The sequence below is a fragment of the Bacillus sp. 5w2 genome (assembly GCF_054353775.1).
The window spans coordinates 115,344-173,014 of record NZ_JBTIWT010000005.1; the positions used below are offsets into that span (position 1 = coordinate 115,344).

Below are 57,671 nucleotides of genomic sequence, written 5' to 3' on the forward strand. Positions count from 1 at the left end.
AGTCCTTCATCAAAAGTACCATTTTTCAGCATTTCGATTTCTAATTTATATGGTGGCTTCTTATCTTTTTTATCTTCACCTACATATGGCGTTTCAAGAATTTTTGGTACATGCATTAACTGCGGATGATGCACAATATGATGCAACGCTTTATAACCAATATGACCGAAACCGATGTTTTCATGACGGTCCTTTCCTGCGCCGCGTACATTTTTACTATCATTAATATGAAGTACTTGCAAACGATCAATACCAACAATTTTATCAAATTCGTTTAATACACCGTCAAAGTCATTTACAATATCATATCCGGCATCGTGCGTATGACATGTATCAAAGCATACTGATAGTTTTTCATTATATTTTACACCATCAATAATCTTTGCAATTTCTTCAAAGCTACGACCGCATTCTGTTCCTTTTCCTGCCATCGTTTCTAACGCAATATTAACCGTCTGCTCTGGCGTTAATACTTCATTAAGTCCTTTAATAATTTGTTGAATACCAGCATCCGCCCCTGCACCAACGTGCGCACCTGGGTGAAGAACGATTTGTTTCGCCACACCTAATGCCGATGTTCTTTCAATTTCCATACGAAGGAAATCTACACCTAATTGGAATGTTTCTGGCTTCGTCGTATTCCCGACATTAATAATATACGGCGCATGTACGATAATTTCCTCAATACCGTTTAATTCCATATGTTTTCTTCCTGCTTCTATATTCAATTCTTCAATTGGTTTTCTTCTTGTATTTTGTGGTGCACCTGTATAAATCATAAACGTCGTTGCACCGTATGAAACAGCCTCTTCACTTGCTGCTAATAACATATTCTTACCACTCATGGAAACATGAGATCCAATCTTTAACATACAATCACCTCTTCAATATACAATAGATATAATGATAGCATAATTTGTAGAAATATGTAGTGAATTGTTTGTTCCTAAAACACTACACAAACTTCAACTAGCTACAACGAAACTTCAATCAGAGTTTTTCCATTATCTAGCAAATAGCAGGATAAAAAAAAATAAGGGAAATCCCTTATCTTTTTTTATTGCTATATTTTCTCTTCACTTTGTCACGTTCAGTTGCAAGTTTACGTTTATAGTTTGGTTTTACTTTTTTCGGCTTTTTAATAACTTTTGTTGCCATAACGTCAAGTTCATCATTTGGTTTTTTACGGCTCTTACGACGGCGACGTTCACCTAAATCCGCCCACTCATCTCCGCGTAAATCTACATGCTTGAACTCAATATGACGTTGTTTTTCTAAACTATCTAATGCTTCTTCGTTTGCTGGATCATAAATCGTCACTGCAATACCTGAATGCCCTGCACGTGCTGTTCTTCCAACGCGGTGAACGAAGAAATCTAAATCTGATGGAAGTTCGTAGTTAATAACATGACTAATTCCTTCAATATCAATACCACGAGCTGCTAAATCGGTTGCAACAATATATTGGAATTCAAGGTCACGGATTTGTTTCATCATTTTTTTACGATCACGTGGTGATAAATCTCCGTGAATTCGTCCAACCTTTAAGCCACGTTCCATTAATCCGTCAGCAACCTGATCCGCCATCTTTTTCGTATTCGTGAAAACAACTGCTAAATACGGTTTAAATTGTAGCAACATTTTGTTCACTAAATCGATTTTGTTACGATGTTTAGAAGGTACTAAATAATGCTCAATATTTCCAGCCGCCACTTGTTTTGGATTGATATGAATATGCTCTGGATTTTCCATATATTTCTTCAGAAACGGTTTTAGTTTTTGAGGAATTGTTGCAGAGAAAACTAGCATTTGCAAGTTTTTAGGCATGCGTGCTGCAATTTTGTCTACATCATGAATGAATCCCATATCAAGCATTAAGTCTGCTTCATCGACAATAATAGTATTTGCTTTATGAACAAATAGCGCTTGCTCTTCTACTAAATCTTTAATACGTCCTGGTGTTCCAACTACAATATGAGGTTGTTTTTTCAACTTTTCAATTGAGCGTTGTTTATCAGTTCCACCAATTAAACAGCGTGCTGTAATCATTTGATCTTCCGCACAAAACTTTGTTAATTTCACGATTTCTTCGTAAATTTGTTGTGCTAACTCACGAGTAGGCGCTGTAATAACAAGTTGTACTTCTTCACGACTTGCATTAATTCTGTTCAATGTAGGAAGTAAGTATGCATGTGTTTTCCCAGAACCTGTTTGGGATTGTCCAATTACACTTACACCTTTTTTCACGACTGGGAAAATTTTCTTTTGAATTCCTGTCGGCTCTGTAAAGCGTAGTTCACGAACTGCATCTATTAAAAATGGTTTAAAATCATACTGTGTAAAAGTTTGTTGTGTCATAAGTTACACCTTCTTTCTAAATTTCTACTGCGCGCACAAATCAGTCAAGTCTACATTATATCGAAATCTACAAATAAAAGCCATCTTTAGTTTAGGTTTTTACTTCAAAAACTAACCTTCTTCTCTCTTATTGCATATTGTATGTGTATATACCTAACTGAAGAAAGGAGGATTTCTCACATGTTTCCAAAATCCCCCATGAGGCAGATGTACCCGAATCCAGGCCAGCAGCAACCTTATACACCATATCCAATTCCACAACTACCACCGATGGCACAAAAAAAGAAAGGGTTCCTTGCTAAACTCTTTAAAAAACACGATCCAACCGAACCTTTCATGCAAATGGTTCCGCCTTATCGACAAATGGAAGGGCCACCGCCAATGATGCACCAGCAACCGCCACCCGAATATCGACAACAATATCAACAGCAATATCAACAGCAACCGCAATACCAACAACAATACCCGCAGCAATACTCACAACAATATCAGCCATACATGCAGCAGCATCCGGAGCAAATGATCCCCCCTCAAATGTATGAATCAAATGAAAGTCGCGGCGGTTCATCAACTACAGCAGCATCAAGCAGCGGCATCGGCAGTTTTTTTGCGAATTTAATTTCAAATCCAACTAATATGATAAACAATATCGAAAAAGTATCCCAAGTCGTTCAATCTGTAAGCCCTGTCGTCGAACAGTATGGTCCCATTATGCGTAACCTACCAAGCATTGTTAAAATCCTCACCTCTGGAAAAAGTACGGAAGAAGATCAAACTGAAGATCAAGCTGAAGACATAACAGAAAAGGTTAAGGTAGCAACTCCGCCTCCTCCACAAAAAAAAAGAAAAAGAAAAAAAATAGTGATTGAGCCAGTCATAGAAAAAGAAATACGAGAGGAGCCTGTTCAAAAAATAGCAACAAAACCAAAACTATATGTGTAACAATCCTTTGTTTTCTATCCACTCCTCCTTTATAATGTAAAAGACTATGCACAAAAGTATCCCTTGTTTAGAAGGAGAGGATTACTCATATGAAAATTGTTAAAATTTCCCCTCGTGGTTATTGCTACGGTGTTGTGGACGCGATGGTTATTGCACGTAACGCCGCATTAGATACATCATTACCAAGACCTATTTATATTTTAGGTATGATTGTTCACAACAAACATGTAACAGATGCATTCGAAGAAGATGGCATCATTACATTAGACGGTCCAAGTCGATTAGAAATTTTGGATAAAATTGATTCTGGTACTGTTATTTTCACTGCACACGGTGTTTCTCCAGAAGTTAAACAACGCGCAAAAGAAAAAGGTTTAACAACAATCGATGCCACTTGCCCAGATGTTACAAAAACACATGACCTTATTGAAGCAAAGAAAGCTGAAGGTTACCATGTCATTTATATCGGCAAAAAAAATCATCCAGAACCAGAAGGCGCAGTTGGTATTGCACCTGATATCGTTCATCTTATTGAAAGAGCTGATGATTTAAAAACATTAGAAATTCCAACGGATAAAATTTTAGTTACAAATCAAACAACAATGAGCCAATGGGATGTTCAACATTTAATGGAGGACATTCAGAAGAAATTCCCAACAGCAGAATTCCATAAAGAAATCTGTTTAGCAACTCAAGTTCGCCAAGAAGCTGTCGCTAAACAAGCTGATGTTGCAGACTTAACAATTGTTGTTGGCGATCCGAAAAGTAACAATTCAAACCGTTTAGCACAAGTATCACAAGAAATCGCTGGCACGAAAGCATTCCGCGTTGCAGACGTAAGCGAAATCAAATTAGAATGGCTCCAAGGTGTAGAAAACGTAGCTGTTACAGCAGGTGCTTCTACTCCAACTCCAATTACAAAAGAGGTTATCGCTTTCTTAGAGCAATATGACCCAATGAATCCCGCTACATGGGAGAGAGTTCGAAAAGTACCGTTACAAAAAATATTACCTCGCGTAAAAGTGAAAAAAGAACAATAATAAAAACCGTTGCCTATACGTGCAACGGTTTTTATTTCTTATACAAATGTAAATGGATCTGTATGTAACTGCGAAGCATGAATGTGTACATTGAGTTTCTTAGCATCCACTTTTTCTTGTAATTGCTTTTGCACACCTTGCTTCATTACTTTTTCAACGTTATGTCCTGGGTCAACTATATTTAAACCGAGCATCATCGCATCATGAGCAACATGATAATACATATCACCTGTTACATATACATCCGCTCCTTTAAATTTAGCTTGATTGATGTATTTGTTACCATCGCCACCAAGTACAGCTACTTTACGCACTTTATCATCTAATTTCCCAACAACTCGTGCACCCTTTACATCTAATGATTGCTTTACATGTTCCGCAAACTGTCCAAGTGTCATTTCTTCTTGTAAATAGCCTATTTTTCCAAGCCCTAATGTTTCGCCTTTGTTATCAAGTGGGTACACATCATATGCTACTTCTTCATATGGATGCGCCGTTACTATTGCTTTAATCACTTTTCGCTGTAGTGAAGCTGGAATAATCGTTTCGATTCGCACTTCTTCTACGCGTTCTAACTGCCCAGTTTCCCCGATATAAGGATTTGTTCCCTCTTGAGGTACAAACGTACCTGTACCCTCGCTACTAAACGTACAGTGGCTATAATTGCCGATATGACCAGCACCTGCGTCTCCTAATGCTTTTCTTACTTCTTCTGCATGAGTTACTGGCACAAACACAACAATTTTTTTCATTTCTTCTGCGTATGTCGGTGCCAAAACTTCTGTATTTTGCAATCCTAACGCCTCAGCAAGTAAATCATTTACCCCGCCCTTAGCAACATCCACATTTGTATGCGCTGCATAGATTGCAATATCATTTTTCATACACTTTTCAATAATTTTCCCATACGCCTTATCTGTATGAATCGCTTTTAACGGGCTAAAAATTAAAGGGTGATGAGCAATAATAACATTCGCTCCTAGTTGAATTGCTTCATCCACAACTTCTTCCGTTACATCTAACGCAATTAATACGTGCTGCACGGGTTTATTAAGCGCTCCAATCTGCAGGCCAATCTTATCTCCTTCCATCGCCAAATGCTTCGGATACATACTTTCAAATAACGAAATAATTTCATGGCCATTTGGAATTTTACTCATGATAAAACCTCCTCTATCATTTTCATTTTCACTTCTACTTCCGCACGCTTCGCTTTTGTTTCTTCAGAATCAACCGCACGTTCTAACTGCTTTAAAATATTTTGGAAGTTTTTTAATTCCCCTTCCCATTTTTCAACGAAAGCTTCACTTTTTTCTTTTATTAAAAATGGTCCCATAAACAATTCAGCTTGTTTATTTTCAGAATAAGGCAACGTGATGTTTCCTCGCTCCCCTACTAAAATCTCGTAAATTTTCCCATCTTCTTTTACGATTTTTTCATGGATAAGCTCCCATCCATTCTCAATAAACCATTCACGAATGTGATGTGCTGCAATATTCGGCTGTAAAATTAAACGTGTTACACCTTCTAATTTTTCTTTACCACTTTCTAAAATGTCACGAATTAACGCTCCGCCCATTCCAGCAACCGTAATTACATCTACTTCTCCTGGCGCGATAACAGCTAATCCGTTCCCTTTACGCACATCTATTTTATCTTGTAAGCCACTTTCAGCTACAGTTGCTTGCGCAGAGCGAAATGGTCCATCTACAACCTCTCCTGCAACTGCTTTTGTAGCAATATTATTTATAATTGTATAACACGGTAAATACGCATGATCCGACCCAATATCAGCAACTGTAGATCCTACTGGTATTTCACGTACAACTTCTTCTAATCGTTTTGAAAGCTTTACTTCATTCATGTATTTCCATTACTCCTTCTCTTGTCAGTCTGTCTCCATGATAATGAATTTATAGTAGTTGTTGCAAGCCCATAACAACAATTCACTTCTCTATCATTCATCGTATTTTAGAAAATATAGAAAAACAAGCCCTTTGCATAAGCAAAAGGCTTGTCATACGGAACTTTATTTTTTCTTAGACAACCAATCAGCTACTTTAGCGGCTTGATCAGCTGGAACTATATTGGCAGGCATATTGCCTTTTCCTTTCGAAAGAATTTCTTTAATTTCATCTTTCGAAAGTTTCCCACCAATTTTTTGTAAATTAGGTCCTACTGCCCCTTGTAACTGATCGCCGTGGCAGCTCGTACAGCTTTGCTTTACAATATCCTCTGGCTTTGATGCTGTTTGTGCTGGCTTCCCGCCATTTTTTGCATCAGCTAACTCTTTAGATTTATTTAGCCCCTGAAATGAAAATACAAACATAACGATAATACCTAATGCTGCAATAAGAGCGAACGGAATCAGCGGATTACGTTTCATATCTCTTCTCCCCCCTCTATACCGCTAAATAGTTAGATGATTCAGTCATTTCCATTGTACTTGAAAACGCTCTATCAGAAAAGAGTAAACTACTAATCGTTAAAAATATTCCATAAATTCAGTTTATTGTTTTTTATTTTTATATCGCTTATTATTTCGATAATTATTAACGTTTTTCATCATATTTTTCACTTTTCTACATATATTTTTGTATAGAATAAACAAAATTAATCGAAAAATCGAAAAATGAGCATTTGCAAATCAAAAGACAATTCTGTAAAATAAATTACAAGAAATTGTAATCGTTGCCGATAGATAAAGTTTAACAAAAATTAACAAAACAAAAAAGTTTACTTCACAAAGGTGAAGTAAACTTAAAGGTAGCCTATTCTAAGAAATCCTTAAGACGCTTACTACGGCTTGGATGTCTTAATTTACGAAGTGCTTTTGCTTCAATTTGACGGATACGTTCTCTCGTTACGCCGAATACTTTCCCAACTTCTTCAAGCGTACGAGTTCGTCCATCATCTAAACCAAAACGAAGACGTAGAACATTTTCTTCACGATCTGTTAGTGTATCTAACACATCTTCTAATTGTTCTTTTAGCAATTCATACGCTGCATGGTCCGCAGGCGATGTTGCTTCTTGGTCTTCAATAAAATCACCTAAATGGGAGTCATCTTCTTCACCAATCGGTGTTTCAAGAGAAACTGGCTCCTGTGCAATTTTTAAGATTTCGCGTACTTTTTCCGGAGCAAGATCCATTTCCTCACCAATCTCTTCTGGAGATGGTTCACGTCCTAAATCTTGTAGTAATTGACGTTGTACACGAATTAACTTATTAATCGTTTCAACCATATGAACTGGGATACGAATTGTTCTTGCTTGGTCTGCAATCGCACGTGTAATTGCTTGGCGAATCCACCAAGTTGCATACGTACTAAATTTGAAACCTTTACGATAATCGAACTTTTCAACCGCTTTAATTAGACCCATATTCCCTTCTTGGATTAAGTCTAAGAAAAGCATACCGCGGCCCACGTAGCGCTTTGCAATACTTACTACAAGACGTAAGTTTGCTTCTGCAAGACGACGTTTCGCTTCTTCATCGCCTTCTTCAATACGCGTTGCAAGTCGAATTTCTTCTTCTGCGGATAATAAATCTACACGACCAATTTCTTTTAAATACATACGAACAGGATCGTTGATTTTAACCCCAGGTGGTACACTTAAATCATTGAGGTCGAATTCTTCTTCCGATTTTGCTATTTGGCGATTATTAGGACCTTCGTCGTTGTCATTGTCGCCAACTAAGTCAATCCCTTGTTCACCTAAATATTCATAGTATTCATCCATTTGATCGGATTCAATTTCAAATCCATTCATGCGTTCTGCAATCTCTTCATATGTAAGAACGCCACGTTTTTTTCCGAGCTCAGTGAGTTGTTCTTTCACTTGCTCAAGGGTCATTTCAGTTTCAATTTGTTTAGAACGAGCTGGTTTGTCAGCCATCTGTTCCCCTCCTTACGCGAGATACAAACATTCATTATACTAAAAATTTATCAAAAAAGCTATTTTCTCGCTTTTTGATTTTGTAAATACGCTACATAATATTTAGCAGCCTCTACAGGATCCGTTTTTTCCATCTGTTTTACCTTAAAGATGATTTCCATCTTTTCAAGTTTTTCTTGATGACGTCTAAGCGTCTCCAAATGGCCTTGTAACACTTCTTCTGTGTATTCTGGATTAATAAATTCATCCGTCGAAATATCAGTGATAATATTTTTCAACTTTTCATCAGAGAGCCAACTTAAAAATGTTCCGACTGAAGGTTCATTTCCCTTTTCATAATATGCGTATAGTTCATATAAAATCCCTTTATGTTCTTCTGTATGAAAATCTTCTATGTGGGATTCCATACGAACAGCCACTTCTGGACTTTGCAACATATGGTAAATAATTTCTCTTTCTGCCCTTTCAAAACCTGTTAACTTCGGCTTTGTTTGAACAATTTGAGACGGCTTAGAAACCTGCTTTACTTGTTTTTGCTGTACCTTTTGTTCTTTGCGATATTGGTGCAATTGATTCAAAAGTGTTTCCATTGAATACGAAAATTCTTGCGATAATGACTTCAAATATGATTCTGCCTGCATCGCATCCTGTAACAACGATAACTCTTTTAAAACACTTTTCACATATTCTTCTTTGCCAGACTCATCTTGCAAATTTTTCCCTAAACGCAAATAATTTATTTTAAAACCAACAAAACTTATACTTGATTTTACAAGATTTTCAAAAGCAGTTGTCCCATATTGTTGCACATATTCATCAGGATCAAGCTTATCTGGCAAGGATGTAACTTTCACTTGGCAACCAACTTGCAACAATAATCGTCCGGCTTTCATCGTCGCTTCTCGTCCTGCTTTATCACCATCATAGCAAAGAACAACAGTTTCAACGTTACGTCGCAGAAGTTTTGCTTGTTCTTCAGTTAAAGCTGTTCCCATTGTCGCAACAGCCTCTTCCACACCACTTTTTACCGCAGCTAGTACGTCGGCATACCCTTCAAAAAGGACCACTTGCCCACGTTTTCTAATAAACGGCCTCGCTTGGTGGAAGTTATACAACAATTTACTTTTGTGAAAAATTGGTGTTTCAGGGCTATTTAAATATTTCGGAGTGTCATCTCCTAACGCCCTTCCACTAAACGCTATCACTTTACCTTGTAACGTATAGATTGGAAACATGACCCTTCCACGGAAGCGATCATAATGACTACCATCCTTCTCGCTTCTTATGAGAAGACCAGCTTGTTCCATACTAGACAGCGATAAACCTCTTTTTTGTAAAATTTTCGTTGCTGCATCCCAAGCAGGTGACGCATAACCAATTTCAAACTTCTCAATCATCTCTTTCGTAATACCACGTTTTAACAAATACGAAAGTGCTTCATTTCCTTCTTCTGTATTTACTAATAAATGATGATAATACTTTTTCAACAGTTCATGAGCTTGTTGCATGATGACAGTGTCATCAGATATGTCTTCTTGTTGTCCTTGCCCTGATGTATACTCTGCAACCGCAATTCCATTTCTTTCACCTAGCTTTTGAACAGCCTCGGTAAAAGCCAATCCTTCCATTTTCATTAGAAAGGAAAATACATTTCCACCTTCTCCACATCCGAAGCAATGAAAAATTTGCTTATCAGATGAAACAGAGAATGAAGGAGAATTCTCACCATGAAATGGACAAAGGCCGAAATAGTTACGCCCCTGTTTTCTAAGTTGAACGTATTCACCAATCACTTCTACAATATCCGATGACGTCCGAATCTGTTCAACAACTTCTTCGGGAATTCTGTTCCCCATAAATCCATCTCCGTGTCGTATTTTGTATTCGATATAAATTAAAAAATTCCTTTATAATTCGACAATATTTTTTCTAAACTTATTAGAAAGTGTTGTCGATCACGTTATCAAACGATTTTGCAGGCCCTTTTCTGCGTAATTTCGCAGATATGTACCTACTATATAAAATTGTATCCATTTGCTCATCTGTTACAAATGTACCTCCTGGAGACAATACATATACACTTTTTCATAAGAAGACTAGCAAGCACTATATCCTATATGATCACGAGATCTGTTTCTTTTGCATGTTGATAAATCAACTTTAGCTTATCCAGCATCTACATAGATCCAATTTCCCTTGCTACTTCCTTAAACGATGAGCATACGATGTGACAAACAAAATTTCGACATGAACTTTCGTTCCAACTTGCACAATTTTCAGCCTTCACAGGATATGCCTCTGCATCAACTAATACGATATTGATGTTTTGCATATTTCTGTATTCTACATCCCTTCTGCGAATCCTTCCATAATGTGCGTTTTCTTGTATAGATTTTGTCGATTTAACGTAATTACATGTCTTTTCGTAAATCCTATCCCTAGTTTATTCTGAAAAATTAAAGTCTAAACGTAAAATATAGGTTTTTATCACAATTTTTTATTATAATATATTTTCTTCAACTACGCTACATATCCCTTTATTTTTTCATCTTCTATTTCAGGATAACGAAACCCTACCTTTAACATAATAAAAAGACAGAAGAATATAAGTATAACCACTCCGCCATAATCTATTACGAAATCAACAGGCATTGTGTTTCTCACGAGCGAAAAAAGCACATTCACCTTTGGTAAATGTGCTAAAACATTTTTTGGTTTTGCACTGCATTCACAATAATGTTGGCTGTTTCTTCAATTGCTTTATTCGATACATCAATTACTTGACAATGTATTTTACCAACTACATTCTCAAAGTGATCAATTTCTTCTTTAATACGATTAATATTGGCATATGTTGCACCGTCACTTAGTCCCAGTGATTTCAATCGCTCTTTTCGAATATGATTCAACTTATCTGGCGTAATTTTCAAACCGAAGCATTTTTCTTTAGCCACTTGATATAATTCTTCAGGCGGATCTACTTCTGGTACGAGTGGTACATTGGCAACTTTTAAACGTTTGTTATGAGCTAAATATTGAGAAAGTGGCGTTTTTGATGTGCGCGAAATCCCAATCAACACGATATCTGCTTTTAAAATACCACGTGCGTCTCTACCATCATCATACTTTACAGCAAACTCAATCGCTTCAATCTTTTTAAAGTATTCTTCATCTAATCTACGAACAACACCCGGCTCATATCTCGGCACTTGCCCTGTAATTTCTTCAATTTGATCAATTAGAGGCCCGATAATATCATATGCCTCTACGCCTTCTTTCGCAGCCTCTGTCACTAAATACTGGCGCATGTCAGGCTTTACTAACGTAAAACAGATAAGCGCTTGATTGCTCTTAGCAATCGAAATCACTTCTTTTAATGTCCCTGTATCTTCTACATACGGTACACGTCTAATATCAGGAGCAAATGGGAATTGCCCCATTGCCGCTCGAACAACCAAATCAGCCGTTTCTCCAACAGAGTCAGATACGACATATACGATTTTATTATCCATTTCATTACCTCACTTTAAACAAATTACACTTATTCGTTATTTACTAAGTTTACAAACGCACGTGTAATATTTGTTTTTGTAATTCGTCCAATCACTTCTAAACCTTGTTTCGTATCTTTTACAACTGGCATCGCATCAATCTGTCTTTCTATTAATTCCATCGCAATATCATATAAAGAATCTTCTCTACGACACATCGTAATGTTTGGCATCCTTGTCATGATAATATTAACCGGAAGAGAGGTTAAATCCTGCTTTCCTAAGCTAGCTCGTAATAAATCTTTACGAGATACAACGCCAACTAATAGAATCGCTTGATCTACAACAAATAATGTACCTACGTCCTCTAAAAACATCGTACAAATTGCATCGTATACTGAGACATTTTTATCAATTACAACTGGTCTAGATTGATAATCTTGTACTTTAATTTTCTTAACAGCTTCAGATAATAGCTGCCCCCCAGTTTTACCCGTATAAAAATAACCTACGCGTGGACGCGCTTCTAAATAACCAGCCATCGTTAAAATTGCTAAGTCTGGTCTTAGCGTTGCACGTGTTAATCCCAATTGCGCAGCAATTGACTCCCCTGTAATAGGACCGTGATCTTTTACAATCTGAATGATATGTTCTTGCCGTTTATTCAGCTCTATGATAATCACCACCTTTAATGCACAACGAAAAAAGTTATACTATCTCTTAAATATTATATACTAAATATGCTATTCGAAAAAGATAGGATGTAAAAAGGACCGTATACGGCCCAAAATTAAATTTGAAACTTATCAAGTTGTTCTAAGAAACGTCTTGATTTCAAATAAATCCCGCAATATTCATCATAATATGTATTCAATACTAAACGCATTTGTTTTTTTGTGCTATCCTTCACTGATACATTGCCAAGTCTATGTAAATCGAAGTGGTAGAAAAGACGTAATAATTTATGAACCGCTTCCCCCACTGGTATACGATACTGGTCCTGCTCAGCATGACGCGAGCACAGAAAACCGCCTTCCCGAACAGAGAAGGCGACAAAATCTGTTTCTTGATGACAAATCGCACATGTATCAAAGTACGGGCGCATCCCTAATACCGGAAGCATTTTCGTTTGATAAATTAATGACAATACTTCTGGATCAACACCCTCACACATATAATGCAACGTTTGATATAACATTTCAAATAAATATGGATTATGTTTTTTATCTTCTGTTGCTTTATCAGTTAACTCGACAATAAATGATGCATAAGCAGTTAAAAATATATCCTCGCGAATTTCTTTCATAGTTGAAATAATCTCGCCTTGTTGCAAAGTTCCAAGTCCAGATCCCATTTGAATAAGAAAATTACCATGGGTCATAAGTTGCGAAACAGATGCTAACCGACTTTTCGGTTTTTTCGCGCCTCTTGCCATTGCACTTACCTTACCCAATTCTCTTGAGAATATTGTAACAATCTTGTTCGTTTCTCCGTAATCTGTCGTACGGATAACGATGCCCTCAACTTTTTGAAACATGTTCGTCACCATCCAAGGTTTGAACAAAACGGGTCAAGAAATTGGAGAGTCTAGATGCGCTAGCTCCTCTTCATGTTGATCCATCTCATCGTTTACGTCTTTTTCCATTTCTTTCAAAAGCAAGTACGTTTCAATGCTTCCTGTTTTGGAGAAAAACTTCCAGGTAAAATCTAGCATAAGAATCCACCTTTCTCAATAAGCGTAGCCTATAAACCAATTTCCTTTGTTGTTATTAAATTGACCCATTTTGTCCATTTTCATGTGAGAAAAATTTTTCCTAATTTATCAAAACTCATAAAAACCAATAATCAGCGGATGAACAAAACATCCACTGATTACAACTTTGCTCTATTTTAGTACTCGTCTTCGCGGAAACCAAGGTCACGAAGCTGAGACATTTTATTACGCCAATCTTTTTGCACTTTTACCCATACTTCTAAAAATACTTTAGAACCAAGTAATGCTTCAATATCAAAACGAGCTCGCTTACCAACTTCTTTTAACATCTTCCCTTGTTTTCCGATAATAATTCCTTTTTGCGATGGACGTTCAACAACAATCGTTGCATTAATATAAACTGCCCCGCCTTCGCGTTTTTGAATTGCATCGATAACAACAGCCACAGAATGCGGCACTTCTTCACGTGTTAAATGTAGTACTTTCTCACGAATAAGCTCTGCAATAATAAATCTCTCTGGATGATCCGTTACTTGATTATCTGGGTAGTATTGTGGTCCTTCTGGTAAATACTTTTTAATTGTTCCAATTAAAGCGTCCACATTATTACCGTCTAATGCAGAAATCGGCACAATCTCTGCGAACTCATGTAGTTTGCGATATTGATCAATTAACTCTAATAATTGCTCCGGATGAAGTTGGTCAATTTTATTAATTACTAAAAATACTGGTTGTTTCGTTTCTTTTAATTTCTCAATAATAAATTCCTCACCACGACCAAATCCTTCAACTGCATTGACCATAAACAGAACAATATCAACTTCTTTTAATGTCGTTTGAGCCATCTTCACCATGAAGTCGCCTAGTTTATGTTTAGGTTTATGTATTCCTGGTGTATCAATGAAAATTACTTGTGAATCATTTTCTGTATATACGCCTTGAATTTTATTACGAGTTGTTTGTGGCTTGTCACTCATAATGGCAATTTTTTGCCCGATAATACGATTTAAAAATGTAGATTTTCCAACATTCGGTCTGCCAATAATAGAGACAAAACCTGATTTATAACCTTTATTATTCATGTAAATCCTCCGCTAAAAATGCTCCTGGCAACAATTCTCCGACTGTCGTCTCTTGAACGTCACCATGTAAATTTGACAGGTATACTTTCGTATCCTGTTTACATAATTCTACCATAACTTGTCGACATGCTCCACAAGGAGGTACTGGACGCTTTGTATCCGCCACAATCGCGATAGCTACAAACTCTTTATCTCCTTCAGAAACCGCCTTAAATATAGCTGTTCTTTCTGCACAGTTACATAAGCCATATGATGCATTCTCAACATTACATCCACGATATACTTTTCCATCCTGTGTTAATAATGCTGCACCGACTTGAAATTTAGAATATGGTACGTACGCTTGTTTACGCGCTTCGATTGCTTCTTGAATTAATTGTTTACTATTCATATTCCCGCATCCTTCCTGTTCACAGCTGTGAATAGATACACTCTCTTATTAAAGGCCTTTACAGCACTTCCAAAGCTTAATAAAAACTTTGGAATGCAACTATACCACATACGGTAAAAAGATAATAGCACCAATTATAACAGCTATTATAGCAAACAATAAAACCGCTCCCGCTGCGACATCCTTTGCAATTTTCGCAAACGGATGTATATCGGTAGTCGCTAAATCTACTGTTTTTTCCACAGCTGTATTTACCATCTCTAAACTCATTACCATTCCTATTACAATAAGTAATACCATCCACTCTACTTTCGTAATACGGAAATAAAAGCCGCAGCATATAACAATGACTGCGGCTAAATAATGAATTTTCATATTTCGTTCATGACGAAGGCAAAAGAATACACCTGCTATAGCATACCCAAAACTATCTATAAGTTTTCCTTTTTTCATCGTCCTAATCCAAATGCTTCTAAAATTTCTTTTTGTCTTCCAAACATTTCTTTTTCATCTTCTTCTGTCATGTGGTCATAACCAAGTAAATGTAAAAATCCATGTAACGCTAAAAAGCCAAGTTCACGATCAAAAGAATGCCCATACTCTTCAGCTTGTTCTTTCGCTCTCGGAATAGAAATAATAAGGTCACCTAACATACGCGGCATCTCTACACCTACAATTTCCATTTCCCCTTCTCCCATTTCTTCCATAGCAAAGGAAATGACATCAGTAGGCTGATCCTTATCTCGGTAATCACGATTAATCTCGCGAATGCGTTCGTTATCTACAAATGTCACTGATAACTCAGCACCATCCTCTATTTTTTCCATTTGAGCCGCTTTTCCTAATATCTCACGAATTAAATTTACATATTCTTCTTTCACTTCTTCTGTTTCATCAATGAAATCAATTAATAAACTCATTCTTTCTCCTTCTCTTCCGGTGGCTCCGGATATGTAATACGCGAATGGAAAATACCATTTAACGTTTCACATAACGTTTTTCCAACGATTTGTAGTTCCTTAAATGTCAAATCACATTCACTAAATTGCCCATCTTGCAAGCGATCTTTAATAATACTTTGTACTAAATTATTAATTTGCTCTGGCGTTGGGTGATTCATAGAACGTACCGCCGCCTCAACACTATCAGCAATACCAACGATCGCCGATTCTTTAGAAGTTGCTTTTGATCCCGGGTAACGGAACATCTCTTCTGTATATTTTTCTTTATCTTCTTTAATCGCCTTATAATAAAAATATTTAAGTAGTGTTGTACCATGGTGTTGTCCAGCAATATCGATAATTTCTTGCGGAATATGGTATTCTTCGAGCATTTTTACTCCATCTGTTACATGAGCAATGATAATGTCTTTACTAGTCACAGGATCTAATTTATCATGTGGATTTTCAATTCCCATCTGGTTTTCAATAAAGAATTGTGGTTGTACTGTTTTTCCTACATCATGATAATACGCCCCTACACGTGCTAATACTCCATTTGCTCCAACCGCTTCACAAGCTGCCTCAGAAAGATTCGCTACCATTACACTGTGGTGATATGTTCCTGGCGCTTCTAACAAAATTCTACGCAAAAGCGGATGATTTGGACTTGATAGTTCCATAAGCTTCATGCTTGATACAATTCCAAGTCCACTCTCTAAATATGGTAATATCCCCATAGCTAAAACGGATGAGATAATTCCTGAAACGGAAGCCATTAATAATTGCGTACCAATTTCAAGAGGTGAAAAATTCCCATTACGTAATAATAATAACGCTGCCAAGACGACTACATTTAAGGTAGAAACAAGTATACCGGCTTGCAAAATCATCGTACGACGATTTTTTTCTCTTAAGAAAATACTCACTGATAATGAACTTAATAACACATAAATACCTACACTATAATTCAGTGTACTTGTTACCCCTTCATTAAACATAATACTTCCGCACACAGAAAAAATCATACTTGTTAAAAATACAAACCGATCGCCAATCATTAGTTTTACAAGTATTGTTCCCATCGCAACTGGGACAACATACGCAATTCCTGCATACTCAAGCTTTTGAAACAAACTAATAATTTTCATTAAAACAATCGTGATAGACAAGATTGTAATATACGCTAAAATATATGGTCTATCTTCTCTTTTCCGCTGTAAAAATACTTCAAACTGCTTATGCATAAAGTATAGCAACACACCAATGAGCACCGCTAATCCAACATAAGGTTGGAAACTATTTCCTTTTTCTAATAAACCGACTAATTTCAACTGATTATACATATCACTTGAAATTGTTTCGCCTTCTCTAACAATAACTTGTCCTTGAAGAATATAAACAGGCGGAACTAAATCTTCTTCCGCTTTCTTCCTCTCTTTCGTTACAACAGGATCATAAAAATAATTTGCTGTAATCGCATATGATCCTAGCGCATTAACAGCTTCCTTCAATCCGCTATTCACATTAAGGCTTTTCATTTCATTAACAAAACGCTCTTTTGCTGCTATTTCTTCGGACATTTTAATATTTCCACCCATAATAACACTAACAGACGTTAAAGCCGCGTTCTTTGCTAATTCTAATTGATCCGGTTCTGAATTAATAAAGTATAATAAATTCTCATCAGATAATTCCTTTATTAAATTAGATGGTAACTTCTTCTTCAACTTTTCTAATTTATTGGCATCAGTCATCTTTTTTTGCTCTTCAGGCCCAGCAGCTTTCATCTCTTGAATTACTTCATTTACCTTGGCAAAAACATCATTTACAATATCTACTCTATTTTGTTTATATTCACTTCTATATGTATATTGATCCCCAACTTTTTGAGCGGCCTCTTGTTTTTTTCTGTCCGTTATAACTTTATCTTCAATTTTAATAGGAGAGTGGATTGTTTTTTTCGCAATAGAATACATATCAACATCTAATTGCTCTGGTTTCACATTATTCATAAGTGCAAAAAACAGCACCGCTCCTAATAAAACGTAAGAAATCCAACTTAGTTTTTTCGAATGTTGTAAATTACGAAACCACTTAGAAATTTCTTGAGATCTTAACATGATTTCAATACCTTCTCCTCTCTAGAAATAAAGTGAAACTATTTATAGCTTTCATTTCTTCTAGCCAACGATACTTTTAGGTAACATTTCTATACACCAGTACCTATAGTTTATTTCTCTTATCTTTTATGATAGTAAAAAATATGCCGTTCGCCAACCTTAATACAAAAAGAAATGATCCTGACAAATAGGATCATTCCATTTTATCATATGCCTCAATAATACGCTGCACCAGTGGATGCCTCACAACGTCCGTTTGTTCTAATGTAATGAATGAAAGACCTGATACACCAGATAAAATGTTAGAAGCTAGAGAAAGCCCTGATTTTACCCCTTTTGGTAAGTCTACTTGTGAAGGGTCCCCGGTAATAACCATTTTAGAACTAAAACCCAATCTTGTTAAAAACATTTTTATTTGTGCACCCGTTGTATTTTGCGCTTCATCTAAAATAACAAATGAATCATCGAGCGTACGCCCCCTCATATAAGCAAGAGGCGCGATTTCAATTACACCTCGCTCCATCATACGCTGCGTATATTCTTGTCCAAGAATATCGTGCAACGCATCATACAATGGACGTAAATACGGATCTACCTTCTCTTTCAAATCCCCTGGTAAAAAACCTAAACTTTCTCCAGCTTCTACAGCCGGTCTCGTTAAAATGATTTTCTTTACATATCCTTGCTTTAAAGCTCTCACAGCCATTACTACAGCTAAGTATGTTTTCCCAGTCCCAGCAGGTCCTATTCCAAATACAATATCATTCTTCTTCATTGCATGAATATATCTTCTTTGTCCCATTGTTTTTACACGAATGGATTTACCTTTTGCAGTTTTAAAAATTTCTTCTTCATATAACTCTTCAAATTGAGCGATTTTCCCTTGTTGTGCGAGCTGAATTGCATACGCAACATCTCTTTCTGTAATTGATACACCTTTTCGAATAACAACAAGTAATTGCTGTAAGATTTTTTCTACGAGTGTCACAGTTTCAACTGCTCCAGATGCATAAACAGTTTCACCTCTAGTTACAATCGATACATTCAGTTCCCGTTCAATTACTTTCAAATGAGCATCATTGACTCCAAAAAGAGCGATTGCTTCGTTAGTATTTTCCAATTGTTGGTTCATTTCTACTAATTGTTCTGCCATTACTCAGTCTCCTTGAATATCGGATTCGGATATTAGTTGTGGCTCTGCAATATTTTCAACCACAGTATAATGCAATGTGACTTTTAGTTGATCCGCCTCAACCTCTTTACTCAAAATCTTATCACTTACAATCATAGCATGTTCATCCAATTTTTTCTTTAGTTCTTTTTCAGCCATTTCTTTTGCTACTTTCATTGCCTGTTTTTCTGTATATTCTCGATTTGCTTCTTCCTCTTCTCGCACTATATCTTTTTCATATGCGATCGGCAGTGTAAAACCAAATAATTTCACATCATGCTTTACACTTTCCGTACGAGAGCGTTTATACTTATCATGTTGAAATCCCCATATTTTTATTTTCGCACTCCCAAATGTAAGGTAATGCTCATTATACGCATTGCCCGTATATACTTGAAATTGCGTCTTCAGCGGCACATTCACCTTAGATGTGTACCACGTTTCTCCATATACAATGCCTTTCGCCGAAACGATTTTTGGACTCTCCTCATTACCATATATCCCTGATACGAGAAGCTGCCCTTTTTCTACATGGTCATTTTTCAACACGACTGGTTTTCCTACTTCAACAAATGTTTTTGTAACAATCGCTTCTTTTTTTGCCACTAAATTTTGCGGCCTTTGTTCCTTTTCTTTTTTTGGCTCATTTTTTTCAACAATTTTAAAATGGTACGTCGTTCCTCTTATTTCTAGTCCTGCCCAAGTAATCGCATTAATATTGTCTGTCAAATGACGTTGTACATCTTCTACACTCGGCATTTGGAATTGTAATTTCCCTTTTTTAATACCCATTTTGTCCAATTCTTTCATCAATATATATTCTGTTTCAGGCTTCGCTCCTGTAATTTCAATTTTCCAAACCATATTTGATAATGCAATCATGCCAAAAAAGAAAATTAAAAAACCAATTAAGAATCCACTATTTTTAATTAAACGCTTATTCAAAAAAGGAAAACCGTAACGCCCAATAAAATATAGTTTACATTCATTTTTTCTATAAATCGGCTTGATTTTTTTCACATCTCGTAATAACATACAAAAAACTAACGTTTCATCAGCAATCTTCTTAACGTCCCAAACTAATAATTTCCTACGCACACATTCGTTAACGAACCGTTCCGCTCCTCTACCTTCAATTCGTACCTTTACATATCCAAGCCACTTTATAAACCATTTATTTTTCATCTACTACCTTCACTACCTTTCCAAAAGTAGACACACTACTTTTCACTTTAATTAGCAAAATAGCTCGTACGAAAATGAAATAAAGAGTTTTATTGTCCATAAATAGCGGGATAAACTAAATAGTAGGGTCAAATCGTTAGAATAAAGAAGAAAAACTTCACATACGGAAGTTTCCCTCATTTCTCTTTCTGTTCGTTTTCCAAAAACGTCACTTGCTCAATTATTCCTTCAAGCAAAAGTTCTTCCGGAAGGATTGTTTTAATAATAAAGGATTGCCCTTTAATTAATAATTGACCATGCTTTAACAACAATCTTACTTCTTTATCTGAAAACACTAATAAACCCCGATGATTTTCTATATAGATATGCACTTGCCCAACAAGCGTGATCCGAGGTAGATCCATTAGCACATCCACTGGCAGGTCTATTTGCTTCGTTAACCAATTCTTCATTTGTTCTAATTTTTTCATCTCAAAAGACCCCCTCTCATCCCATATGTATGAAAAAAGAGCTTGTAATATCACGTCCAAACTGAAAAAAAGCATAAAAAAAACGTCTCATACGAAATGAGACGTTTTTTTACGCTAATAGCTGGATAACCAACTTATTCACAAGTGATCCGTCTGTTTTACCTTTTACTTTCGGCATAACAGCAGTCATCACCTTACCCATATCCGCTTTAGAAGTCGCACCAACTTCAGAAATAACTTGCTTAATTACATTCGCTAGTTCTTCTTCTGTTAATTGCTCCGGCAAATATGCGCTTAAAATCTGAATTTCACTTTGCAGTTTATTAACAAGGTCTTCACGACCAGCTTTTTTAAATTCAAGGAGGGAGTCCTTATACTGTTTTACTTCACGAGCTAAAACTGTTAATTCCTCTTCTTCAGTAAGAGTATGTTGCAGTTTAATACCTTCATTTTGTAAAGCAGCCTTAACCATACGAATAACGGTTAATTTTTCTTTTTGTTTATTCTTCATCGCTTGTTTCATATCATCGTTTAAACGACCGAGAAGACTCATCACTTACACCCTCTCTTAGAATTTACGCTTTCTTGCCGCTTCAGATTTCTTCTTACGTTTTACACTTGGTTTTTCATAAAACTCGCGCTTTCTTGCTTCAGCAAGTGTACCAGTTTTAGAAACCGATCTTTTAAAACGGCGAAGTGCATCCTCCAAAGACTCGTTTTTACGAACGACTGTTTTTGACATTCTCTTTCCCTCCCTCCGAAACATCACACTTACATACTAACTTCAGCATGCAAAAAGAAACACTTCTTCAGCATGTCTTTTAAGATTATAATACATTTTATCACTTCAGGTCAACTATTTGGCAGAATAAAAGAAGAATAGATGCTCTTCCTTTTTCAAAAACTATGCAGATAGCTGTTATCCTTTCCCCCTGAAGACAACTATATTTTTGTCATTACACCTTTTTTCATGCTGGAATGTACGACACAACTACTCATTTCGTACATTTTCAGTACTTAACTTCTCCACTAAAAAAGAAAGCATGCAAATCGTTTCCATTTGCATGCTTTTTTATCCAGCTATTTGCCGGGCAGCCCGATTGGTGAGGGTTGCTAATCAGTGAAGGATGCCCCGCACTGATTAAAGTTTCACTTTATGCGCTTGCCGATTCTTTTTTCACATCATCTTCAAGAACACGAACAAATTGCGCTTCGTTATATGGATAACCAGCTTTCGTGATTTTCACTTTCACTAGTTTACCAATTAATTCTTCTGATCCTTCAAATACAATTTTTAAGTAGTTATCTGTATAACCTACATATAACCCTTCACGATCGCCCTCTTTAAATTGTTCTTCCGGAATGATTTCAAGCACTTCACCTTCAAACGCTGACGCATACTCTTTCGCTAATTGATTAGATAGTTCAATTAAACGATGAACACGGTCGTTCTTCACATCTTCAGGAACTTGATCTTCCATTCGCGCTGCAGGTGTTCCTGTACGTTTGGAGTAAGGGAACACGTGTAACTCAGAGAAACGATTCTCTTTAATGAAATTGTATGTTTCCATGAATTCTTCTTCCGTTTCACCTGGGAAACCAACAATTACATCCGATGTAATCGCAAGGCCTGGTAACGCTTCTTTCAAACGATCTAAACGTTCTTGGAAAAATTCCATCGTATACTTACGACGCATACGTTTTAATACAGTATTAGATCCAGATTGCAACGGAATGTGCAAGTGGCGGACAACTACTTCAGACTTATCTAACACTTCAATTACTTCATCTGAAATTTGACTCGCTTCAATAGAAGAAATACGAAGACGTTTTAATCCACCTACTTCTGCTTCCATATCACGAAGTAATCCAGCTAAGTTATAATCTTTAATATCTTCACCGTACCCACCTGTATGAATACCTGTTAATACGATTTCTTTATAGCCAGCATCTACTAATTGTTGTGCTTGTTTAATAACTTCTTTTCCATCACGAGAACGCATTAGGCCACGCGCCCACGGAATAATACAGAATGTACAGAAGTTATTGCAGCCTTCTTGTATTTTTAAAGATGCACGTGTACGATCCGTGAAATAAGGTACATCAAGTTCTTCATATACACGTGTTTTCATAATGTTGCGGACAGCATTAATTGGTTGACGCTCTTTGCGGAATTCTTCGATGTATCCTAACATCTTTTCACGATCCTGTGTACCAACTACAATATCTACACCTGGAATCGCCATAATTTCCGCTGGAGATGTTTGTGCATAACATCCCGTTACACAAATAACCGCATCCGGATTTTGACGAACAGCACGTCTAATAACTTGACGACTTTTCTTATCTCCCGTATTCGTTACTGTACATGTATTAATAACATATACATCAGATTTCTTTTCATATTCAGTTCTTTCATAACCACCTTGTTTAAACAATTGCCAAATGGCTTCTGTTTCATAGTGGTTTACTTTACAACCTAACGTATGGAACGCAACAGTTGACATTGATCATCACCCCATCAATTCAAAATGATACGAAGCAGCACTTAACGCGTATAACGGCGCCGTTTCTGTTCTTAAAATTCTTGGTCCTAAACTACATGGTACAAATTTATGTTCACGAAGCGCTGTAATCTCTTCCTCAGCTAAACCGCCTTCTGGGCCAAATACAATCAATAGCTTTTGACCTGGTTTCATCGTTGTTAAAGCTTTCGCAAAATTAGATTTCTCGCCTTGTTTCGCTTCCTCTTCGTAAGCAACAAGACAAACATCATACTCACCACTCATTGAAAGCAATTGTTTAAACGATGCCGGAGCATGCACTTCTGGAACTTCACTTCTATGTGATTGTTCCGCAGCTTCTTTCACAATTTTTCTTAAACGCTCAACTTTTTTATCAGCTTTTTTCGCATCCCATTTTACGATAGAGCGGGATGCTTGAAATGGTAAAAATGCAGCTGCCCCAAGCTCTGTTCCTTTTTGGAAAATTAACTCTAGCTTGTCTCCTTTTGGCAGTCCACTTGCAATCGTCACGAAAACAGGAAGTTCACTTGACGCCTCTACCCATTCTACAATAGCCGTATTAATAAATTCACTGGTAATTTCATCAATTGAACATACTGCTGTTTTTCCGTTTACACAGCAATAAATGTGATCTCCAGCTGACATACGCATCACTCTTGCGATATGATGTACGTCATCACCTACAATGCGAATACTTGTCTCATTTACATATTTCTCTTCTACAAAATAACGTTGCATATAATCACCTTAGTAGAGTTTCGTTCCTTTCGTAAGTCAATACTTACGAAAGGAACGAAACGTTATCATTTTTCATATAACAAACGGCAAGTCCCTCACCTTATAGTGAGAGACTCCCCCTTTTCATTATAGACTAAAATCTATATTACGCATTTCGTGCAATAATTGCTACCCAATCTTCCATTCGTAACACTTCTTCAATTGTAAATCCAGCTTTTTCTAGCGCCTCCGAAATTACCTTTTCCTTCGCAGCAATAATGCCCGATGTAATAAATAATCCGCCTGACTTCACAACTCTCGCTGCATCCTCAGGGAATAAAAGAATAATTTCTGCTAATAAGTTAGCTACGATTAAATCAACAGGACCTTCAATACCTTCTAAAAGACTATTTTGCCCAACAGACACGATATCATCTGTTTTATTTAAACGTACGTTCATTTCTGCACTTTCAACTGCAACTGGATCTAAATCATACGCCTGAACAGAAGACGCACCTAATTTTGCCGCTGCAATACTAAGTACACCAGAACCTGTTCCTACATCAATGATAGTGTCACCTGGCTTAACTGTTTTTTCTAAAGCACGAATACACATCGTTGTTGTCGGATGAGTTCCTGTCCCAAACGCCATACCTGGATCTAATTCAATAATTTTTTCTTCCGGAGAAGCTGGTGTATACTCTTCCCACGTCGGCACAATTGTGAATGTATCAGAAATTTGTACTGGATGGTAATATTTTTTCCAAGCAGTAGCCCAATCTTCTTCATTGACTTCGTTAACGGTAATATTTCCAGTACCAATTTCAATGTCGTAAGATGGAAGCATATCAATAGATGATTTTACACCTGCAATCGTTTCATGTAAAGAATCCGTTTGCGGGAAGTATGCTTTTATTAATACACCTTCTGCCGGATACTCATCTGGGTTCAATGCATAAATTTCACCGTATTGTTGCTCGCGCTCTTTCGTCAACTCTGCTGGATCCTCAATCGCAACTCCACTAGCACCAGCTTCATGTAAAATATGAGAGACAGCTTCTACTGCTTCTTCTGTTGTATGAATACTAATTTCTGACCATTTCACAATTTACCAACTCCATTTTTTATTTCCATTATTCCCCTTTGAAAGCACGTTTAAGCTTTCCAAATAAACTATCATCCTGCTCTTCTTGTCCCGCAAATTCACGTAATAAATCTTTTTGATGTGAAGTTAATTTCGTCGGTACAACAACACGAACAACTACATATTGATCTCCTTGACCGTATCCACGTACGTTCGGCGCACCTTTTCCTTTTAAGCGGAATTCTGTTCCTGTTTGTGTTCCTGCTGGAATTTTCAGCTTCACTTTCCCATGAACAGTAGGAACTTCCACTTCAGCACCAAGTGCCATTTGCGCAAATGTTAATGGCATTTCGCAAATAATGTGATCTCCTTCACGCTCAAAGAATTCATGATTTCTTACATGAACAACAACATATAAATCTCCTGCCGGTCCGCCATTTACGCCCGCTTCACCTTTTCCAGATACACGAATTTGTTGACCATTATCGATACCTGCTGGAATTTTAACATTGATTTTTTTACGTTTACGTACTTTACCAGAACCGTGACATGTCGTACATTTTTCTTTAATCATTTGACCAGTTCCTGAACAATGACCACAAGCTTGACGGTTTACAATACGACCAAACGGTGTATTTTGTTCTACACTTACTTGACCTGATCCTGAACAATGTTTACATGTTTCTTTTGAAGTTCCTGGTTTTGCTCCGCTACCTTTACAAGTATCACATGGATCTTCTACTGGAATCTCAACATTTAACTCTTTACCAAAAATAGCTTCTTCAAACTCTAAAGTAACTTGGTATTGTAAGTCAGCACCTTGACGCGGAGCATTTGGATCACGACGTCTGCCGCCACCACCGCCAAAGAATGAACTAAAGATATCTTCGAAACCGAAGCCACCGCCGAAGTCTCCTCCGCCGCCAAAGCCACCGAAACCTTGATTTGCACCAGCATGACCAAATTGATCGTATTGCGCGCGCTTTTGATCATCACTTAATACTTCGTATGCTTCTTGTACTTCTTTAAACTTTTCAATTGCATTTTCTTCTTTACTTACGTCTGGATGGTATTTTTTAGCCAAACGACGATACGCTTTTTTTATTTCATCTTTAGAAGCACCTTTGCTAAGGCCAAGGACCTCATAATAATCTCGTTTACTCATAAATTTACAACCCCCGAATCTTTCACATAAACGTAATTTTAACACCGAAAGAAAGTGCTTTGCAACAAAGTTTCCTCACTTACAGTATGCAAAGTAAAAAACTTAAGAACCTCACACATTTCTTCTCATTCATGAAAAAAGCCAAAGCCAAGGCACGCTTGACTTTGACTTTTTGTCATCTTACTTATTTATATTACTTATCTTCTTTTACTTCTTCAAACTCAGCGTCTACTACATTGTCTTTCTTCGCGCCAGCATCTTGTGCGCCTTGTGCACCTTCTGCTTGCCCTGCAGCTGCTTGAGCTTGCTCGTATAATTTAACTGTTAATTGTTGTACGATTTCTTGTAAAGCGTCTTTTTTCGCACGGATTTCCTCAAGCTCGTTCTTCTCAATCGCAGCTTGTAATGCTTCCTTCGCTTCTGTTGCTTTTGCAACTTCAGCCGCATCCACTTTACCTTCTAAATCTTTTACAACTTTATCCGTTTGGAATACAAGTTGGTCAGCTTCGTTACGAAGTTCAACTTCTTCCTTACGTTTTTGGTCAGCGTCAGCATTTGCTTCTGCTTCTTGTACCATACGATCTACTTCTTCATCAGAAAGACCTGAAGAAGATTGGATTGTAATAGCTTGCTCTTTGCTTGTTCCTAAGTCTTTTGCACGTACGTTAACGATACCGTTCGCATCAATATCGAATGTTACTTCGATTTGTGGAATACCACGTGGTGCTGGTGGAAGGTCTGTTAATTGGAAACGACCTAACGTTTTGTTGTCAGCTGACATTGGACGCTCACCTTGTAATACGTGAATGTCTACTGCCGGTTGGTTATCAGCAGCTGTTGAGAATACTTGTGACTTACTTGTTGGAATTGTAGTGTTACGCTCGATTAATTTCGTGAACACACCACCCATAGTTTCAATACCTAAAGAAAGTGGAGTTACGTCTAATAATAGTACGCCTTCTACATCACCAGTAAGTACGCCACCTTGAACTGCAGCACCTAATGCTACAACTTCATCAGGGTTTACACCTTTATATGGTTCTTTACCAGTTTCACGTTTAATAGCTTCTTGTACAGCTGGGATACGAGTAGATCCACCAACAAGGATAACTTTATCTAATTCGCTTGGAGCAAAACCAGCGTCTTTTAATGCACGACGAGTTGGCTCTAACGTTCTTTCAACAAGACCTGCTGAAAGTTCTTCGAATTTCGCTCTTGTTAACGTTAATTCTAAGTGTAATGGACCAGCAGCTCCAGCACTAATGAATGGTAATGAAATTTGTGTTTGTGTTACGCCAGAAAGATCTTTTTTCGCTTTTTCAGCTGCATCTTTCAAACGTTGAAGTGCCATTTTATCTTGGCTTAAATCAATGTTATTTTCTTTTTTGAACTCAGCTACTAAGTGGTCAATAATAACTTGGTCAAAGTCATCTCCACCAAGACGGTTGTCACCAGCAGTTGAAATAACTTCGAATGTGCCGTCTGCTAACTCAAGGATAGATACGTCAAATGTACCGCCACCTAAGTCATATACTAAGATTTTTTGCTCTTCATCTTGTTTTTCTAAACCATAAGCAAGCGCCGCTGCTGTTGGCTCGTTAATGATACGCTCAACTTCTAAACCAGCGATACGACCAGCATCTTTTGTCGCTTGACGTTCTGCATCGTTGAAGTATGCAGGTACTGTAATAACAGCTTTCGTTACTGTTTCACCTAAGTATGCTTCTGCAGAAGCTTTTAAGTTTTGTAAAATGATTGCAGAAATTTCTTGAGGTGTATAATCTTTACCTTCAACTTCTACTTTGTAGTCTGTACCCATATGACGTTTAACAGACATGATTGTATTTGGGTTTGTAATTGCTTGACGCTTTGCAACTTCCCCAACTTGACGCTCTTCATTTTTGAAAGCTACAACAGAAGGTGTTGTACGGTTTCCTTCTGGATTTGGGATAACCTTTGGTTCTCCACCTTCCATAACAGCTACACAAGAGTTTGTTGTACCTAAGTCAATACCGATAATTTTACTCATGGCGAATCCTCCTACTTTTATGTAAATTATTGATTTACTTTTACCATTGATGGGCGAATCACACGGTCTTTTAGTTTATAACCTTTTTGGAATTCTTCAACTACCGCGTTTGATTCAAATTCACTATCTTCCACTTGCATAATAGCTTGGTGTTCATTAGGATCAAACTGTTTACCAACAGCTTCAATCACTTCAACACCTTCTTTATTCAACGCTTCTAGCAATTGACGATGCACCATTTCCATACCTTGTAACAAGGATTTCGTTTGCTCATCAGTTGCTTCCACTTGCATCGCTCTTTCAAAATTATCAAGAGCTGGCAAAATATCTGAAACTAGACTTTGTGCTCTATATTTTTCAGCAGCCTGTTTATCCATTTGGACACGGCGCTTATAATTTTCAAAATCAGCTTGTAGACGTAATGTGCGACCTTCCGTTTCCGTTAGTTTCGCTTGTAACTCATCTACTTTTTTTTGTAAAAGAGCAGCCTCACTTTTTTCTTCTACAGTTTCTTCACTGTTTTCTGTCGTGACAGCTTCTTCAGCTTGCGCTTCTTTTACTTCTTCTACCACTTGTTCGTTACGCTCTTCCACAATATTCACCTCCTTAAAAGGTATTAGGTATCATGCTGAACACAATTACCTAAGCATTATATATTACACACAGCAATGAAAATTTCATTACTTGAGCGAATGTATTACTCTCATTTACTTTTTAAGTCCATGAGTAAATTGTCTCGTAAATAACTGTAACAAACTAATTACACGAGAGTATTGCATTCTTGTCGGACCTAAAATAGCAATTGTTCCAAGCTGTTCTTCTCCAATCGAATATGTTGCAGAAATTAAACTACAATCTTCCATGGCCGTCGCAGAGTTTTCCCTACCAATTTTCACTTGAATACCTACTTGTTTATGACGCAAAATGTCATAAAACTCGGCTTCATTATCAATCATGGTAAGTAAAGATCTTACTTTGTGAATGTCATGGAACTCTGGCTGCGAAAGCATATTTGCTTTTCCTCCAAAGTATATCTTTTCCGATAAAGGAACTTGAAATGTACCATCTAACATTTTTATTGCACTATCGTAATTATGAACATACCCACGTAAAACTGTAACAATCTCTTTAAAGATTTTGTTATGCAATTCTGCCATTGGTACACCCGATAGTTTTTCATTTAAAATATTAACCATTTTTTCTAAATCTGATAAATCAACAGATTCCGGAACGGTAATCGTTTTGCTTTGTACATGCCCTGTATCCGTTACAATAATAGCGACTGCAGTTTGACGATCAAGCGGTACAATTTGTACGTTTTTAAGTTTATTTGTGCTTAACTTCGGTCCAAGAACAATGGCTGTATAATTCGTAAGCTCTGATAAAATTTGAGCCGATTGCTGTGCAATCTTTTCCGCTTCAAAAATTCTTTCAGCAAATAAATCTTTAATTTGTACAATTTCATCGGTCGGTAAGTTTTGCGGCGCTAAAAGATGGTCTACATAAAATCGGTATCCTTTCTCAGAAGGAACACGTCCAGAAGAACTATGCGTTTTTTCAATAAATCCTAGTTCTTCTAAATCAGCCATTTCATTTCGAATAGTAGCTGAACTAAATGTAATTTCATCTTTCTTAGCCAACGTCCTCGACCCAACAGGTTGCGCTGATCCAATAAAGTCATCAATAATTGTTTGTAAAATTAAGAGCTGACGTTCCGTAAGCATCTCATCATCACCTCTGTTAGCACTCTTTGTCTTTGAGTGCTAAATCTATTAATAACTTACCAAAATTGACATTCAATTGTCAACGGAAACGTCACGAAATAATGAAACTTTTTCACGTTTATGGAACATTTAATTAGTCAATCAAAAATGATTGGAATACTTCATTCCCTAATAATTTTCCTTTTCGCGTTAAACGAACATATCCGTCGCTCTCTTCAAGCAATCCTTGTTCTTGGTTGCTTTGTAACTGCTTCGCGAAAACTTGATCCATTTCCACATTAAATTTATTGCGAAACGCCATTTTTGACACACCTTTTGTTTTTCGAAGCCCTAAGAACAACTCTTCTTCCATTTTTTCTTTCTCCGTCACCGCGTGAACATCTAAATACGGAAATCCAGTTTCATCGATTTTATTGAAATATTGCTTGAGCGGTCCTACATTTTGGATACGTTCTCCATTTACATAACTATGCGCTCCAGCTCCAAATCCATAATACTCTTCATTATTCCAGTATGTGAGATTATGTCTACTTTCATTATCACCTTTTGAGAAATTGCTAATTTCATACTGGGTATAGCCATGTTTCTCCATTTCATCCATTACCATTTCATACATTTTCGCTTCATGATCTTCACCTGGAAGTCTTAATTTCCCTTTATTCATTAAGTTATAAAACACAGTTTTCGGTTCCACAATTAATGAATATGCCGAGAAATGTTGCACACCAAGCGTAAAGGCAATATCTAATGTTTCTTTTACATCTTCTATCGTCTGCCCTGGCAGAGCATAAATAATATCTACATTTATATTTTTAAAGCCCACTTCCTGCGCTTCTCTAATTGCTACAAATGCATCTTCCCTCGTATGCTTACGTCCAATTTTCTCAAGCAACTCATCTCGAAATGTTTGCACACCAAAACTAATTCGGTTCACTCCACCTTCTAGCAATACATTTAACTTCTCTTTCGGTAAATCACCCGGATTCGCTTCAAATGTTAATTCACACTTCGGGGCAAACGGACGTAAACGACGGTTTATAATATCTAATAATTTCTTTGTCTGCTCCATATTTAACGCTGTCGGAGTTCCCCCGCCAACAAAAATCGTTTTCATACTATCAAACGGTACCTTTTGGACTGTATTTATTATTTCTTTCTCTAAATAATCTAAATATTGATCGACCGGCTGGCGTTCAATAAACACTTTATTAAAATCACAATAGTGACAAATATGCTGACAAAACGGAATATGAATATATGCAGCTTGCACCAAATATAACTCCTACCTTTCTAAAAAGAAAACCTCCGCGCTCGGGAGGCTTCTTTACTTCTCTAACGTATTACGAATTTGTTCCATTCGCATTTTTCCCCAATCATACATCATTTCAACGATTGGTAAAAGCGACATGCCTAATTCCGTCATATAATACTCCACTCGCGGAGGAATTTCTGGGTATACTGTTCGTTCCACAATCCCATCTTCCATTAACTCTTTTAATTGGTTCGACAAAACTTTATGAGAAATGCTTGGGAATAGTCGCTGTAATTCACTAAAACGATGAGGCCCTTCCACACCAAGATGCCACAATATTACAACTTTCCACTTCCCACTAATAATAGAAAGCGTCAATTCCTTTTCACAATTAAAATTGCCATTTTGTATTTTCTCTTGAATATCTTTTCGAATATTTTCGGACATTAACAGACTCCTAACTCTATATGAACTAAAAAGCTCTCTCACTATTGTAAATGAGAGATGCTAAGATGTCTAAAAAGTAATGATATAGAAAAAAGAAGCCGCATAAACGACTTCTTTTTATTCCAATTATTAGTTGTCATCCATTTTCAGTACAGCCATGAATGCTTCTTGCGGTACTTCTACAGAACCAACAGACTTCATACGTTTTTTACCTTCTTTTTGCTTATCAAGAAGTTTACGCTTACGAGAAATGTCACCACCGTAACATTTAGCAAGTACGTTTTTACGCATCGCCTTAATTGTAGAACGTGCTACAACCTTGTTTCCGATAGTCGCCTGAATTGGTACTTCGAACTGTTGCCTTGGAATTAATTCTTTTAATTTCTCTACGATTACTTTACCACGGTCATACGCTGAATCACGATGCACGATAAATGATAAAGCATCTACTTGTTCATTATTTAAAAGAATATCCATTTTCACAAGTTTAGACGGTTTATAACCAATTAACTCGTAGTCAAATGATGCATATCCTTTCGTATTTGATTTCAATTGATCAAAGAAATCATATACGATTTCTGATAACGGAATTTCGTATGTTAGTGTAACACGTGTTTCATCTAAATATTGCATATCAATAAACGTTCCACGTTTACCTTGGCAAATTTCCATTACTGCTCCAACATAGTCATTCGGAACCATAATTGACGCCTTCACAAAAGGCTCTTCTACACGGTCGATAGACTGTGGATCTGGCATATTAGATGGATTATCAACAATAACATCTTCACCGTTTGTTAAATAAACTTTATAAATAACGCTTGGCGCTGTTGTAATTAAGTCAATCTTGAATTCACGTTCAATACGTTCTTGAATAATTTCCATGTGAAGTAGTCCTAAGAAACCACAACGGAAACCAAAACCTAAAGCTTGAGATGTTTCAGGCTCAAATTCAAGAGCAGAATCATTCAATTCTAATTTTTCTAACGCATCACGCAAGTCGTTATAACGGGCAGAATCGATTGGATATAAACCACAGAATACCATTGGGTTTAACTTACGATACCCTGCTAACGCCTCTGCAGCCGGACGTTTTGCATGTGTAATCGTATCACCTACACGTGTATCACCTACGTTTTTAATAGATGCCGCTAAGAAACCTACATCACCTACTGTTAACTCGTCACGTTGCGTTGTTTTCGGTGTAAACACACCTACTTCTGTTACTTCAAATTCTTTTCCAGTTGCCATCATACGTACTTTATCGCCAACTTTTACCGTTCCATTTACAACACGGATATATGCAATTACACCGCGGTACGGATCATATAAAGAATCGAAAATCATACATTGTAAAGGCTCTTCTGAATCACCTGTTGGAGCCGGTACCTTTTCAACGATTTGTTCTAAAATATCTTCAATACCAATACCAGCTTTCGCTGAAGCAAGTACAGCTTCCGATGCATCTAAACCAATTACATCTTCTACCTCTTGACGTACACGTTCTGGGTCCGCACTTGGTAAGTCGATCTTATTAATAACTGGTAATATTTCTAAATTATTATCAAGCGCTAAATATACGTTCGCTAATGTTTGCGCCTCAATCCCTTGCGCTGCATCCACAACAAGAATTGCACCTTCACAAGCCGCTAAACTACGAGATACTTCGTACGTAAAGTCGACATGTCCTGGAGTATCGATTAAGTGAAGAATATACTCTTCACCGTCTTTCGCTTTATACATTAGTTGTACTGCATTTAATTTAATTGTAATACCGCGCTCACGCTCTAAATCCATAGAGTCAAGCAATTGAGCTTTCATTTCACGTTGTGTTAACGCGTTTGTTTTCTCTAAAATACGGTCTGCTAACGTTGATTTTCCGTGGTCAATATGAGCAATGATAGAGAAATTACGGATTTTGGACTGTCTTTTTGCTCTTTCTTCTTTGTTCATCTATGTTCTCAACTCCTAATAGTCTCGCCAATATACACTAGCACTGATTATATCAATAGAGCAGCAAAGATTCAATGAAAACTCGTGCCGCTTACAATACAAATCATTCTATCTATATCTTATGCGAACAAACCATAAGAGACAAACCTTTTTCAAATTTAAAAACGGCTGTCGTACAAAATGGTAAGACAACCGTTCTTCCTGCTACCCTTAACTAAAAATCTCTTTCACTTTCCCAACAACTATATCCGTTCCAAACTTTGTTACTTCGTAAGTAGCACTTGCTATTGCCATACCAATTCCTTCTACAACATTAAAACTTTTTAAGCTTTCTAATTGTTTTTGTTTTTCAGTAACGGAAAACGAACTTCCCAAAATTTCTGATTCAGCACCCGCACCCTCTGTTCCTGTCATATGAGCTATTTGTTCATACGACATTTGCTGATAACCTTTCATACTTTTCAAACCATGATTAGCAAGTGCCACCCCTGCTATGATCATAAGTAAACATAAGGCCGCACTACATATACATAAAAGCGAAAAGCGGCTTAAATGATTATCGTCTCTTCCCATCAATGTGTATATGCTCCTGTATTATCTTGGTCAATTTGATGATGTAAGGCTGCATTTAAACCACTCGCTATTACATTTGCCATATCCTCTATGAAAGCATCCACTTCTTTCGGAGTCACCATTAAATTATGGCCAAGAGGAGATAACACTTCATAAATTAATTTTCTCTTTTCTTCATCTTCCAGTGTACCTACAGCACCTAAAAACATATTCCGGCTCTTTTCATCCGGCATATCTTCTTCTGTTAATTTTTTCTTTTCTCCAAATGTAAAACCAGCTGGCAACAAAGAACGTGAAGGTTTGTTTCCTTCTTTCATCTCCCGTCCAAAATGTTTCAAAATAAAATCAATTGTATCACTTGTAATCGAAACGGCATCAACCACAGTCGGAACACCAATCGCGATAACAGGAATACTCAATGTCTCTTTACTGAGTTCCTTACGTTTATTCCCAACACCCGATCCAGGATGAATTCCCGTATCAGAAATTTGTATCGTACTATTTACTCGTTCAATAGAACGGGCAGCTAATGCATCAATTGCAATGACAAAGTCTGGCTTTGTCTTCTCAATGATTCCATAAATGACATCACTCGTTTCAATTCCTGTAATTCCCATTACCCCCGGTCGAATTGCACTAACAGGCCTAAACCCTTCTTCTACACTTTCAGGCTGCAATTGAAACAAATGTCTCGTTACCAATACATTTTCTACAACGATTGGTCCAAGCGCATCTGGCGTTACATTCCAATTCCCAAGACCAACAATTAAACAACTCGCTTCTTTCGTAACGCCAACCTCTTCTAAGAAATAAGAAAATTCTTTTGCAAAAACACGCTCTACTTTTTGTTGCAGTTCCGTATCTTGTTGACGTATACCTTGTACTTCAAGTGTTAAATAATTTCCAGGTTTTTTACCCATCGATTCAGAGGCAACTTCATCAATCGTTACTTTCGTAATAGTAATACCTTCTTCTTCCCTCTCTTTTACAATAACTCCTTGTATCCCTTTTTGCTCTTCCTGGCGCTCTTGCAGCATTTGATGTGCCTCTACAGCAAGGTCAGTTCTAACACTATATTTACTTAAATCTAATGGTTCTTTCATCGTATCTCCTCCGTAATTCATAGTAAATATCGTTAGATTTCCCAAAGTTATATTAGGTCATTCTTTCCTTTACGTGAAATTTCATTGATATACTATTGCAATTCTCTTCACCGTTTGATAAAATATCACTTGTTCTATGTAAGAATCGAGTCATTCGATTGCACCAGGGAGGTGAAAAGTATGGCAAACATCAAATCTGCTATCAAACGCGCTAAACTTAGCGAAGAGCGTCGTTCACATAACGCTTCTATCAAGTCTGACATGCGTTCTGCTGTTAAAACTGTAGAAGCTTTAGTTACTAATAACGATCTTGAAAATGCTAAAGAAGCTTTCAAAACTGCTTCTAAAAAACTTGACAAAGCAGCTCGTAAAGGTCTTATCCACCAAAACGCTGCAGCTCGTCAAAAATCTCGCTTAGCGAAACAAGTAAACGCGTAAGGCGTTTAAAAAACGATCCATTTGGGTCGTTTTTTTATATACAAAAAAGTTCACGTACTTAGTACGTGAACTTTTTTGTATCACTACATATGATTTAATCGCATTAAGAAAAACTCGAGTACAAGCTTCTTATCCATCTTTCCCGTTTTCATACTATAATCAGCTTCTGCTAATTCTATAATCACTTTTTTTAATTCTTCAAAAGAGAAAAACTTTGTTTGATTCATCGCCAGCTTTACACGATACGGATGCACACCAATATGAGACGCTATTTGATTTTGCCCATAACCACGTTGTTGTAACTCTTTCACTTGATGCAGCAAGCGGAATTGACTCACTAATAACGCAAGCAGTTTAATTGGTTCTTCCTGCTGCGTAAATAATCCATCCAAAATTTGCATCGCACCCGCAATATCTTTTTTTACCACTTTTTCTGTTAAAGCAAACACATTTTGTTCAACCGATTTTGGCACAAGCTCTGCAACAAGTTTCGGGGTAATCTCTCCGCCCATACCGACGTATAACGTTAACTTGTCCATTTCCTTCGCCAACATCGTTACATTACTTCCCACAAGTTCTAACAACAAACTAACAGCCGCATTATCAATATGTACATGCACTTCATCTGCACGAGCAACAATCCACTTCTGAACATCCTGCACTTGCATCGCATTCGCTTCTACTACGTCCGCTGTTTTCTTTAATAGTTTTGTAATTTTTTTTCGTTCATCAAGTTTTTCGTAAGGCGCAACAAAAACAAGAATAGAAAATGGAGAAGGCTCCCCAATATATTCTTCTAAAATTTTCATATTTTGCTCTAATTTTTCTTTTTGTGAAGTTAAAAATAGTGGTGATTTTATTAATAGCACTTTACGTTCTCCGAAAAAAGGAAGTGTACGTGCGTCCTCAACCACATCTTCTAAATACGCTTCTTCTAAATCATATGTCACAACATTAAACTCGCGATCTTCCTCTTCAAGCGCTTCTGTTGTAATAAGCTTTATCGTTTCATTTATAAAAAACTCTTCCGTTCCATACAGTAAATATAACGGAGCAAACTGCTTCTTTTTAATCTTTTTATGTATATCACTCATACTTTTTCCTACTCCCTAACTTGGCAATATATATTTATACTAATGCCCTAGCTTTTGTTTTACAAGTACAAAGGAACAGGCTGTATAACCCGTCCCTTTATTTATATTAAACGCCACGCAATAAGCCCCGGGTTTCTTATTGGTGTGCGGTAATCACCTTCCCTTTATTATTCACAATAAAAATTCGAGTATAAGTGCCAACTGTTAACATGCTTGGAAACAAAAAACTCACGTTACTTCCTGATCTAAAAGTAGTAAAAACACTCGATTTCTCTTCATATGGAAATTGTAGATTTTTTTCTGACAATATTTTATACTAAAGTGGAATGTTGGGGAGGGATTCTAAATGAATGATTTTGAACAAAACGTTCAAAGTAAACGCAATGACGCTATTGATTCAGGGGTAGGATTTATCGTCTCATTTGGTTTTTTCGCAACACTTTTCATCATTGCAACTGTTATTAAATTTATTGGTTCTTAAAGACTGCTGCTTACTGGCAGTCTTCTTTTTTATCTATTATGTGTTTCATCATATGTGATTTTGCTACGAAAGGTTCCGTGTTCCCCTTTAAAAACATAGGAAATAGCACCTTGCTTATCCGTACGCCATATTTCAATCCCCATCCTCTCAAAACGCTCTATAACTTCCTTATGAGGGTGCCCATACCTATTACGCTCACCAGCAGAAATAATCGCTACATTAGGCTGTACAGCGCTCAAAAAAGGCACTATAGATGACGTGTTACTCCCATGATGAGCAACCTTTAAAACATCCGCCCGCAACTCTGGATACGTAGCTACTAAAAATTTCTCTCCTTCTTCTTCTAAATCACCTGTAAACAGCCACGTTAACCCTCCTAATTTTGCCCATAGTACAATTGAAGCATTATTTTCACTTCTTTCCTTTCCTGTTGGAGCTAGTACGAAAAATTCCGCTTCATTTACGCTCCAACTCTCTCCTTCTCCCACTTCTCTTATTTTCACTCCCTTTTCTAACGCCTGTTTCTTTACCAATTTTTCTAATACCGCATCTTGTTCCTTTCGGCCAAATACAACTTCTTTCACGGTCATATTTGATAATAACTCTTGCGCAGCACCTATATGATCCGCATCTCCATGCGTTACGATTAATTTATCTATTGTTTTAATTCCTTCCTTTTGTAAATAAGGGATTAAAACATCCTGTCCAACAGAAAATTCATGCTTTTTCCGTTGCCATTCTTCCTTATTTACACGAATTGTTCCACCAGTATCAATGAGGTAAATTTCTTTATCGTACGGGAGGCGAATTAAAATTGCGTCTCCCTGTCCAACATCAAGAAATGTAACACTACCGCTTTCCCGAAAATACGGATATACATAATGACATGTACAAACAAAAAGAAATATACCCGAAGCTATGAACATAATCCCCTTCGACATCCGCCTTTCCCAAACCATTACTATACTAACAATACTCACGCAATATAGAGCTACCAGAAGTATAGACGTTTGCCCGAAAATAAGGCGGGTAAATGGTAAACTTTCACAATAATTTAGAAAAGCATTAGAAAGATTCAAACCTACTGATAGTACATTCGCAAGTCCTTTTGCAAGAAACGGAACAATCGGTATACATACCAAAATAATAATACTACACGGCAATACAATGAGAGATAAAAACGGAACGTATAGGAAATTCAGAAAAATACTATATGGAGAAAAGTAACCGAAGTGATATAACAAAATTGGAGTACTAACGAGCTGCGAAATAAGAGAAATATAAATAGAATTTCTGATTACTCCATTACTACTCTCTAGTAAAAGTGGGGCAGATAAGAGTAAAGCAAAACTACCAACGAAAGAAAACTGAAAGCCGATATTAAAAATAAGATATGGATCAAATATAAGCATACATATAGCTGTTACACTTAAAGCGTCTAAGCTAGATAAACGAATAGAACACATGAAAGCAACTAACATCAAAACTCCTGTTATAGAAGCTCTTATAACAGACGGTGATGCTCCTGCTAAAATCATATATAGAGGAATACAGAAGATAAGACATACTGTTGCTACCTCCCTCGTCACACCACTTCTTAGCAAAATAAAATACACGATCACCATTAACAATACGATATGCGATCCTGAAATCGCCAACAAATGCACAAGACCAAATTGTTGATATTGCTCTTCAACTTCAAATATCATTTGCTGTCTATCACCAAATACTAATGCATTCATAAAAGCACCTGATTGCTCTGGAAACATTTCTGTAACTCCCGAGATTGCTTGCTGTCTCAAAAGAAGAATCCATTGCACGAGTGACAATGATGTTTTCTGGCATTCAGAAATATATGTAGTATCAAATGTGAAATGAATATTTTGCCTATACAAATAATCCCGGTAATTAAAACCATGAAAATTACGGGCTATTTGCGGTTCTTTTCTCTCACCTTCGAATATACATGATACTCCTGCATGTAATTGTCGCAGTTGTTTCTTTTCCACGGCTGATTTAATTTTGTAACTTAACTGCACTATATTTTTATTCTGATCTTCAACTTGAAATGATAGGCGATCGCCGTTAATAAGAGGGGTATTTCGTATCAATCCTCTTGTAACTTCATAGAAGTCTCCTAGAGGATTATTTTGCCCTTGAACATACGTAGTGTACATAACGCCGCTAAAACACGCTATCATACAAAAAAAGAAGGTTTTACGCGAAGTACGATACAAACAAAAGAAAACATATAGAACGAGACCACAAGCCAGCAATAAAACCGAAGAGGAGAAGGCGATTGCAATCCCTACTATAAATGAGATTGCAACATAGCCCCATTGTCCTTGCAACTCATACCCACTCCTTATAGCATCATTTTTGCTTTCGTGAATAAGTGCTGTAATTCTTCCATTGATAAGTTCTCTTTTTCTAAAGATGCAAATAGTTCTTTTAACTCCATATGACGCTTTTGATCCTCTAATGCTGCAATATTATATTCTAGCGGAACGTGTTTCACTGTTACATTCGCTTTTTCAAATAACTCTACGGCATATGGATGATTTTTATAATCCTGCGCATAATAAACCGCTGTAATGCCACTTTGAATAATTGCCTTACAACATTGTAAACAAGGGAAATGCGTAACATAAATTTCTGCTTCCTCCGTTTTCACACCAAACTTTGCACATTGTAATAAAGCATTCATTTCAGCGTGAATTGTACGAACACAATGATTATCAATGACGTAGCATCCGTCATCTATACAATGTACGCCACCTTTAATTGAACCATTATATCCACCAGCAATAATTCGTTTATCACGAACGATCGTCGCTCCTACTGCAAGCCTTGTACATGTACTACGTAAAGATAGCAAATGGCTTTGCGTCATAAAATATTGATCCCATGAAATTCGTTCCATATTTTTCACCTACTTTTTTGTCTACTTGTAGTGTAGCGAATGAAGAAAAACTTCGTCAATCTTTTATGGAATAATAATTTGATCTTTTATTTTTTCCAGAGACTTCACACCAATCCCATCAATCTCTAACAAATCTTCTATTTTCTGAAACGGTCCATGTTCCTCTCGATATTTCAAAATACTTTCTGCTTTCCGAGAACCAATGCCTGTAATTTTTTCAAGTTGTTCTTTAGAAGCTGCATTTATTTGAACTTTCCCCTCCCCCTTTGAAATAGCAGCTACTTCTTGCACTTGTTCGTTTTTATTCGGTACATAAAGGATCATTTGGTCTTGTACTATTTGCGCTAAATTTACCTTCTTCCTATCTGCCTCGGGCAAAAATCCACCTGCCTTTTCAATGGCATCCTTGACCCGGTCCCCTTCTTTCATTTCATACACCCCCTCTTTAACAACAGCCCCTTTCATATCAATTACAATTATTTTTTTCTGCTGCTTTGTATCCGATATTTTCGGTTTACTTTTTTTCTCTATCTCTTTCGCTTGAACATCCGTTGCAATGAAGGACTGCTCTGTATGCTGGTTCGTTTTCCAGAAAAGAAGAAAAAGTACAGTTCCAATAATAGCTACTAACCCTAACCATTTCTTTGGAAAATCCCACATCATTTTTCACCTCTAATCATAAATTTATAACATCATTCATATTGTTTAGGAGAAAGCTGTTACGAAGGAGGGATGAAACATTGAACATAGGAATTATAGGGACAGGGAACATGGGGAATATACTAATCGACGCATTTTTAGAAACCCGTGCTGTCAAACCTTCGTGCCTTACAATCATTAATCGAACGCCCGCCAAAGCATATCATATAAAGGAAAAATACCCTTCTGTTCATATAGCCAAAACTATCGATGAGGTAATCGAACGATCACATCTTATTTTTATTTGCGTAAAGCCAATAGATATATACCCGATCCTACAAAAATACGCTGAACATTTTTCTGATGAAAAGTGCTTAGTTTCTATCACAAGTCCAATATCTCCATCACAATTAGAGACACTTGTACCTTGCCACGTCGCACGTATCATTCCGAGCATTACAAACCGCGCCCTGTCTGGCGCATCACTATTTACATTTGGAAGTAAATGCTCCGAAGAGTGGCAACAAAAACTATTTCGCCTATTCAAAAACATTTCCACTCCCCTTGTAATAGAAGAAGATATAACGCGCGTTTCATCTGATATAGCAAGCTGTGGCCCTGCATTCTTTAGTTATTTATTACAATGTTTCATTAACGCTGCTGTAGATAAAACAAATATTACACATGAAGAAGCCACTACTTTAGTAAGTGAAATGGTCGTTGGAATGGGGAAACTACTTGAAAAAGGGATTTTCACATTGCCTACTTTACAAGAAAAAGTATGTGTTAAGGGCGGCGTTACAGGAGAAGGCATTCTTGTTTTAGAAGAACATGTTGGGGATATGTTTCATAAATTAATTGAGCGGACACACGAGAAATTTGATGAAGATTTAAAATGCGTTGATCAGCAATTCAATAAACACACATAATAAATACGTCATCGTCATTCCAAATCCTTTTTATAAATACTTACTTTTTTTCATTGCATTTTCACTTAAACTAGCATTTTCACACTTCACGTATATCATCTTCTTATTATTCTAGAACTAAAATTACAGCTTCTTTACAAAACAAAAGCAACCTTCTCGGTTGCTTTTGTTTTATCCCGCTATTTGCTGGACAGTAAGACCCCACCTCAAAACTCAGCGAAAGCAAAGCAGTTAGGTGAGGGATCAACTGCCCGTAAAAGCCCGATTGGTTCAACTAATAATCAGCGAGGGGCTTCGCCCCCCGCTGATTAAAGTTTCACTCTATCCATTTTTCTTCGCCATGAAGAAAATACGCTCTGTTTGTTCTGTAACTTCAAGTCGTTCAAAGTCACCAGTCACGCGAAGCACTGTAAAACCAGCTTCTTCAAGCCATTTCGTTAACTCTTCAACCTGATATGCACGTTGCACGTGACATTCGTCAAAACGATGGTACACATCTTCTTCTGGGTCTTGAACAAAGAATGTTAAGTCATGTTCTACACTATTTGACTCTTCACCAGGGAAGCAATTCCAAATAAGAGATATTTCTTCTCCATTCACTGTGTATGTTTCATTTTGAAATACATGATGTATTTTATATAAAGAATGTACATCAAATAAAAACAAACCATCTTGACGTAAATGGTGAAACACTCTTCGAAATGTTTCTTGCACTCCATCTTCTTGCAATACATAATTTAATGAATCACAAAAAATAGTTACACAGTCAAACTCACCCGGAACATCAAGCTCTCGCATGTCTTGTTGGTAAAAAGGAATAAAATATCCTTCTCCGCCTAGTTTTTGCTGAGCGACCGTTAACATTTCTTCTGAAAGATCGACACCGATTAAATCGTAACCCTTTTGTACAAGCGGAAGTGTTACATTACCAGTACCGCATGCTACATCAAGAATCTTCGCCTCTTTCATATCCGCTTGCTGTAAACTTTCCTCTGTGAATTCCACCCATTTATCATAAGGAACATCATTCATTAGTTCGTCGTACAACAATGCAAATTGTTCGTATTTCATTGGTCTAGCTCGTCTGTAATATCTTCACGCGGCACATCGCCCCAAAGACGCTCTAAATTATAGTGATTACGCTCATCTTTATGGAATACATGGGCAACTACATCTCCAAGGTCAACTAACACCCAGCGTGCTTCGTCAAAACCTTCCATACGTTGTACGTCGATTTGGAACTCATGTGCTTTTGATTTAATTTCACGCGCAATTGCTTGCACTTGCTTATCTGAGTTACCGTGACAAATAATAAAATAATCTGCAATTGGTGAAATACCTTGCATATTTAGGACAACCATATCTTCTGCTCTCTTATCATCAGCCGCTTTTGCTGCTAATACTAATAAATCTTTATCTTTCATCTACTAATTTCCTCCTTGATAACTGCGTTGTATGTTTGGAATGTTAATGGATAAATCGTTTGATTTTTTTCCATTAAAAATTGAATTGTTCGCTTTAACGCAAATAATAAAGCTTGATTTATATCCGTATATGCGAGTTTGCGAGCTTCCTCCACCCCTGGAAACTTTCGCCCAGGCTCAATGTAATCAGCTACATAAATTACTTTATCTAACATCGTCATTTTCTCATGACCACTTGTATGATATGTAATAGCTTGCAGGATTTCAGGATCCGTAATGCCTACTTCTTTTTCTACTAAGTATGCCCCAACAGGTGCATGCCATAACTCTTTGTTATAACAAAGTAAATCTTTCGGCAAATCTTCACTTTTAATAATCTCTTCCATCTCAGAAATCGCTCTACACTTCGCATAATCATGGAATACAGCTGCAACTTCAGCCTTTTTTTCATCCACACCGTATAACTTAGCAAGTTCAATTGCTGTCTCCATTACACCAATTGTGTGTATATAACGTTTTTCATGCATTTGTTGTTTGACAATATGAAGTGCTTTCTCACGATCCATACAACCCATTCCTCTCGATATATACCTGTACTTTTTCAGGAAGTAAATATTTACATGTTTTCTTCTCTTTATATCTCTCACGCAATAAAGATGAAGAAACTGCAAACTCCGGAATTTCCACAGTGGTGATAGGATAAGGTGTACGCAATGTATAACCAGGTCTTGCAACCCCAACAAACGTTACAAGATCAAGTAACGCTTCAATGTTATACCACTTTGGTAAATACTCAACCATATCTCCACCAATAATAAAGTGAAACTGCACATCCGGATACTTCTTCGTCAATTGTAACATAGTGTCATACGTATAAGATGGGCCCTTCCTGCTTAGCTCTTCTAAACAAATAGAAAAATGTTCCTCTGCCTCAGTCGCAAGCTCTAACATTTGTAAGCGATTTTCTACACTTGTAATATTCCGCCCTTGTTTATGCGGTGGAATTTGGTTCGGCAAGAACCATACTTCTTCTAAATTCAAAGCGTGATATACTTCATTTGCAATTAGCAAATGTCCATAATGTGGCGGATCAAATGTACCGCCAATGATGCCAATTTTTCTCAAAAGAAACGCCCCTTCCTTTTACGTACAGCAACTCTCTTCATTTCTATCCGAAGAGAGTTCACTGTTAATAAAAGTTCAATTGGTTTCGTTCTCTACATCATTACGAACTAGCAATAAAAATAGCATATGCTAGCCTTTTTATCGAGGAAGCTTAATTTGCTTATTTTCTCTAGATTCTTTGTATAAAACGATTGTACTTCCAATTACTTGAACGATTTCAGCACGTGCGCCTTTTGCAAGCTCTTCTGCAACTTCACGACGATCAAATTCACAATTTTGTAGTACGCTCACTTTAAAGAGTTCACGAACTTCTAATGCTTCTCCAATCTGTTTCACCATATTTTCATTTACGCCACCTTTTCCAACTTGAAAAATCGGTGTTAAATGATGTGCCTTTGCACGTAAAAATCTTTTTTGTTTTCCTGTTAACATATATGTTAGCCTCCAAGCTTTCTTATAACTAATTGTTTCATTCTATCGATATTCGGTACACGTCCTGTCCACATTTCAAATGCAAGTGCCCCTTGATAAACAAACATATCAATACCATTTTGAATCATTGCACCTTGCTCGTTTGCCTCACATAAAATTTTCGTTTCAAATGGATTATAAATTATATCTGATACAATCGTTCCTTTTTTTAACGAAGAAATTTGTAATGGTGTATATTCGACGCGTGGATGCATACCTATTGTTGTCGTCTGAATGATAATATCATAATTTCCTTGTTCTTCTGTTGCTTTTTCTAACGATAAAGCAACAGAATTAACATGAGCCTTACATGCAGCAATAAGTTCTTTCGCCTTATCTACTGTACGATTAGCTACATCAATCTCTTTCACACCTACATCAGCAAGAGAAAAATAAATAGCTCGACTAGCACCACCTGCGCCAAGCAGTAAAATACGTTTCTCTTGAAGTGGTTCACTACTAATTGCCTGCAGCGCTCGGACAAAACCAATTCCATCTGTATTATAGCCAATCAGTTTTCCATCCTTATGAACCACTGTATTTACTGCACCAATTTGTTTTGCTAGCGGGTCAATCTCATCCAAGTAATCCATAATAGCAACTTTGTGCGGAGTTGTTACATTAAATCCTGAAATACCTAATGCTTTTAAACCTCTTACTGCTTCCCCTAGCACTTCCTCTTTAACAAGAAATGCATGATAATGGGCATCCATATTCAAGTGTTCAAATGCATCGTTATGCATAACGGGTGATAATGAATGTCCAATTGGATTTCCGATTACACCATATAATTGTTTCATAAATCCCTCTCCATATTAAATTAAAGATTTACGTAGCGAAACACTTACTCCTTTTGGTACGTGTGCAACAATTTTTGCTCCCGGTTCGTTTACAGTAACCCATCCTAATCCAGAGAATACAACATCCGTTTTTGGTTCACGAATATTAAATTCATATTTCACTAGTTCTGGCATATTTGCTAATTCTTCTGGTGTTGGTGGGCTTAGTAAATCCCCAGCATGATTTTTATACAATTCATCTGCTTTCTCAAGCTTTGTACGATGGATTGTTAAACGATTCGAGAAGTGACAAGTAAACGCACGGCGACCACCACTTACATAATCAAAACGCGCCAGTCCACTAAAGAATAACGTTTGTTCTTCATTTAATTGGAATACCATTGGCTTAATTTCTTTTGTTGGTGTAATAAGCTTTAAGCTTTCTTTTCCAACATAATGAGCCATTTGATGGTGGTTAATAATACCTGGTGTATCATATAAAGAAGATTCTTCGTCTAACGGAATATCAATTAAATCAAGCGTTGTTCCTGGGAAATGAGATGTTGTAATTACATTTTCAGTCTCATCACTAAATTCTTTAATCATACGATTAATAAATGTTGATTTTCCTACATTCGTACATCCAACAACGTAAACATCTTTTCCGCCTCGGTAATACTCAATCGCATCTGCCAGCTCAGCAATCCCTTGTCCTTTCGCTGCACTAATTAAAAAGACATCTTCTGGTTTTAATCCTAGCTGCTTTGCACTATAGCGCATCCAATGCTTTACTTTATCATGTTTTACTGACTTAGGAATTAAATCAGCTTTATTCCCAACAAGTAATACTTTATTATTTCCCACGAAACGATGTAAGCCAGGTAACCAGCTACCATTAAAATCAAAAATATCTACAATCTTAACTACTAATGCATCCGATTTTCCAATTCCATTTAGAATACGTAGGAAGTCATCATCTGTTAATGATACATCTTGAATTTCATTGTAATGCTTCAAGCGAAAACAGCGTTGACAAATTACTTGTTCTTTCTCTAAAGATGAGGTAGGAGCATATCCCACTTCATTTTTATCTTCTGTTTGAATTTCTACACCGCAACCAATACATTTAATTGTTTCAGTCAAACTTTATTCCTCCCAATTAATTAAACCTTTTTTCTTCATATTTCTCATAATTCTTCGTTCAATTTTCCGATTAAAGCGCGTTACTAATCCATCCGTTTGTGCTACCGGTACAACTAAAATCGTATGAAGGCCCACTCGGTTTCCACCTAGCACATCCGTTAGTAACTGATCCCCAATTACTACAACTTCATCTGGTTGTAAACGCATCTCTTGTATCGCACGCTTAAATGCGCGAACAAATGGTTTACGTGCACTATGAATAAATGGAATACCTAATGGATCAGCAAAGTCTTTCACACGTTGCTCATTATTATTTGAAACGACCGTCACTTGGATGCCTTGCTCTTTCATTTTCAAAAACCATTCTTCAAGTTGTGGCGTTGCATTTGGACGATCCCATTCAATTAAAGTGTTATCTAAATCAGTAATAACACCTTTAATTCCACGTTTCTTCAAATCTTCTGCTTGAACATGATATACATTTTTCACATATTCATTTGGTAAAAACAACTTCAATTTCTTTCACCTCTTTGAGGAGTTTTCATAAAAATTTTTCGACAACATATTTCGATATATAACCTGTGGATAAAATTGTACACATTTTCCACATTAATTTTTCAGTTAATTTGGAATTTACTAACAATCTATACACACTTTATCCACTTAGGTGTGTGGATAACTACCCGTTTGTGACTGTCATATTTTTTTGGTACATTAAATGCAACAACGAATCAATCCTTATATTATTAGGAGGTGACTCACCTTGAAAACAAAACATATGGAACAGTTATCTACTGAGTTACTCACTGAGTCTTATTATAAAGCAAAAGAACTAAAATTAAATCCCGACTTCATTTTACTTATAAAACAAGAAATGATTAGACGCTCATTAGAGGACAAGCTTGTCAAATCGTCTTGATTATATATTAAAGTAAAATTTTCATTAGCTAACTTGTAAAAAGAGCCATCCTGCGATGGCTCTCGAATAAACAAGTACTCCCATCTAGGGAATTTCATCATTAAGCATCTTTGTCCATAACTCTTGCTTACAATTATAAAATCTTTTCTTTACTTATGAGCCACTCGAGTAGCAATTTTTTCACCAAGACGAAGCTCTTGTCCACTCTTCAAATGCTGTACTACTTCTATCATATCTTTTTCAAACAATAACACAACTGTTGAACCGAATGTAAAGTATGCCATTTCTTCACCTTTTTGAACAGTACTTCTTTCATGTAACAGCTCAATACTATTAACAAACATAGCTCCTACTTTTACAAGCGCCATATGTTCACCATCACTATTTACTTCTGTAACAGAGCGATAATTTTTTGACAATGGTTCTTTCCCGTATTCCATACCAGCTGCATTTACCGGATATGATTTTCTACCGAGTACAAATCTTTCAGTCACAGAACCAGAAAGCGGACTATGAATACGATGATAATGACTTGGGCTTAAATAAATAACCATGTATGTACCACCAGCATATCGCTTTGCACGTTCTTCATTACCTAGCATATCCACAATCGAATAACGCTTGCCTTTAATATCAAATGTTTTCGTGTCCTCAATAGGACCGTGATCAGCAAAAACACCATCAACAGGACTAACGATACTCAATGTATCTGTATCAATACTACGCTTTCCTTCTTTTAGCTTACGTGTAAATAATTCATGCAATGTTCTATATTCCTTCAAACCCTTTTCCATCTCATCTTGATTAATTCGAAAAACTTTCGCATACGATGGAATAATGATAGAGCTCAAACGAGATTGTGCAAATTTACGTAATATATAAGAAGTAAAACGACCATTTGTAAGTTCGATCATAAGTCGATATAATGTACGTCGCAAATTGCGAAACCTCCTAATCAGTCTATAACTTTAGCTTCCCCTTCTTTTCCTTCTATATCATATGTAAAACTGGTTCTTATTCCCACATATCATATAGAACTGCCATATTATACATGCGGAAGACTAAGTATGGTATTATTCTTAAATTGTTTAGCACCCTCTAATATTACAGATAGAATCCGTCATTTTCAACAGTGAACATGGATTTCTTCTGAACACAACTCTTTTTCTTTCCTGATTTACAAAAAGAAAAGCAGCCAATTTTAAAATACGGCTGCTTGCAATGTACATTATTCTTTCGCTTTTTTCTCTTTCTCCGCTCTTACAAATTCATGGAACATTTTCATTAAAGCGCGCTTTTCAATTCTTGATACGTAGCTTCTGGAAATACCAAGCGCCTTTGCAATCTCTCGTTGCGTTTTCTCCTTATCAAGCCCCAGTCCAAAACGCTTCACGATCACTTCTTTCTCTCGTTCGTCTAAAATATCGATATACTCTTTAATCTTTTCTAACTCCATACTAAGCTGGATCATATCAATTACATCTTCAGACTCTGATTTTAATATATCAATAAGCGATATTTCATTCCCCTCTTTATCTTGCCCGATTGGATCATGAAGTGAAACGTCCTTTTTCGTTTTTTTCAGTACACGTAAATGCATCAAAATTTCATTTTCAATACAGCGTGCTGCATACGTCGCAAGTTTTGTGCCTTTTCCTGCAGAATAGCTCTCGATCGCTTTAATAAGCCCAATTGTACCAATCGAAATTAAATCTTCTGCATCTTCTCCTGTGTTTTCAAATTTTTTAACGATATGAGCTACAAGCCGTAAATTATGTTCAATTAAAAGATTTCTCGCTTGAGCATCACCTTGCTCCATTAACTCTAAGTACTTTCTCTCGTCGTCTGATGATAACGGCTGCGGAAACGCATTATTCTTCACATAAGAAACAAAGACAAACACTTCTCGAACCATATATCCAATTGCGGCGAATAGACTCAAACCTTTCACCCCCGCCAAAATAGTGGTCTTTACTATGTGTATGTGGGCGTGAGGTTGTTTGTGTCTGTACGATATAAATATGGAATCCTTAGCTTTTTGTCGAACGAAATAAGTCTTTCATACCTTGAATATTTTTTCCAATGTATTACAATATGTTAAGTTCCAAAATTTTGAAAGAGGTGTTTTCATGCAATACTTTACTTCACAAATAACAAAACTAGTAGTACTCACACTATCTTTTTTCTTACTGTCAGCTTGCGGACAACAAACTTCGCCCACAAAACCTGAAACGACTAAACAGGATACTGCAGCATCAAAAGACAGCACAAAAACAGAAGATAAACAAAAAGATGAAGACAGTGTGAAAACTGAGGAAAATGCAACAAACGAGAATAACGTAAAAACTGAAAACCAGCCAAAGACTGAGAACCACTCAACTACTGAAAACAACAAAAAAAATGAAAACAACAAAAAAAATGAAAACAGCGTAACAGCTAAAAACAGCACAAAAGCTGAAAACAACACAACTACCGAAAACAACAAAAAAAATGAAAACAATGCAACACCTAAAAACAATACAAAAACTGAGAGCAAAGCAACTACTGAAAACAACAAAAAAAATGAAGATAACAACACAGTTAAAAATAATACAAAACCTGAAGCAGAGTCTAAAAACACACAAAAAGAACAACAACCAGCTAAGCAACCAAATAAACAAACTGATACTATTACATTCACAAGTGAAGATGCTATAAAAGTTCTAGAAAAAAGAATGGGAGCTCGCTCAGATGAAATTCGTTACGGCTCCGGCGAAGACAAACTAATTGGCACAATAAATGGTATTAAACTATACGACGTTTTATATGGACGCGAATCTCCTGAGAACTCACGTGCTCTAAATTTTGCAGTGGGATCTGATGGAAACCTATATGATTGGTCAAAAGCTCAAGATGGTATTCTTCAACCACTTAACGGCAATTAATAAATAATTCTAAGAACATAGTAAAAGCCAGTCGATACATATCGATTGGCTTTTACTAGTATTTACTCCAAATTTTCTCCCCAGTATGCGCATCAATATAACGAATTTCTCGACTACAGTCGAAGAATTCTTTATAATTTTCATCCGTTGTTTGTTTATACAGCAATTGATATACCGTTTCCTCTACGTCATGATCTATAGACCATTCTAATTTAACTCGGATAGCCTCTCTGTATATTTCTAACGCTTCTTCTTTTGTTACTTTTGGTGTTGTTTCATATGCAAGTAATCCTTTTATAAATTTGCTAGACTCTCCAGAGTAGTGTATCACTGCACCATTTTCTGCATTGATGTTGATCATAAAGTGCTTATACTCTGCCGGAATACCATTCACATATACGGAAAAGTTAAATCTTTCAATCCCATCTTCTGCTTCTTCACGTTCCTCCCAAAGGCGAAGATATTGTGTGATATCCGGAATCACTCGCTCTAAAAATTGAATTGCTTTTTGTAAACATTCCTCTCTAGACAGTATTTGCTTTGCTTCTTTATCTTCTGTCAGTTTTATAAAACCAATTAATTCACTGGTTAATTTATCAACCGTAATGCCAATTAAATTATTATATTTTAACATCGGTAAATGCTTCTTAAAGAATTCATTCATTAAATATGGATTCTGTTCTTCTTTCTGTTTTTGTAATTCCTCTTTCGGAACAAATTTCATCCTTATTTCATCATCATTTTCCGTCTCATCTACTTTTATAAAACTTTCTTTATCCCAGCCAAATAATTCGAATATGTCACCTTGCCGGCTACCTTTTTTTGTTTTTTCAACAGCTACTGTCGGCGGTAATTTATAATGTTCTGATCCAAACAAATCTTCTCCCGTACTTGCATTAATAGATGCATGACTAGGTTCTGGTTCATATACAAGATGGTACCCTTTTACTTCTTTTCCATTTTCATACTCACATGAAGAGTGTGTTAAATCTACAAATACAAGTCTCATATTTTGTCTAGCTTTCAAATTTTCTAAAACGACATTCTCCTCAACAATTTCACTTGGCCATAACGGTTTTTTCTCGATAGCTTTTTGTCCATTATAACGAAAATGTACAACATTACCTGAAGGATGAACTCGCACGACACACCCTGTATTCGGCAATGGATAGCTATTCACTTCTTGCATATAATTTACTTCTTTCCAACCGCGCCAATTATCCTTAACAGTTACATATGTATAAAATTCATATCCTTCTTTTATATATTTTTTTAAGAATACATTTGCAATCCCTCTTGCTTTATTCTCCTCTATCGCTTCCTTGCCGCTCGAAATAGAATTTCCCTCCTCTATCCTAAAGTCAATTAAATTACCGGTATGTCTATTCAGTGTAATCTGTATTGTTCTCTCCTCATCCGCTTTATGTTCCCACCATAATAGATGATATGGGTCATCCACACCTTCTTGATCATCTACAACAAGACTATAATCATCTGAAATGTCAATAATATGAGCCACTTGCTCTTTTCTTTCTTTATCTTTTTGATTCATCATACCGCTCCCTTTATTACAATTTAAGGTAATTATAACAAACAAAACCAAAGAAATATAAACAAAAAAAGACTAGAGATATCTCTAGTCTTCTACTTCGTTTCACGATGTAACGTTACTCGCTTTAATCGTGGACAATATTTTTTTAGTTCGATGCGCTCTGGATTGTTTCGTTTATTTTTTTTAGAAATATAATTACGATCACCGCACTCGGTACAAGCTAATGTAATATTTACACGCATTTGTAATTCTCCTTTCTTTTAAAGATCGCAAACTAAAACGTAATGATTACGATTTATATATTATATAACTTCATTCTATTTGTCAATTGCAAAACAAAAGGGATCTAAATAGAACCCTTTTGTTTAAGTAATCTATACCTTGTATTAAAATGTTTCGTATGTAACAAACTCACTAATCGGTTTTCGATATCCTCGTGGGCGAGTTTTAGTAGTATCACTTTTTCCTATCGTAATCATTAAAACAGGTACTACATGCTCCGGCATATTTAATTCACTTTGTACTGCTTTTTCATCAAAACCGATCATCGGACACGTATCATAGCCATAATATTTAGCTGCGTACATAAAAGTCATCGCACTTAACGAAGCATTTCTAATCGCTTCCTCTTCCATGAAGCGTTCTCCTTTTCCTTCATATAACCCTTTCGTTTGCCTAATTGTATCTTCATACTCACATTCATCAATCATCTTTAAAACCTTCATACCGAAATAAATATTTTCGACATTTTGATATGCTCTCTTATCACCACAAACAAGTATTACTGCAGATGCACTTGATACTTTATACTGCCTAAAAGCTAACTCTTTTAATCTTTCTTTGCGCTCTTGATCACGAATTACAACATAATGTGTATGTTGCAAATTATAACAAGATGGAGAAAGCTTTGTTAGCTCAAATATTTTTTTAAAATCCTCATCAGGGATTTCTATTTCTTGTACAAATTTCATTGCAGAACGTCTAGCAATTGCTAATTCTTCAAAGTTCACCTTATAGCCCCCTTAATAATCATAAATTCAAACATACATTAATTTATATAATAAAATAAATCAAATGAAAACACTTTAAGTTATGGATAATAATGATGCTTCACAAAAAAAGACAAAAAGCTGAAACAATTAGTTCATACGAAATTCACACGAATCTATTACTATAAGAATTATACATAGTGAACTTATTAACAATCACGTTTATTTATATAGAATCTTACTCGAAAGGAGTTGAAAGTATGAAAACTAAATATCGTTTTATGATCTCATCATTTGCTGCTTGCGCTTATATGCTTTGGTATTTAGTATAATAACAACCTCGCTTGTAAATTGGAAAAGGTGTGTATATAAATGGAATATAATCAATCAACAGTTAACTATTGGAAAGCTTTTGTACTACCATATACATTTGCTTTAGAAGAGTTAAAAACTAAATTTGAAATTATGAACCGGGAAGCTCAATTTTTAGAGGATTACAACCCGTTTGAACATATAAAAACAAGACTAAAACAACCTGAAAGTATTATTAAAAAGCTTGAGCGTAAAAATTTATTACCAACAGTTGAAAATGCCCAAACTCATTTACAAGATATCATCGGCATTCGTATTACATGTTGCTTCGTAGAAGATATCTATCATTTAAAAAATGTTATTCAAAAGCGTGAAGATATGGAAATCATTGAAGTAAAAGATTATATCGCTAATCCAAAGGGAAACGGATATAAAAGTTTACACATGATTATTAAATATCCTTTATCACTGAATTCTGGTACAAAAGATGTATTTGCAGAAATTCAGTTACGTACACTTGCTATGGATTTTTGGGCAAGTTTAGAACATAAACTTTACTATAAATATGAAGGGAAAATACCTGAGTATTTAAAAGATGAACTACACGATGCAGCAATGAAAGCTGAAGATCTTGATAATAAAATGGCAACCATTCGCCAAGATATTGATGATATTGAAGCATGTTCAAATCAAATTATGTTACCACTATAAAAAAGGTTCTCTCCAATGAGAACCTTTTTTATTTCGCTATTTACGGGTAGTAAGACTTCCTAATTAAAATTTCACTTTATTTCTTCCCTATCATGCGAACCTCTTCAATTTTCCATCCATCCTCTTCTTTTCCAAGCGCATACTGTACGTTCTTCTGAAGAGTGACCTCCCCCTCTATTTCTTTTTCCTTCGTTTCAACAACAACATACCCTGCTTTACTAGCTTTCATATCTATATGTTCCAATTCAATTTTCTTATTTCCCTTTTGAAAAGCTGCTTCTTTTTGTGTTTTTAAGTCTTCAGCACTAGGCATCTTCTTTGAAAATAACTCCATATGTTCAGCAAGATTTTTTTCATTTGTCGTCCGTACAAACTTCTCCATAACATCTTGAATCGATTTCTCTTCTTCTTTCGTTATTTGTACCTTTTCCTCAGCTTTTGTAGTAGTAGATTTTTTTTCTATCTGATTCTCTTTGGATTGACATCCAACTAGCAATAATACACCTATTAGAAGGGATCCTATCCCTCTGAAAAAAGCCCCCATCTTCCCATCTCCTAAAAAGAAAAGTGAGGCATTTCGCCTCACTTTCATTTATAATTAGCGTCTTCCTTTATTCGGATCGCCACCGCCAACAATATCAAAGACACGTTTAGCGATATTTGTATTCTCTTGAACGCCAGAGAACAAGTATTTACCAGGGCCAAATGCATATACGTTTACATCTTCCCCTGTATGCCCACCTGTAGTCCATCCTGTAACCGAACGCTTATTGAAAATATCCTCAATCGCATTATCAATCTTTGTTACATCTTTTGAAGGAGCAATATCATTTACCGCTTTAATTTCTTCTGGTGTTAATTGTAAATCAATATATTTTTTCAATGTTTCTTCTACATTTGCACCTTTTGCAATCTCATTTGCCATGAAGTCTGGTGTGCGTTTTGCAGCTTTAATTGGATCTACTTTAAAGTTATACTCACCATTCGCACCTAAAGATAATCCGCCAGTAGCGTGGTCTGCCGTTGCAACGACTAACGTATTTTTATCTTTTTTCGCAAACTCAATCGCTGCTTTAAATGCTTTTTCAAAGTCTTCCATTTCACTCATTGCACCAACGATATCATTATCGTGTCCAGCCCAGTCGATTTGACTTCCTTCAACCATTAAGAAGAAACCATTTTTATTTTTGTTCAAACGCTCAATTGCTGCATTTGTCATTTCTTCTAATGAAGGTGTTTTATCGGTACGGTCAATCATTTTATCTAAACCACCTGGCGCAAATAAACCAAGAATTTGATCATTTTTATCATTTAACAATTGATTGCGATCTGTTACATAGCTATAACCAGATTTCTTAAATTCTTCTGTAAGATTGCGATCTTTTCTAACAAAGTTATTTACACCGCCGCCAAGCATAACGTCTACTTTATGCTTCCCTTTAATTTTCTCATCAAAATAATCATTTGCAATTGCGTCCATATTTTTACGACTAATGTCATGCGCACCGAACGCAGCTGGTGTTGCATGTGTAATTTCAGAAGTAGCAACTAATCCTGTTGATTTCCCTTTTTCTTTCGCTTGTTCAAGGACAGTTTTCACTTCTGCTTTATCATTATCAACTGCAATGGCCGCATTATATGTTTTAATTCCTGCTGACATAGCTGTTGCTGCTGATGCAGAGTCTGTGATATTTTCATGTTCATCTTCCGGATATGTTTTTTGTGTTCCTACAAGATGTTTATCAAACTCTGTAGATTCCATTTCGAATGTTTTTGGATTATCTTTCATATAACGATGAGCTGTCATATATGAAGGACCCATACCATCTCCAATTAACACAATAACATTTTTAATCTTTGCATTGCTTCCGTTCTCATCCGCATTTACTTCACTAGAACGTGTAAAATTCCATGTTGCCACCGAAGTAACTGCTAACGACGCCACAACTGCAAATGGCCATGCTTTTTTCACAAACTTTTTCACTGTCTTGTCCCCCTAATTAGGTTATTCATTTCCCACTATCAAATTTAATGGAAGACTATTAAGAGAAAATTAGTTATATGTAAATTTTTTGTTAACTTATGTAAATATCAGTTATAATTTGTATAACTTTGTCTATTCATATCAACGATTTTCCCCTTTACAATCGAAATATAAACCAGTTGGATTTCGTGTAACGTAAATCTCTCATTTAACATTTTCAATCTACTTTCATGAAAATTAATAGAAATGTGGTGAACATTTATGAAAACAATAGAGCTAGATGAATCTTTCATTTTTGATTTACTCGACCTTTGCAAAGCTGTTGGATGGTTACAAGATAAGGCATTTATGAAAAAGCAATTCGAAATGTATCTTTCTCTCGGCACATTTATCGGTTATATGTATGAAAATAAACTGATTGCAGCTGGAGGGGTATTTCCTTTTAAAAATAGTTTTTCTACTATTGGTATGTTAATCGTCCATCCTACTTTTCAAGGCCGAGGCATCGGGCGTATTTTGCTTAATCACTGTTTAGAACACACTCACCTAAAACAACCAATTGCACTTATTGCAACAAAAGCTGGCGAGCCTCTTTATACATCATGCGGATTTCAAACAGTAACGACGATTCATCGTTTTGAAAAACAAACTACTAAGACACATATCACTCATACACAACAAGTAAAAGAAAAAGACCTTATATCGCTTATTTCTCTCGATCAAATTACAACTGGTGCCGATCGTTCTTTACTTTATTCATTACTATTACCAAGAACCAGCCACTCTTTTAAAATTGAGAGACGTAACTGTATAGAAGCTTTTTCCTTATGCATACAAAAAGGTAATATATTATGTATCAATCCACTTATCGCCAAACGAGAAGAAGATGCTATTCAATTACTACAAAACATATGTGAATGTTGGAATGGCACAGTAAGGATTGATGTCCCACATTCACAATTTTCATTTCGCAAATTTCTTCAAACAGAAAAATTCCAAGAAACGCTCCTTTCACCTCTTATGATAAAAAATGGTAGCCAACTTCCTGGAAATCGTAATATGCTATTTGCTATGATAGATACAGCGTTATGTTAGAAAGGGGACACCTAATTGAAGCGATTTAGCTATTTTATGGTAGGTTGTCTTACTCTTACACTATTAGTAGGATGTAGTGCAGCAGAAAAGCCAGTAGAACAAGTAAAACAAGTTAAAAATACACTTACAGCGAAATTAGCTACCGAGGAAAAAATGGTAGAAATAGATGGTCAAACCATTTACTTTAAAAAGATTGGTAATGAAAAACCACCTTTACTTATGATCCATGGATTTGGAGGATCGTCAGATGGTTTTCAAAAGATTTACTCAGACTTAGCAAAAGATCATACGATTATTTCTGTAGATGCTTTAGGATTCGGGCGCTCATCTAAGCCAATGGATTTTCACTATTCTTTCCCAACT

At 36.3% G+C, this 57,671-nt stretch carries 63 protein-coding genes (2 of these 63 cut by a window edge); 10 read left to right on the plus strand and 53 right to left on the minus strand.

Annotated features, from left to right (window positions below):
- On the minus strand, positions 1-872 hold the 5' portion of the coding sequence (locus tag ACXY7N_RS12405; RefSeq protein WP_000912471.1) for a deoxyribonuclease IV. The gene continues 25 nt to the left of window position 1, outside the view; the window shows 872 of its 897 coding nt (coding positions 1-872); its start codon is at positions 870-872; the stop codon falls past the left edge of the window.
- Between the two features lie 175 nt (positions 873-1,047).
- Positions 1,048-2,358, minus strand: a complete 1,311-nt coding sequence (locus ACXY7N_RS12410; RefSeq protein WP_016086256.1) for a DEAD/DEAH box helicase — start codon at positions 2,356-2,358, stop codon at positions 1,048-1,050.
- Between the two features lie 180 nt (positions 2,359-2,538).
- Between ACXY7N_RS12410 and vrrA the strand changes: the two genes are divergently transcribed.
- Together vrrA and ACXY7N_RS12420 are read left to right on the plus strand one after the other, a co-directional pair.
- Complete coding sequence (gene vrrA, locus ACXY7N_RS12415; RefSeq protein WP_016086255.1) at positions 2,539-3,300, plus strand: VrrA/YqfQ family protein; 762 nt, start codon at positions 2,539-2,541, stop codon at positions 3,298-3,300.
- A gap of 89 nt (positions 3,301-3,389) precedes the next feature.
- Positions 3,390-4,340, plus strand: a complete 951-nt coding sequence (locus ACXY7N_RS12420) for a 4-hydroxy-3-methylbut-2-enyl diphosphate reductase (protein WP_016086254.1) — start codon at positions 3,390-3,392, stop codon at positions 4,338-4,340.
- Positions 4,341-4,378: 38 nt separating this feature from the next.
- On the opposite strand, the gene ACXY7N_RS12425 is transcribed toward ACXY7N_RS12420, so the two are convergent.
- The 32 genes from ACXY7N_RS12425 to gpr form a co-directional block, all read right to left on the minus strand.
- Positions 4,379-5,500 (minus strand): Nif3-like dinuclear metal center hexameric protein, encoded by a 1,122-nt coding sequence (locus tag ACXY7N_RS12425; protein ID WP_016135339.1) that lies wholly within the window; start codon positions 5,498-5,500, stop codon positions 4,379-4,381.
- Complete coding sequence (locus ACXY7N_RS12430) at positions 5,497-6,204, minus strand: tRNA (adenine(22)-N(1))-methyltransferase (protein ID WP_016086252.1); 708 nt, start codon at positions 6,202-6,204, stop codon at positions 5,497-5,499. Before ACXY7N_RS12430 ends, ACXY7N_RS12425 begins: the two co-directional genes overlap by 4 nt.
- Before the next feature lie 165 nt (positions 6,205-6,369).
- Complete coding sequence (gene cccA, locus ACXY7N_RS12435) at positions 6,370-6,726, minus strand: cytochrome c550 (RefSeq protein ID WP_000828141.1); 357 nt, start codon at positions 6,724-6,726, stop codon at positions 6,370-6,372.
- A gap of 385 nt (positions 6,727-7,111) precedes the next feature.
- Positions 7,112-8,239: an RNA polymerase sigma factor RpoD gene (gene rpoD, locus ACXY7N_RS12440; protein WP_000764060.1), complete on the minus strand. Its 1,128-nt coding sequence runs from the start codon at positions 8,237-8,239 to the stop codon at positions 7,112-7,114.
- 59 nt (positions 8,240-8,298) lie between these two features.
- The gene (gene dnaG / locus ACXY7N_RS12445) at positions 8,299-10,095 is read right to left on the minus strand and encodes a DNA primase (protein ID WP_016086251.1); all 1,797 of its coding nucleotides are present in this window, start codon (positions 10,093-10,095) and stop codon (positions 8,299-8,301) included.
- A 320-nt stretch (positions 10,096-10,415) separates the two neighbouring features.
- The gene (locus ACXY7N_RS12450; RefSeq protein WP_170959979.1) at positions 10,416-10,571 is read right to left on the minus strand and encodes a hypothetical protein; all 156 of its coding nucleotides are present in this window, start codon (positions 10,569-10,571) and stop codon (positions 10,416-10,418) included.
- Between the two features lie 367 nt (positions 10,572-10,938).
- On the minus strand, positions 10,939-11,751 hold the full coding sequence (locus ACXY7N_RS12455; RefSeq protein WP_016086250.1) for a pyruvate, water dikinase regulatory protein: 813 nt from the start codon (positions 11,749-11,751) through the stop codon (positions 10,939-10,941).
- A 29-nt stretch (positions 11,752-11,780) separates the two neighbouring features.
- The gene (ccpN, locus tag ACXY7N_RS12460) at positions 11,781-12,413 is read right to left on the minus strand and encodes a transcriptional regulator CcpN (protein WP_016086249.1); all 633 of its coding nucleotides are present in this window, start codon (positions 12,411-12,413) and stop codon (positions 11,781-11,783) included.
- Positions 12,414-12,520: 107 nt separating this feature from the next.
- The gene (recO, locus tag ACXY7N_RS12465; RefSeq protein ID WP_016086248.1) at positions 12,521-13,267 is read right to left on the minus strand and encodes a DNA repair protein RecO; all 747 of its coding nucleotides are present in this window, start codon (positions 13,265-13,267) and stop codon (positions 12,521-12,523) included.
- Between the two features lie 33 nt (positions 13,268-13,300).
- A complete protein-coding gene (locus ACXY7N_RS12470; RefSeq protein WP_000883924.1) occupies positions 13,301-13,444 on the minus strand; it encodes a YqzL family protein in 144 nt (47 codons plus the stop codon).
- Between the two features lie 176 nt (positions 13,445-13,620).
- Positions 13,621-14,526, minus strand: a complete 906-nt coding sequence (gene era / locus ACXY7N_RS12475; protein WP_016086247.1) for a GTPase Era — start codon at positions 14,524-14,526, stop codon at positions 13,621-13,623.
- On the minus strand, positions 14,519-14,917 hold the full coding sequence (locus ACXY7N_RS12480; protein WP_016086246.1) for a cytidine deaminase: 399 nt from the start codon (positions 14,915-14,917) through the stop codon (positions 14,519-14,521). Before ACXY7N_RS12480 ends, era begins: the two co-directional genes overlap by 8 nt.
- A 99-nt stretch (positions 14,918-15,016) precedes the next feature.
- Positions 15,017-15,370: a diacylglycerol kinase family protein gene (locus ACXY7N_RS12485; RefSeq protein ID WP_016086245.1), complete on the minus strand. Its 354-nt coding sequence runs from the start codon at positions 15,368-15,370 to the stop codon at positions 15,017-15,019.
- A complete protein-coding gene (gene ybeY / locus ACXY7N_RS12490) occupies positions 15,367-15,837 on the minus strand; it encodes an rRNA maturation RNase YbeY (RefSeq protein WP_000054692.1) in 471 nt (156 codons plus the stop codon). Before ybeY ends, ACXY7N_RS12485 begins: the two co-directional genes overlap by 4 nt.
- Complete coding sequence (locus ACXY7N_RS12495) at positions 15,834-17,978, minus strand: HD family phosphohydrolase (protein WP_488592423.1); 2,145 nt, start codon at positions 17,976-17,978, stop codon at positions 15,834-15,836. The genes ybeY and ACXY7N_RS12495 overlap by 4 nt, the downstream gene beginning before the upstream one ends.
- A 193-nt stretch (positions 17,979-18,171) precedes the next feature.
- A complete protein-coding gene (locus tag ACXY7N_RS12500; protein ID WP_016135340.1) occupies positions 18,172-19,131 on the minus strand; it encodes a PhoH family protein in 960 nt (319 codons plus the stop codon).
- 3 nt (positions 19,132-19,134) lie between these two features.
- Complete coding sequence (yqfD, locus tag ACXY7N_RS12505) at positions 19,135-20,334, minus strand: sporulation protein YqfD (RefSeq protein ID WP_016086242.1); 1,200 nt, start codon at positions 20,332-20,334, stop codon at positions 19,135-19,137.
- A 176-nt stretch (positions 20,335-20,510) separates the two neighbouring features.
- Positions 20,511-20,804: a sporulation protein YqfC gene (gene yqfC, locus ACXY7N_RS12510; protein WP_016086241.1), complete on the minus strand. Its 294-nt coding sequence runs from the start codon at positions 20,802-20,804 to the stop codon at positions 20,511-20,513.
- A 109-nt stretch (positions 20,805-20,913) separates the two neighbouring features.
- The gene (locus tag ACXY7N_RS12515) at positions 20,914-21,357 is read right to left on the minus strand and encodes a GatB/YqeY domain-containing protein (RefSeq protein WP_000054579.1); all 444 of its coding nucleotides are present in this window, start codon (positions 21,355-21,357) and stop codon (positions 20,914-20,916) included.
- A 15-nt stretch (positions 21,358-21,372) separates the two neighbouring features.
- Positions 21,373-21,546: a 30S ribosomal protein S21 gene (rpsU, locus tag ACXY7N_RS12520; protein WP_000048061.1), complete on the minus strand. Its 174-nt coding sequence runs from the start codon at positions 21,544-21,546 to the stop codon at positions 21,373-21,375.
- A 412-nt stretch (positions 21,547-21,958) separates the two neighbouring features.
- A complete protein-coding gene (gene mtaB / locus ACXY7N_RS12525) occupies positions 21,959-23,311 on the minus strand; it encodes a tRNA (N(6)-L-threonylcarbamoyladenosine(37)-C(2))-methylthiotransferase MtaB (protein ID WP_016086240.1) in 1,353 nt (450 codons plus the stop codon).
- A 6-nt stretch (positions 23,312-23,317) separates the two neighbouring features.
- Positions 23,318-24,067, minus strand: a complete 750-nt coding sequence (locus tag ACXY7N_RS12530; protein WP_016086239.1) for a 16S rRNA (uracil(1498)-N(3))-methyltransferase — start codon at positions 24,065-24,067, stop codon at positions 23,318-23,320.
- A gap of 145 nt (positions 24,068-24,212) precedes the next feature.
- A complete protein-coding gene (prmA, locus tag ACXY7N_RS12535; RefSeq protein WP_016086238.1) occupies positions 24,213-25,151 on the minus strand; it encodes a 50S ribosomal protein L11 methyltransferase in 939 nt (312 codons plus the stop codon).
- 28 nt (positions 25,152-25,179) lie between these two features.
- Entirely contained in the window at positions 25,180-26,295 is a 1,116-nt protein-coding gene (dnaJ, locus tag ACXY7N_RS12540; RefSeq protein WP_016086237.1) for a molecular chaperone DnaJ, read from the minus strand.
- 193 nt (positions 26,296-26,488) lie between these two features.
- A complete protein-coding gene (dnaK, locus tag ACXY7N_RS12545; protein ID WP_016086236.1) occupies positions 26,489-28,324 on the minus strand; it encodes a chaperone protein DnaK in 1,836 nt (611 codons plus the stop codon).
- 26 nt (positions 28,325-28,350) lie between these two features.
- Entirely contained in the window at positions 28,351-28,917 is a 567-nt protein-coding gene (grpE, locus tag ACXY7N_RS12550; protein WP_016086235.1) for a nucleotide exchange factor GrpE, read from the minus strand.
- Between the two features lie 114 nt (positions 28,918-29,031).
- Positions 29,032-30,048, minus strand: coding sequence for a heat-inducible transcriptional repressor HrcA (gene hrcA / locus ACXY7N_RS12555; RefSeq protein ID WP_116363327.1), 1,017 nt, complete (start codon positions 30,046-30,048; stop codon positions 29,032-29,034).
- Positions 30,049-30,181: 133 nt separating this feature from the next.
- Positions 30,182-31,321 carry a radical SAM family heme chaperone HemW gene (hemW, locus tag ACXY7N_RS12560; RefSeq protein ID WP_033659774.1) on the minus strand — a complete coding sequence of 380 codons (1,140 nt, stop codon included), beginning with the start codon at positions 31,319-31,321 and terminating at the stop codon, positions 30,182-30,184.
- 51 nt (positions 31,322-31,372) lie between these two features.
- Complete coding sequence (locus ACXY7N_RS12565; RefSeq protein WP_016086232.1) at positions 31,373-31,747, minus strand: winged helix-turn-helix transcriptional regulator; 375 nt, start codon at positions 31,745-31,747, stop codon at positions 31,373-31,375.
- Between the two features lie 129 nt (positions 31,748-31,876).
- On the minus strand, positions 31,877-33,700 hold the full coding sequence (gene lepA / locus ACXY7N_RS12570) for an elongation factor 4 (RefSeq protein WP_016086231.1): 1,824 nt from the start codon (positions 33,698-33,700) through the stop codon (positions 31,877-31,879).
- Positions 33,701-33,910: 210 nt separating this feature from the next.
- Complete coding sequence (locus ACXY7N_RS12575; RefSeq protein WP_016086230.1) at positions 33,911-34,276, minus strand: YqxA family protein; 366 nt, start codon at positions 34,274-34,276, stop codon at positions 33,911-33,913.
- Positions 34,273-35,376, minus strand: coding sequence for a GPR endopeptidase (gene gpr, locus ACXY7N_RS12580; RefSeq protein ID WP_116363328.1), 1,104 nt, complete (start codon positions 35,374-35,376; stop codon positions 34,273-34,275). The genes ACXY7N_RS12575 and gpr overlap by 4 nt, the downstream gene beginning before the upstream one ends.
- Before the next feature lie 180 nt (positions 35,377-35,556).
- Here gpr and rpsT point away from each other — a divergent pair, with 180 nt between their 5' ends.
- Positions 35,557-35,814 carry a 30S ribosomal protein S20 gene (gene rpsT, locus ACXY7N_RS12585; RefSeq protein WP_001274014.1) on the plus strand — a complete coding sequence of 86 codons (258 nt, stop codon included), beginning with the start codon at positions 35,557-35,559 and terminating at the stop codon, positions 35,812-35,814.
- Between the two features lie 83 nt (positions 35,815-35,897).
- On the opposite strand, the gene holA is transcribed toward rpsT, so the two are convergent.
- Complete coding sequence (gene holA / locus ACXY7N_RS12590; protein WP_016086228.1) at positions 35,898-36,908, minus strand: DNA polymerase III subunit delta; 1,011 nt, start codon at positions 36,906-36,908, stop codon at positions 35,898-35,900.
- A 346-nt stretch (positions 36,909-37,254) separates the two neighbouring features.
- Here holA and ACXY7N_RS12595 point away from each other — a divergent pair, with 346 nt between their 5' ends.
- The gene (locus ACXY7N_RS12595) at positions 37,255-37,389 is read left to right on the plus strand and encodes a YqzM family protein (RefSeq protein ID WP_000997609.1); all 135 of its coding nucleotides are present in this window, start codon (positions 37,255-37,257) and stop codon (positions 37,387-37,389) included.
- A gap of 29 nt (positions 37,390-37,418) precedes the next feature.
- Here ACXY7N_RS12595 and ACXY7N_RS12600 read toward each other — a convergent pair whose 3' ends face one another.
- From ACXY7N_RS12600 to ACXY7N_RS12610, 3 genes are all read right to left on the minus strand, one after another.
- Positions 37,419-39,740: a DNA internalization-related competence protein ComEC/Rec2 gene (locus ACXY7N_RS12600; RefSeq protein ID WP_088084355.1), complete on the minus strand. Its 2,322-nt coding sequence runs from the start codon at positions 39,738-39,740 to the stop codon at positions 37,419-37,421.
- Positions 39,741-39,754: 14 nt separating this feature from the next.
- Positions 39,755-40,312 carry a ComE operon protein 2 gene (locus ACXY7N_RS12605; protein WP_016086226.1) on the minus strand — a complete coding sequence of 186 codons (558 nt, stop codon included), beginning with the start codon at positions 40,310-40,312 and terminating at the stop codon, positions 39,755-39,757.
- Between the two features lie 63 nt (positions 40,313-40,375).
- Positions 40,376-40,975 carry a helix-hairpin-helix domain-containing protein gene (locus ACXY7N_RS12610; RefSeq protein WP_016086225.1) on the minus strand — a complete coding sequence of 200 codons (600 nt, stop codon included), beginning with the start codon at positions 40,973-40,975 and terminating at the stop codon, positions 40,376-40,378.
- A gap of 77 nt (positions 40,976-41,052) precedes the next feature.
- On the opposite strand from ACXY7N_RS12610, the gene comER reads away from it, so the two are divergent.
- On the plus strand, positions 41,053-41,880 hold the full coding sequence (gene comER, locus ACXY7N_RS12615; RefSeq protein ID WP_016086224.1) for a late competence protein ComER: 828 nt from the start codon (positions 41,053-41,055) through the stop codon (positions 41,878-41,880).
- Positions 41,881-42,201: 321 nt separating this feature from the next.
- Here the strand turns inward: comER and ACXY7N_RS12620 are convergent, their stop codons facing one another.
- From ACXY7N_RS12620 to ACXY7N_RS12655, 8 genes are all read right to left on the minus strand, one after another.
- Positions 42,202-42,951, minus strand: coding sequence for a class I SAM-dependent methyltransferase (locus tag ACXY7N_RS12620; RefSeq protein WP_000873069.1), 750 nt, complete (start codon positions 42,949-42,951; stop codon positions 42,202-42,204).
- Positions 42,948-43,304, minus strand: coding sequence for a ribosome silencing factor (rsfS, locus tag ACXY7N_RS12625; protein WP_000653203.1), 357 nt, complete (start codon positions 43,302-43,304; stop codon positions 42,948-42,950). The genes ACXY7N_RS12620 and rsfS overlap by 4 nt, the downstream gene beginning before the upstream one ends.
- Positions 43,301-43,870: a bis(5'-nucleosyl)-tetraphosphatase (symmetrical) YqeK gene (gene yqeK, locus ACXY7N_RS12630; RefSeq protein WP_016086223.1), complete on the minus strand. Its 570-nt coding sequence runs from the start codon at positions 43,868-43,870 to the stop codon at positions 43,301-43,303. The genes rsfS and yqeK overlap by 4 nt, the downstream gene beginning before the upstream one ends.
- Positions 43,860-44,429: a nicotinate-nucleotide adenylyltransferase gene (gene nadD, locus ACXY7N_RS12635; protein ID WP_016086222.1), complete on the minus strand. Its 570-nt coding sequence runs from the start codon at positions 44,427-44,429 to the stop codon at positions 43,860-43,862. The genes yqeK and nadD overlap by 11 nt, the downstream gene beginning before the upstream one ends.
- A 138-nt stretch (positions 44,430-44,567) precedes the next feature.
- Positions 44,568-44,861 (minus strand): ribosome assembly RNA-binding protein YhbY, encoded by a 294-nt coding sequence (gene yhbY, locus ACXY7N_RS12640; RefSeq protein ID WP_016086221.1) that lies wholly within the window; start codon positions 44,859-44,861, stop codon positions 44,568-44,570.
- A 5-nt stretch (positions 44,862-44,866) separates the two neighbouring features.
- Positions 44,867-45,700 (minus strand): shikimate dehydrogenase, encoded by an 834-nt coding sequence (gene aroE / locus ACXY7N_RS12645; RefSeq protein WP_016086220.1) that lies wholly within the window; start codon positions 45,698-45,700, stop codon positions 44,867-44,869.
- 15 nt (positions 45,701-45,715) lie between these two features.
- The gene (yqeH, locus tag ACXY7N_RS12650; RefSeq protein WP_016086219.1) at positions 45,716-46,822 is read right to left on the minus strand and encodes a ribosome biogenesis GTPase YqeH; all 1,107 of its coding nucleotides are present in this window, start codon (positions 46,820-46,822) and stop codon (positions 45,716-45,718) included.
- Between the two features lie 3 nt (positions 46,823-46,825).
- A complete protein-coding gene (locus ACXY7N_RS12655; RefSeq protein WP_016086218.1) occupies positions 46,826-47,338 on the minus strand; it encodes a YqeG family HAD IIIA-type phosphatase in 513 nt (170 codons plus the stop codon).
- Between the two features lie 247 nt (positions 47,339-47,585).
- Between ACXY7N_RS12655 and sda the strand changes: the two genes are divergently transcribed.
- Positions 47,586-47,741, plus strand: a complete 156-nt coding sequence (gene sda / locus ACXY7N_RS12660; protein ID WP_000850097.1) for a sporulation histidine kinase inhibitor Sda — start codon at positions 47,586-47,588, stop codon at positions 47,739-47,741.
- 149 nt (positions 47,742-47,890) lie between these two features.
- Here the strand turns inward: sda and ACXY7N_RS12665 are convergent, their stop codons facing one another.
- The gene (locus tag ACXY7N_RS12665) at positions 47,891-48,679 is read right to left on the minus strand and encodes a phosphatidylserine decarboxylase (protein WP_016086217.1); all 789 of its coding nucleotides are present in this window, start codon (positions 48,677-48,679) and stop codon (positions 47,891-47,893) included.
- Positions 48,680-48,969: 290 nt separating this feature from the next.
- Entirely contained in the window at positions 48,970-49,683 is a 714-nt protein-coding gene (sigK, locus tag ACXY7N_RS12670) for an RNA polymerase sporulation sigma factor SigK (protein WP_000051382.1), read from the minus strand.
- A 187-nt stretch (positions 49,684-49,870) separates the two neighbouring features.
- Between sigK and ACXY7N_RS12675 the strand changes: the two genes are divergently transcribed.
- Positions 49,871-50,665: a hypothetical protein gene (locus ACXY7N_RS12675; protein WP_116363329.1), complete on the plus strand. Its 795-nt coding sequence runs from the start codon at positions 49,871-49,873 to the stop codon at positions 50,663-50,665.
- Between the two features lie 55 nt (positions 50,666-50,720).
- On the opposite strand, the gene ACXY7N_RS12680 is transcribed toward ACXY7N_RS12675, so the two are convergent.
- From ACXY7N_RS12680 to ACXY7N_RS12690, 3 genes are all read right to left on the minus strand, one after another.
- Positions 50,721-52,217 (minus strand): YcdB/YcdC domain-containing protein, encoded by a 1,497-nt coding sequence (locus tag ACXY7N_RS12680; protein WP_116363330.1) that lies wholly within the window; start codon positions 52,215-52,217, stop codon positions 50,721-50,723.
- 92 nt (positions 52,218-52,309) lie between these two features.
- Positions 52,310-52,459, minus strand: coding sequence for a 50S ribosomal protein L33 (gene rpmG / locus ACXY7N_RS12685; RefSeq protein ID WP_001265617.1), 150 nt, complete (start codon positions 52,457-52,459; stop codon positions 52,310-52,312).
- 144 nt (positions 52,460-52,603) lie between these two features.
- On the minus strand, positions 52,604-53,227 hold the full coding sequence (locus ACXY7N_RS12690) for a nitroreductase family protein (RefSeq protein WP_016086214.1): 624 nt from the start codon (positions 53,225-53,227) through the stop codon (positions 52,604-52,606).
- 351 nt (positions 53,228-53,578) lie between these two features.
- On the opposite strand from ACXY7N_RS12690, the gene ACXY7N_RS12695 reads away from it, so the two are divergent.
- Positions 53,579-54,229, plus strand: coding sequence for a GTP pyrophosphokinase (locus tag ACXY7N_RS12695; protein ID WP_016086213.1), 651 nt, complete (start codon positions 53,579-53,581; stop codon positions 54,227-54,229).
- Between the two features lie 76 nt (positions 54,230-54,305).
- Here ACXY7N_RS12695 and ACXY7N_RS12700 read toward each other — a convergent pair whose 3' ends face one another.
- Together ACXY7N_RS12700 and ACXY7N_RS12705 are read right to left on the minus strand one after the other, a co-directional pair.
- Complete coding sequence (locus ACXY7N_RS12700) at positions 54,306-54,773, minus strand: hypothetical protein (RefSeq protein WP_016086212.1); 468 nt, start codon at positions 54,771-54,773, stop codon at positions 54,306-54,308.
- Between the two features lie 54 nt (positions 54,774-54,827).
- A complete protein-coding gene (locus ACXY7N_RS12705) occupies positions 54,828-56,213 on the minus strand; it encodes an alkaline phosphatase (RefSeq protein ID WP_016086211.1) in 1,386 nt (461 codons plus the stop codon).
- A 261-nt stretch (positions 56,214-56,474) separates the two neighbouring features.
- Here ACXY7N_RS12705 and ACXY7N_RS12710 point away from each other — a divergent pair, with 261 nt between their 5' ends.
- The gene (locus ACXY7N_RS12710; protein WP_016135348.1) at positions 56,475-57,308 is read left to right on the plus strand and encodes a GNAT family N-acetyltransferase; all 834 of its coding nucleotides are present in this window, start codon (positions 56,475-56,477) and stop codon (positions 57,306-57,308) included.
- 15 nt (positions 57,309-57,323) lie between these two features.
- On the plus strand, positions 57,324-57,671 hold the start of the coding sequence (locus ACXY7N_RS12715; RefSeq protein WP_016086209.1) for an alpha/beta fold hydrolase. The gene runs 537 nt beyond the window's last position; only the first 348 of its 885 coding nucleotides appear in the window; its start codon is at positions 57,324-57,326; the stop codon falls past the right edge of the window.

Bases quoted from the DNA above. Each gene is read 5' to 3' on its own strand.
- ACXY7N_RS12485 (WP_016086245.1), bottom strand. From the start codon at position 15,370: ATGAAAAAAGGAAAACTTATAGATAGTTTTGGGTATGCTATAGCAGGT.
- aroE (WP_016086220.1), bottom strand. From the start codon at position 45,700: ATGAAACAATTATATGGTGTAATCGGAAATCCAATTGGACATTCATTA.
- ybeY (WP_000054692.1), bottom strand. From the start codon at position 15,837: ATGAGTTTATTAATTGATTTCATTGATGAAACAGAAGAAGTGAAAGAA.
- rpoD (WP_000764060.1), bottom strand. From the start codon at position 8,239: ATGGCTGACAAACCAGCTCGTTCTAAACAAATTGAAACTGAAATGACC.
- ACXY7N_RS12515 (WP_000054579.1), bottom strand. From the start codon at position 21,357: ATGAGTCTTCTCGGTCGTTTAAACGATGATATGAAACAAGCGATGAAG.
- cccA (WP_000828141.1), bottom strand. From the start codon at position 6,726: ATGAAACGTAATCCGCTGATTCCGTTCGCTCTTATTGCAGCATTAGGT.
- yqfC (WP_016086241.1), bottom strand. From the start codon at position 20,804: ATGAAAAAATTAGAACAAATGAAGAATTGGTTAACGAAGCAAATAGAC.
- ACXY7N_RS12450 (WP_170959979.1), bottom strand. From the start codon at position 10,571: ATGCAAAACATCAATATCGTATTAGTTGATGCAGAGGCATATCCTGTG.
- holA (WP_016086228.1), bottom strand. From the start codon at position 36,908: ATGAGTGATATACATAAAAAGATTAAAAAGAAGCAGTTTGCTCCGTTA.
- ACXY7N_RS12480 (WP_016086246.1), bottom strand. From the start codon at position 14,917: ATGAATAGTAAACAATTAATTCAAGAAGCAATCGAAGCGCGTAAACAA.
- lepA (WP_016086231.1), bottom strand. From the start codon at position 33,700: ATGAACAAAGAAGAAAGAGCAAAAAGACAGTCCAAAATCCGTAATTTC.
- hrcA (WP_116363327.1), bottom strand. From the start codon at position 30,048: ATGCTTACGGAACGTCAGCTCTTAATTTTACAAACAATTATTGATGAC.
- ACXY7N_RS12430 (WP_016086252.1), bottom strand. From the start codon at position 6,204: ATGAATGAAGTAAAGCTTTCAAAACGATTAGAAGAAGTTGTACGTGAA.
- ACXY7N_RS12700 (WP_016086212.1), bottom strand. From the start codon at position 54,773: ATGGGGGCTTTTTTCAGAGGGATAGGATCCCTTCTAATAGGTGTATTA.
- dnaK (WP_016086236.1), bottom strand. From the start codon at position 28,324: ATGAGTAAAATTATCGGTATTGACTTAGGTACAACAAACTCTTGTGTA.
- ACXY7N_RS12610 (WP_016086225.1), bottom strand. From the start codon at position 40,975: ATGATGTGGGATTTTCCAAAGAAATGGTTAGGGTTAGTAGCTATTATT.
- ACXY7N_RS12620 (WP_000873069.1), bottom strand. From the start codon at position 42,951: ATGAAATACGAACAATTTGCATTGTTGTACGACGAACTAATGAATGAT.
- ACXY7N_RS12565 (WP_016086232.1), bottom strand. From the start codon at position 31,747: ATGTCCGAAAATATTCGAAAAGATATTCAAGAGAAAATACAAAATGGC.
- ACXY7N_RS12710 (WP_016135348.1), top strand. From the start codon at position 56,475: ATGAAAACAATAGAGCTAGATGAATCTTTCATTTTTGATTTACTCGAC.
- ACXY7N_RS12675 (WP_116363329.1), top strand. From the start codon at position 49,871: ATGCAATACTTTACTTCACAAATAACAAAACTAGTAGTACTCACACTA.
- ACXY7N_RS12470 (WP_000883924.1), bottom strand. From the start codon at position 13,444: ATGCTAGATTTTACCTGGAAGTTTTTCTCCAAAACAGGAAGCATTGAA.
- vrrA (WP_016086255.1), top strand. From the start codon at position 2,539: ATGTTTCCAAAATCCCCCATGAGGCAGATGTACCCGAATCCAGGCCAG.
- rpmG (WP_001265617.1), bottom strand. From the start codon at position 52,459: ATGCGTGTAAATATTACATTAGCTTGTACCGAGTGCGGTGATCGTAAT.
- dnaG (WP_016086251.1), bottom strand. From the start codon at position 10,095: ATGGGGAACAGAATTCCCGAAGAAGTTGTTGAACAGATTCGGACGTCA.
- ACXY7N_RS12695 (WP_016086213.1), top strand. From the start codon at position 53,579: ATGGAATATAATCAATCAACAGTTAACTATTGGAAAGCTTTTGTACTA.
- ACXY7N_RS12495 (WP_488592423.1), bottom strand. From the start codon at position 17,978: ATGTTAAGATCTCAAGAAATTTCTAAGTGGTTTCGTAATTTACAACAT.
- yqfD (WP_016086242.1), bottom strand. From the start codon at position 20,334: ATGAAAAATAAATGGTTTATAAAGTGGCTTGGATATGTAAAGGTACGA.
- ACXY7N_RS12500 (WP_016135340.1), bottom strand. From the start codon at position 19,131: ATGGCAGAACAATTAGTAGAAATGAACCAACAATTGGAAAATACTAAC.
- rpsT (WP_001274014.1), top strand. From the start codon at position 35,557: ATGGCAAACATCAAATCTGCTATCAAACGCGCTAAACTTAGCGAAGAG.
- rsfS (WP_000653203.1), bottom strand. From the start codon at position 43,304: ATGAAAGATAAAGATTTATTAGTATTAGCAGCAAAAGCGGCTGATGAT.
- recO (WP_016086248.1), bottom strand. From the start codon at position 13,267: ATGTTTCAAAAAGTTGAGGGCATCGTTATCCGTACGACAGATTACGGA.
- ACXY7N_RS12455 (WP_016086250.1), bottom strand. From the start codon at position 11,751: ATGGATAATAAAATCGTATATGTCGTATCTGACTCTGTTGGAGAAACG.
- ACXY7N_RS12605 (WP_016086226.1), bottom strand. From the start codon at position 40,312: ATGGAACGAATTTCATGGGATCAATATTTTATGACGCAAAGCCATTTG.
- yhbY (WP_016086221.1), bottom strand. From the start codon at position 44,861: ATGTTAACAGGAAAACAAAAAAGATTTTTACGTGCAAAGGCACATCAT.
- yqeK (WP_016086223.1), bottom strand. From the start codon at position 43,870: ATGGATCGTGAGAAAGCACTTCATATTGTCAAACAACAAATGCATGAA.
- gpr (WP_116363328.1), bottom strand. From the start codon at position 35,376: ATGAAAGAACCATTAGATTTAAGTAAATATAGTGTTAGAACTGACCTT.
- ACXY7N_RS12680 (WP_116363330.1), bottom strand. From the start codon at position 52,217: ATGAATCAAAAAGATAAAGAAAGAAAAGAGCAAGTGGCTCATATTATT.
- ACXY7N_RS12425 (WP_016135339.1), bottom strand. From the start codon at position 5,500: ATGAGTAAAATTCCAAATGGCCATGAAATTATTTCGTTATTTGAAAGT.
- mtaB (WP_016086240.1), bottom strand. From the start codon at position 23,311: ATGTCAACTGTTGCGTTCCATACGTTAGGTTGTAAAGTAAACCACTAT.
- era (WP_016086247.1), bottom strand. From the start codon at position 14,526: ATGAATAATAAAGGTTATAAATCAGGTTTTGTCTCTATTATTGGCAGA.
- rpsU (WP_000048061.1), bottom strand. From the start codon at position 21,546: ATGTCAAAAACAGTCGTTCGTAAAAACGAGTCTTTGGAGGATGCACTT.
- ACXY7N_RS12595 (WP_000997609.1), top strand. From the start codon at position 37,255: ATGAATGATTTTGAACAAAACGTTCAAAGTAAACGCAATGACGCTATT.
- ACXY7N_RS12530 (WP_016086239.1), bottom strand. From the start codon at position 24,067: ATGCAACGTTATTTTGTAGAAGAGAAATATGTAAATGAGACAAGTATT.
- ACXY7N_RS12410 (WP_016086256.1), bottom strand. From the start codon at position 2,358: ATGACACAACAAACTTTTACACAGTATGATTTTAAACCATTTTTAATA.
- dnaJ (WP_016086237.1), bottom strand. From the start codon at position 26,295: ATGAGTAAACGAGATTATTATGAGGTCCTTGGCCTTAGCAAAGGTGCT.
- ACXY7N_RS12420 (WP_016086254.1), top strand. From the start codon at position 3,390: ATGAAAATTGTTAAAATTTCCCCTCGTGGTTATTGCTACGGTGTTGTG.